General features: G+C 28.5%; 46 protein-coding genes (1 of these 46 running past the window's edge). 42 read left to right on the forward strand and 4 right to left on the reverse strand.

Annotated elements, in window-relative coordinates:
- Window positions 1-821: 821 nt before the first annotated feature.
- Window positions 822-1,163, forward strand: a complete 342-nt coding sequence (locus BR82_RS0103575) for a phenylpyruvate tautomerase MIF-related protein (RefSeq protein WP_027089057.1) — start codon at window positions 822-824, stop codon at window positions 1,161-1,163.
- Between the two features lie 478 nt (window positions 1,164-1,641).
- Window positions 1,642-2,709 (forward strand): WCX domain-containing protein, encoded by a 1,068-nt coding sequence (locus BR82_RS0103580; protein ID WP_027089058.1) that lies wholly within the window; start codon window positions 1,642-1,644, stop codon window positions 2,707-2,709.
- Between the two features lie 1,002 nt (window positions 2,710-3,711).
- Here BR82_RS0103580 and BR82_RS0103595 read toward each other — a convergent pair.
- Window positions 3,712-8,865, reverse strand: coding sequence for a WD40 repeat domain-containing protein (locus tag BR82_RS0103595; RefSeq protein WP_027089059.1), 5,154 nt, complete (start codon window positions 8,863-8,865; stop codon window positions 3,712-3,714).
- A 319-nt stretch (window positions 8,866-9,184) separates the two neighbouring features.
- On the opposite strand from BR82_RS0103595, the gene BR82_RS0103600 reads away from it, so the two are divergent.
- From BR82_RS0103600 to BR82_RS16255, 23 genes are all read left to right on the forward strand, one after another.
- Window positions 9,185-10,039 carry a hypothetical protein gene (locus tag BR82_RS0103600; RefSeq protein ID WP_027089060.1) on the forward strand — a complete coding sequence of 285 codons (855 nt, stop codon included), beginning with the start codon at window positions 9,185-9,187 and terminating at the stop codon, window positions 10,037-10,039.
- A 674-nt stretch (window positions 10,040-10,713) separates the two neighbouring features.
- Window positions 10,714-11,640: a hypothetical protein gene (locus BR82_RS0103610; protein ID WP_027089061.1), complete on the forward strand. Its 927-nt coding sequence runs from the start codon at window positions 10,714-10,716 to the stop codon at window positions 11,638-11,640.
- Window positions 11,641-12,046: 406 nt separating this feature from the next.
- Window positions 12,047-12,919: a ParA family protein gene (locus BR82_RS0103615; protein WP_027089062.1), complete on the forward strand. Its 873-nt coding sequence runs from the start codon at window positions 12,047-12,049 to the stop codon at window positions 12,917-12,919.
- Between the two features lie 12 nt (window positions 12,920-12,931).
- The gene (locus BR82_RS0103620; protein WP_027089063.1) at window positions 12,932-13,177 is read left to right on the forward strand and encodes a hypothetical protein; all 246 of its coding nucleotides are present in this window, start codon (window positions 12,932-12,934) and stop codon (window positions 13,175-13,177) included.
- Between the two features lie 154 nt (window positions 13,178-13,331).
- Window positions 13,332-14,024 (forward strand): ParB/RepB/Spo0J family partition protein, encoded by a 693-nt coding sequence (locus BR82_RS15080; RefSeq protein WP_051592730.1) that lies wholly within the window; start codon window positions 13,332-13,334, stop codon window positions 14,022-14,024.
- Between the two features lie 55 nt (window positions 14,025-14,079).
- Complete coding sequence (locus tag BR82_RS0103630; RefSeq protein WP_027089064.1) at window positions 14,080-14,799, forward strand: hypothetical protein; 720 nt, start codon at window positions 14,080-14,082, stop codon at window positions 14,797-14,799.
- A complete protein-coding gene (locus tag BR82_RS0103635) occupies window positions 14,796-15,743 on the forward strand; it encodes a toprim domain-containing protein (RefSeq protein ID WP_027089065.1) in 948 nt (315 codons plus the stop codon). The genes BR82_RS0103630 and BR82_RS0103635 overlap by 4 nt, the downstream gene beginning before the upstream one ends.
- 12 nt (window positions 15,744-15,755) lie before the next feature.
- Window positions 15,756-16,436, forward strand: coding sequence for a hypothetical protein (locus BR82_RS0103640; RefSeq protein WP_027089066.1), 681 nt, complete (start codon window positions 15,756-15,758; stop codon window positions 16,434-16,436).
- 68 nt (window positions 16,437-16,504) lie between these two features.
- Entirely contained in the window at window positions 16,505-16,837 is a 333-nt protein-coding gene (locus BR82_RS0103645) for a hypothetical protein (protein WP_034864080.1), read from the forward strand.
- 28 nt (window positions 16,838-16,865) lie between these two features.
- Window positions 16,866-17,156 (forward strand): hypothetical protein, encoded by a 291-nt coding sequence (locus BR82_RS0103650; protein ID WP_027089068.1) that lies wholly within the window; start codon window positions 16,866-16,868, stop codon window positions 17,154-17,156.
- Between the two features lie 11 nt (window positions 17,157-17,167).
- On the forward strand, window positions 17,168-17,323 hold the full coding sequence (locus BR82_RS16960) for a hypothetical protein (RefSeq protein WP_154659603.1): 156 nt from the start codon (window positions 17,168-17,170) through the stop codon (window positions 17,321-17,323).
- 15 nt (window positions 17,324-17,338) lie between these two features.
- On the forward strand, window positions 17,339-18,001 hold the full coding sequence (locus tag BR82_RS0103660; protein ID WP_027089069.1) for a sortase family protein: 663 nt from the start codon (window positions 17,339-17,341) through the stop codon (window positions 17,999-18,001).
- A gap of 216 nt (window positions 18,002-18,217) precedes the next feature.
- Window positions 18,218-18,664: a hypothetical protein gene (locus BR82_RS0103670; protein ID WP_027089070.1), complete on the forward strand. Its 447-nt coding sequence runs from the start codon at window positions 18,218-18,220 to the stop codon at window positions 18,662-18,664.
- A 56-nt stretch (window positions 18,665-18,720) separates the two neighbouring features.
- On the forward strand, window positions 18,721-20,172 hold the full coding sequence (locus BR82_RS0103675) for a hypothetical protein (RefSeq protein WP_027089071.1): 1,452 nt from the start codon (window positions 18,721-18,723) through the stop codon (window positions 20,170-20,172).
- 236 nt (window positions 20,173-20,408) lie between these two features.
- Complete coding sequence (locus tag BR82_RS0103680) at window positions 20,409-20,645, forward strand: helix-turn-helix domain-containing protein (protein WP_027089072.1); 237 nt, start codon at window positions 20,409-20,411, stop codon at window positions 20,643-20,645.
- A 76-nt stretch (window positions 20,646-20,721) separates the two neighbouring features.
- Window positions 20,722-22,161, forward strand: a complete 1,440-nt coding sequence (locus BR82_RS0103685) for a L,D-transpeptidase family protein (RefSeq protein ID WP_034864083.1) — start codon at window positions 20,722-20,724, stop codon at window positions 22,159-22,161.
- A gap of 14 nt (window positions 22,162-22,175) precedes the next feature.
- Complete coding sequence (locus BR82_RS0103690) at window positions 22,176-23,204, forward strand: acyltransferase family protein (RefSeq protein WP_027089074.1); 1,029 nt, start codon at window positions 22,176-22,178, stop codon at window positions 23,202-23,204.
- Window positions 23,205-23,484: 280 nt separating this feature from the next.
- A complete protein-coding gene (locus tag BR82_RS0103695; RefSeq protein ID WP_147590203.1) occupies window positions 23,485-24,000 on the forward strand; it encodes a hypothetical protein in 516 nt (171 codons plus the stop codon).
- Window positions 24,001-24,191: 191 nt separating this feature from the next.
- The gene (locus tag BR82_RS0103700) at window positions 24,192-24,443 is read left to right on the forward strand and encodes a type II toxin-antitoxin system Phd/YefM family antitoxin (protein ID WP_027089076.1); all 252 of its coding nucleotides are present in this window, start codon (window positions 24,192-24,194) and stop codon (window positions 24,441-24,443) included.
- The gene (locus BR82_RS0103705; RefSeq protein ID WP_027089077.1) at window positions 24,444-24,737 is read left to right on the forward strand and encodes a Txe/YoeB family addiction module toxin; all 294 of its coding nucleotides are present in this window, start codon (window positions 24,444-24,446) and stop codon (window positions 24,735-24,737) included.
- 329 nt (window positions 24,738-25,066) lie between these two features.
- A complete protein-coding gene (locus BR82_RS0103710; RefSeq protein WP_027089078.1) occupies window positions 25,067-26,131 on the forward strand; it encodes a hypothetical protein in 1,065 nt (354 codons plus the stop codon).
- An 86-nt stretch (window positions 26,132-26,217) separates the two neighbouring features.
- Window positions 26,218-27,327 carry a hypothetical protein gene (locus BR82_RS15085; RefSeq protein WP_051592732.1) on the forward strand — a complete coding sequence of 370 codons (1,110 nt, stop codon included), beginning with the start codon at window positions 26,218-26,220 and terminating at the stop codon, window positions 27,325-27,327.
- A 171-nt stretch (window positions 27,328-27,498) separates the two neighbouring features.
- A complete protein-coding gene (locus tag BR82_RS16255) occupies window positions 27,499-31,488 on the forward strand; it encodes a SpaA isopeptide-forming pilin-related protein (protein ID WP_051592733.1) in 3,990 nt (1,329 codons plus the stop codon).
- 44 nt (window positions 31,489-31,532) lie between these two features.
- Here BR82_RS16255 and BR82_RS0103725 read toward each other — a convergent pair whose 3' ends face one another.
- A complete protein-coding gene (locus tag BR82_RS0103725) occupies window positions 31,533-31,769 on the reverse strand; it encodes an RDAC family protein (RefSeq protein ID WP_027089079.1) in 237 nt (78 codons plus the stop codon).
- Between the two features lie 65 nt (window positions 31,770-31,834).
- Between BR82_RS0103725 and BR82_RS0103730 the strand changes: the two genes are divergently transcribed.
- Both BR82_RS0103730 and BR82_RS0103735 read left to right on the forward strand, forming a co-directional pair.
- Entirely contained in the window at window positions 31,835-32,095 is a 261-nt protein-coding gene (locus tag BR82_RS0103730) for a hypothetical protein (RefSeq protein ID WP_027089080.1), read from the forward strand.
- A gap of 74 nt (window positions 32,096-32,169) precedes the next feature.
- Entirely contained in the window at window positions 32,170-33,144 is a 975-nt protein-coding gene (locus BR82_RS0103735) for a dipeptidase (protein ID WP_024721040.1), read from the forward strand.
- Window positions 33,145-33,190: 46 nt separating this feature from the next.
- Here the strand turns inward: BR82_RS0103735 and BR82_RS0103740 are convergent, their stop codons facing one another.
- Window positions 33,191-33,730: a DUF1697 domain-containing protein gene (locus BR82_RS0103740; protein WP_027089081.1), complete on the reverse strand. Its 540-nt coding sequence runs from the start codon at window positions 33,728-33,730 to the stop codon at window positions 33,191-33,193.
- A gap of 541 nt (window positions 33,731-34,271) precedes the next feature.
- Here BR82_RS0103740 and BR82_RS15095 point away from each other — a divergent pair.
- The 7 genes from BR82_RS15095 to nrdG all read left to right on the forward strand — a co-directional run bounded on the left by BR82_RS15095 (window position 34,272) and on the right by nrdG (window position 48,162).
- The gene (locus tag BR82_RS15095; RefSeq protein WP_051592734.1) at window positions 34,272-40,076 is read left to right on the forward strand and encodes a GH92 family glycosyl hydrolase; all 5,805 of its coding nucleotides are present in this window, start codon (window positions 34,272-34,274) and stop codon (window positions 40,074-40,076) included.
- A gap of 843 nt (window positions 40,077-40,919) precedes the next feature.
- A complete protein-coding gene (locus BR82_RS0103750) occupies window positions 40,920-41,762 on the forward strand; it encodes a fumarate hydratase (protein ID WP_027089082.1) in 843 nt (280 codons plus the stop codon).
- Window positions 41,759-42,313: a Fe-S-containing hydro-lyase gene (locus BR82_RS0103755; protein ID WP_027089083.1), complete on the forward strand. Its 555-nt coding sequence runs from the start codon at window positions 41,759-41,761 to the stop codon at window positions 42,311-42,313. Before BR82_RS0103750 ends, BR82_RS0103755 begins: the two co-directional genes overlap by 4 nt.
- Window positions 42,314-42,331: 18 nt before the next feature.
- Window positions 42,332-43,579: a M15 family metallopeptidase gene (locus tag BR82_RS0103760; protein ID WP_027089084.1), complete on the forward strand. Its 1,248-nt coding sequence runs from the start codon at window positions 42,332-42,334 to the stop codon at window positions 43,577-43,579.
- Window positions 43,580-43,619: 40 nt separating this feature from the next.
- A complete protein-coding gene (locus BR82_RS0103765) occupies window positions 43,620-45,251 on the forward strand; it encodes a B12-binding domain-containing radical SAM protein (RefSeq protein ID WP_027089085.1) in 1,632 nt (543 codons plus the stop codon).
- Between the two features lie 95 nt (window positions 45,252-45,346).
- Window positions 45,347-47,650, forward strand: coding sequence for an anaerobic ribonucleoside triphosphate reductase (locus tag BR82_RS0103770; RefSeq protein WP_027089086.1), 2,304 nt, complete (start codon window positions 45,347-45,349; stop codon window positions 47,648-47,650).
- Window positions 47,650-48,162 (forward strand): anaerobic ribonucleoside-triphosphate reductase activating protein, encoded by a 513-nt coding sequence (gene nrdG, locus BR82_RS0103775; protein WP_027089087.1) that lies wholly within the window; start codon window positions 47,650-47,652, stop codon window positions 48,160-48,162. Before BR82_RS0103770 ends, nrdG begins: the two co-directional genes overlap by 1 nt.
- Before the next feature lie 72 nt (window positions 48,163-48,234).
- Here nrdG and BR82_RS0103780 read toward each other — a convergent pair whose 3' ends face one another.
- Window positions 48,235-49,983 carry a M24B family metallopeptidase gene (locus tag BR82_RS0103780; RefSeq protein WP_024721047.1) on the reverse strand — a complete coding sequence of 583 codons (1,749 nt, stop codon included), beginning with the start codon at window positions 49,981-49,983 and terminating at the stop codon, window positions 48,235-48,237.
- 387 nt (window positions 49,984-50,370) lie between these two features.
- Between BR82_RS0103780 and BR82_RS0103785 the strand changes: the two genes are divergently transcribed.
- The 8 genes in view from BR82_RS0103785 to BR82_RS0103820 are tightly spaced (at most 20 nt apart) and all read left to right on the forward strand, a layout consistent with a single transcriptional unit that may run on beyond the window.
- Complete coding sequence (locus BR82_RS0103785; RefSeq protein WP_024721048.1) at window positions 50,371-50,679, forward strand: hypothetical protein; 309 nt, start codon at window positions 50,371-50,373, stop codon at window positions 50,677-50,679.
- A gap of 12 nt (window positions 50,680-50,691) precedes the next feature.
- Window positions 50,692-51,723, forward strand: a complete 1,032-nt coding sequence (locus BR82_RS0103790) for a V0D/AC39 family V-type ATPase subunit (RefSeq protein WP_024721049.1) — start codon at window positions 50,692-50,694, stop codon at window positions 51,721-51,723.
- A gap of 12 nt (window positions 51,724-51,735) precedes the next feature.
- Entirely contained in the window at window positions 51,736-53,097 is a 1,362-nt protein-coding gene (locus BR82_RS0103795) for a V-type ATP synthase subunit I (RefSeq protein ID WP_027089088.1), read from the forward strand.
- Window positions 53,098-53,107: 10 nt separating this feature from the next.
- Window positions 53,108-55,000, forward strand: a complete 1,893-nt coding sequence (locus BR82_RS0103800) for a V-type ATP synthase subunit I (RefSeq protein ID WP_027089089.1) — start codon at window positions 53,108-53,110, stop codon at window positions 54,998-55,000.
- Window positions 55,001-55,020: 20 nt separating this feature from the next.
- Window positions 55,021-55,452, forward strand: coding sequence for an ATP synthase subunit C (locus tag BR82_RS0103805; protein ID WP_034595311.1), 432 nt, complete (start codon window positions 55,021-55,023; stop codon window positions 55,450-55,452).
- Between the two features lie 19 nt (window positions 55,453-55,471).
- Window positions 55,472-55,780 carry a V-type ATP synthase subunit F gene (locus BR82_RS0103810; protein WP_024721052.1) on the forward strand — a complete coding sequence of 103 codons (309 nt, stop codon included), beginning with the start codon at window positions 55,472-55,474 and terminating at the stop codon, window positions 55,778-55,780.
- Between the two features lie 12 nt (window positions 55,781-55,792).
- Window positions 55,793-56,389, forward strand: a complete 597-nt coding sequence (locus BR82_RS0103815) for a V-type ATP synthase subunit E family protein (RefSeq protein WP_027089090.1) — start codon at window positions 55,793-55,795, stop codon at window positions 56,387-56,389.
- A gap of 15 nt (window positions 56,390-56,404) precedes the next feature.
- Window positions 56,405-57,671, forward strand: partial view of a V-type ATP synthase subunit A gene (locus tag BR82_RS0103820; protein ID WP_024721054.1) — the 5' portion only. It continues 485 nt past the right edge of the window; 1,267 of the gene's 1,752 nt are visible here — the first part of the coding sequence; the start codon lies at window positions 56,405-56,407; the stop codon falls past the right edge of the window.

Raw genomic sequence — 57,671 nt, forward strand, 5'->3', positions numbered from 1 at the left:
GATGACACATATGATCATGCAGTTAATGGAGCAGCATGAAAGGAACAAGGGGATATTTGAAACGATACATAAAATGGCGCTAAGAATAAAAGAAGCACTTAGGACACAAGCCCTAAGTGCAAGTGATGTAAGGGAAATAGCGCAACCTTTACATCTAAGTAGAATATCTCTATAGATATTGTACCATGAGGACCTTGAAAAGTAAAAAAAAACAGTAAAAAATTCACAGGGTCTTTTTGCCCAAAAAAACAGAAAAAAATATAGCAGTCATAAACACTTAAGATATTTATCATTAAAACTGCTTAAATTAAAAAATTTACTCGTCGTTGCTGTTCAAAGCTGAATGCTTATTAACAATAGATTAAAAACATGTTAAAATAATTGTATAGCAAAATTATATAAAGAGCTAATAATTAAAATTTAAATGATTTTTATGAAAGATTTAAAAAATTAAATTAGCTGGAAGTATGTGAAAACTTTGAAAATTTAGGTAGTTATCTTTTTTGATTTTAAGATGTTTGTCTAGTATTAGAAATTAGTATAAGCAGTATTTTAATAGGATACATAATGATTTTAATAATAAAGATGAGTGTTCTAATATACTTATTTAAATAAGTATATTATTTTAGAGGCATTAGCTTTTATTTAAGTTACTGGTTAAAGTAAAATAATTAAAATCATAAATATGGGTTTATTTCATATACTTCAATTCTTTATATCTTTTACCGTAATCAGCCACGGTTTAAACGGTTGATAGAAAGGAGAGGTATATTTATAGATAATTAATACAGAGATTATTTATAATATACTAGAAAATAAATATGCCATTTATTTCATTTACAACAAATCATAAACTAACTCTTAGACAAGAAAATGATATTGCTAAAAAGACAGGTGAATTAATTACGATTTTACCTGGAAAAAAAGAGGAAAATTTAATGCTTCATTTAGAAGATAACCAAATTATGTATTTTAGAGGTGAAGATATTCCATGTATGATGATAGCTATAAAATTATATAGATCAATTGATTTTGAAGCTAAAAAGAAGTTTACTGAAGAACTAATAAAAATGATCAAAGATACAACTAATATTGATCCTAAAGATATATATGTTTCATTTGATGAATATCAAAATTGGGGAAAGCAGGGAACACTTTTTTGATTAATACTGCTGGATTTTAATGGTAAATTAAGTTTTGAAAAGATAGTAGCTAGTTGTAAATCTTGTTTAATAATCAATAACTAAAAAAGAGATTAAAGACTGTGTATTTATTAGCGGATAGAAAATCTCTTTTTTATTCTAAATAAGAGAAACTGATTTTATTTTTAATAATGTAACTTAATGTACAGTAATTGTAAAATATTAGTTAGATGTATAAAAAAATAGTTGGTCAAAAAAGGGGAAAAGAACTATTTGTAATGAAAAAAGACTGATGAATATTTGATCTGCATCATTTTATATATAAGATTGAAAAGTAATAAATTAATTAGAAAAATAATTATTTTCAATAAGAAAGTCTAAAATTTTGAATTTTTATTTATTATTTTTTTAAATGTACCAAAAAATTAATGTATATAACCGGTTGATATTTTACATATTTGAAGAGATAAAGTAGAATTAAAGTACTGGAGGAAAATGTATGGGAGATATTAGCAATGGTACAAGAATTTTGTTAACAGAGTATCTTTTAAAAAGATTAACAGATGAAAATCATGCTCTTTCTAGAGATGAGCTGATTTTAAGAATAGGTGAATTAGGAACTAGCATATCAAGTAATACTATTAAGGCTGATATTGAATCGATAAAATCATTTAACGATATCATTAATAATCATCAAGATAAATTATTGGCACCTTTTAATGCTGCTAAAAGTGGTAAAATTGAGTATACCACAAAGCAAAAAAGAGGAGCGTTTGTTGAAAAGACATTTTATAATGATATTGAATTAATCGTATTAACAAGGTTATTACGGAAGTGTTTATGTTTAGATAAAAAAAATAATTCTAAATTAATTGAGAAGGTATTGTCGGATACATCATTACATAAGATCAATCAATATCGTTTATTAGATAATTTAAATGAAGAGGATTTTCAAAATAATACTCTTACATATTTGGAGAAAATAATTAGTGCTATAAATAATTTTAATTGCGTATTATTTAAACGACTAGATTATGTTGTAAATGAAAATGAGTTAAAAGAAGTAATGGCTAATAAAGCTGTTTTGATGTTTCCAACTAATATTGATATTATTGATAATCAACTTTATCTAGTGGGGTATCATATTAATAGTGGTGAGAATTTAGAATTAGAATATTATCGTATTGATCGTTTGGCTGAATTGAGGGTGGTAAGAACGCCTAAATATGTCCAAAATAAAGTTGCGTCATTTAAGGATAAAATTTGGCAGTTTAATGATCCTCTACATATTGCAAATGATGTTTTAATAAATTTACAAATTAGAGTGTACGCAGTTAATAGTAATAAAGTTTTTGAAATGTTGCACGATCGTTTTAAAGATAGTGCTTTTATAGTTAATCAATTTCATCAATTTGTAGATATTTCGATTGAAAATGCTATTTATGATGAAAGTCTTGTAGGCTGGTTTTTACAATTAGCTAACTATATTGAAGTTTTTAAACCGTTAGAATTAAGGGATAAGATTAAAGAAGAGATTCGTAAAATGAATATGATGTATCGTAGTTAAAGCAGTTCTCTTTATGGGAACTGTTTATTTTTTGTTTGTATAACTTATTAATAAGAAGGGGAGAGTATAATGAATTTGAATGAATTGTTTGGAAAACATTTGGAAGATGTAGTAATATATCAGACTATACCAATAGATATTATTAAATATAAGTATAACCCACATATTAAATCTATTTTTTGGTAGTTGGTAGAAAGGAAATAGAAAAAATAATTTTTTAAAAGTAGAAAATATCAGAAAGAGCTGGTAAATAGACTGTATAGATCAAGAAGGAATCATGTATTTACACCTACTTATATAAATATTATCTTTGGACTTTTAAAAGGATTATTAGAATATGCTAATTGAGAGAAATATATTTAGTTGTGATTTCATAATAAAATAGTCTATGTATGAATAAAGAAAGGAAGATATACATTTTTTGGTTTTTTTCTTACTTTAGGGTAAATGTAAAAAAAGGGATTTTTTATGCTACTGATAAAATATAGTGGTTTTTGAAATCTCTTATTTTTAATTACCCATTATTGAGTAAGAACCTTGCATACGGCAATTGTTCTCTTTTTTATGAAATTTCTTGAAATATTTAGTTTGTCTCCTAAAGTGGCCCCTAACTTTTAACAGAGTTTTCTCAAAACCCCTAAAGTTGTCCCCTAAATTATTTGGTTACCCTTTTTTTATTCTTTATTCATCTTTGATTCAACTTCTTGTATGTTAATATCACCTGCATTTATAGTTATAGAATTATGAATAATTCTATCCATTATTGCATCTGCATGTACCCTGCCACCAAGTCTGGCATGCTACCATGATTCTATCTTAAATTGAGTAGAGTCAAACTAATACATCTTTTGTATAGCATGAGCGAATATATGATATTCACCATGCAAAGCACATCTTAGTTTCACACTCATTATATCAAAATTTAAAGAAAACTTTTATTAATGCGAAATTTTGATATAATTTGTTAACAATCGAAGTACAATAATAAATTTGTATTTCTTTTTAATATTTGCGTTTTAATAATGCACCATAATAACTTAGCATGTATTCTAATCTTTTTGTTTCAAGATTGCAATTTATGAATTGACAATTTTTTACATTTAACGAATACTCAATATTTTCAAATATATTAAATTTCATCTGATCTATGCTATATTCTATAATTTGATTATCGCTTGAATTACTCAGAACGTTTTTTTCATTTTTATTAAAAATTATTGAATGAATATTAATTTGCATATTCTTATTTAATACGCATTTTTGTAAATTTAAATCATGTTTGTTTTCAATGCTAGCTATATTGATGCTGTTATCATCACACAAGTAGATAAGTTCATTTAATATTTTTCTATAAAGAACACATTTTAAATTGAGATTAGATTTAATAAATTGTTCGTCATAAAATTCTTTTATAATAACTATATTTCCACTGACTGTCCATAAAATAATACTGTCATTTTGAAAATTAATTCCCTTTAAACAATCATTTTCAAATTGTTTTTTATATTTTAAAATAAGCATATCATTTTCAAATTGGTGTATTTCTATACTATGTTCATCTCTATAAACGATATATTTTTTATCCCTATATTCATAAAATGATATTTTTTTTGTTTTATTTATGGAAAAACTATTTAATAAATAAGATTCATTTTTTTTCTCTAAAAATATATTGCCTTCTCTATCAATAATTATAAATTGATTATCAATGGTCATAAAATCAATTATTGAATAATTGATTTTATGTGAATTTATATTATATAATTCATTATTTTTACAATAATAATTGTAAATGTAATTATTACTTAATATATTTAGAATGCCATTATCTGGGTTATATTTGAATTGTTCAACAAAATCAAATATCTTATTTTTTAAAGATAATTCATTAACCAAATCAAAATTATACTTGAACAATAGATTATCTAATGTTAATACAATAAAACAATATTCATTTTTTATTGAAACAACTTTTTTAATACCAAAGTTGGAAAAATGATTACTAAATTCTTTTATTTCTTTTCCATTATTTATATTGAACACTTTTATTTTTGGTGATGATAGTGAATATATTAATACATATTTACCATCATAACTGTAAAGAGAATGGTATAATTCATCAATTACTTTTATTTCATGAAAGTTATCTTTGTTATCTATAGTATATTCTTTGACAGTTCTATCCCACGAACTAGAAATAACAGTATTTTTTGTAATATCTATATCTATGTCTTCAATTGCTTTAGTATGATGATCATAGATTATTGCATCTTTAACAATAATTTTTTTTTGATTAAAGTCTGTTAATTTCCACCCTCTTATTGTACCATCTGCACTACATGAAAATAACTGTTGTGATTTTTTATGATAGCATAGTCCAGTAATTACATCTTTATGTCCTACATATTCTATAATATTCATATTATCATTTTCCATTCGATGAACAGTATATTCTTTAACAAGATAATCTGTTCCACCAGAAGCAATTCGTGATTCATCTGGACTATAAGTACAATATGCAACACCATTATTTTTATGATACTTATAAATATAATATGGTTCATCTACAATGTGTATTTCTGGATTATTATTTTTTAAAAATTCTACAACATCACCATTGCCATATGAAGCAAGAATGTACTCTTCAGTTTTGTTATAAATTGCATTATTTGCAATTTCTACATCATTATTATGATATTCACATAATAGTGATCCTGTATTATAATCGTATTCTCGTATTATTCCATCCAAAGATGAAGTTAAAATAACAGTATTATTGTAGTTATATATTGCTCGTGTAATAATTCCATTATTACCACCAAATTTTCGATAACCATTTTTTGGGAGTCCTACATCAAATTCAAGAACATCACGCCCAAAACATGCTAGTATTTTTTTTCCATCATTTCTGTAAAGTGCATTTTCAACTTCATTATCTGTACCAAAATAAATATACTCTATTTTTTCTGTTTTAATATTCCATTCTTGTACTGTTCCATTGCATGATGCGATAACGATTCGATCATTTATTTTGGGATGATAAACTGCACCATTTAAAACAGTTCCATCAAAATCTGACAAAAAGGAATCTTCTTTAAAAGTACAACTATAAAAATCAGAATTATCATTATCTGTATGAAAATTTATACCTGATAGTTGACAATTTGAGAAATCAAGGTCATAAAATTGCCCAATAATATTATTATTTTTAGCATTTTTCCATATTTCTAATAAATTTGAAAGTATATAATCATTTTCTTTAGTGTAAAAAGTGCATTTATCCAAAACTTTATGTTTTAAGAATGTACCAATAGTATAAGAATTAGTATTGTATTCGTGAAGTATTTCTCCAATATAAGTTAAAATTATAGAATTAAGTTGATTGTTAATTAATAAATTTTTACCATTATTATTATATTTTAAATCATTAATAATATATTGTGAGGCAAAAAAATCTCTTATATGTTGATGAAAAAATTTATATACCATAATATTTTCTTGATCTTTTCTACCAATTAAAATCCTGAGATTATTTCTTAACGTATAGATTAATTGTGCTTCTTTATTGAAATAAGAATTATAAAACTCATCCATTAAATGCACATCATCAATATCGTTAATGTATATTTCTTGCTTATTATATAATTCAAAATAGTTGTTAATAATAGATTTAAGTTGTAGATGACTAATCTCGATTTTATCTAAAATAAATACCATTTGATAAGCAATATAGGGTACGACATATTTGAACAATAGGGAAATGTCTTCATAAAATTTAATAGATTTATACCGTTTATATTGATTGTAAAACTCATTTTTTTTGGAGTATTTGGGGTAAAAGAATATATCTAATAATTCTCCTTTAGTTGATATTTGAGATAAATTCTCTTTTTTATTTTTTGTTTTTAGTTCAATGTAAATAGTTAGAAATAGAGGAATTGTTAGAATTTTAAACAATTCAATTCTTTCATTTGATACATTAATTTTTTTTGTTTTTAAATATTGATAAACCTGTGGAATGGTTAAAGCTTTTAGCTCAATATGGCTTAACTCATCAATATGAATGCCATCATAATAGCGATCACTTATGATAATTTGTACATTCTCGAAACGTTTTACATAAGAAATACATTTTTCAGCTATATTTCTTTTAGATTCTGCAATCTCATTAAATCCATCTAATAAAAGTGTAAAATGCATAGAAAATTCATCTTTCCATAATTTTTCAAATAAATCATATGTAATATCTTCATTTTTTAAATAATAGTCAAAAATATAAACCATTAAACCATTATCATTAACATCTTTTTCTTTTAGGTAATTTGAAAAATTGGCTAATTCAATAAAAAAGAAAGTCTCAAAATCATTGTTTTGATTAATATAATTTTCCATAATATATCTTAATGTTACTTTTTTTCCTATTCCACCTTCTCCAAATACAAGGCAAGAGCGCCCATTTAAAGTATCCATTAATTTATCTGATGAAATAGTTTTATTTCTATAATAAAATAATGTGTCAAAATGATCTAACGACAGATATGGCATAATGTTTGTATCTATTTCAAAATTTTTTTTATAATTTACTTTTGTTAAATTATTTAGTGTATGTGCAATACCAAATATTTGAGGATTATCAAAATAACTTTTCAATATATTATTAATTGAGTTGTAGCTGTTTATATTTTGCTTGATTTTACTAATTAAGCAAAATAAATCATTGCTTTGATAATTAATTGTTAACTTTTCTGGGTTAATTTTATTCAAAATGTTAAGTATTAATTTTGTTTTAGTATGCAATATATTTGTATTTTCATTTATTTGAATTATTTCTTTCATTTTATTAAATATTTCAATTAAATAGATTGTATATTTTTCATCATCAGAAAAATTCAAATAATCTTTATTATATACTTTATATAATCCACCACAAAACTCATCTGCTTGTTCTGTAGATAAATTCAATTTTTTAATTGCCTTTTTATCAATATCATATGTAAATACTTCTTTTAATATTAGCATTATTACAGATATTTTATGATTATTTGAAAAAAAATTATTAAAATTATTTTTTAAATAATCTGAAAACTGTTGATTATCATTTTCATCTTCAATATATGTTTTAGCAATATCAATAAATTGATATATCTTTATATATTCAATTTTAAAAGGTTTCCAATTTTGATGCTCATTTAATATTTTATTATCTAAACAATACATTATATTTACAGCTTTTTTTATTGCATCAAAATATTTTTCTTCTTGTGGATGAAATTTATAAAATTTAAAAGAATAAATTTCTAAATTATTATTTTTTCGATTATATAATTCTACTAAATCTCTTGCATATTTTATTAAATCATATAAAAATTTATCAAAATTATTTTCATTGAGCAATTCTGTAATAATATTTAAATTATTAGTTTTATAAAATGGATAACTATCTAAGCTATTCAGTAAATAGTCCTTGACTTTTTCCATAAATCTATTTTGTATATATTCAAAAATTTTTTTATATTCGTCTAATTGTTGACGTATTGAAGTATATCTAGCATCATCAATCATTTTATCTTCGATAATATTAAATAGGTTATTATTACCTAGAGAAACATTAAGATTAAATAGAAGTTTCCATCTTTTCGTTATATCTGAATAATATGAAGTATAATTATACGTACTTAAATATTTTCTATCTTGACTTGATGTAAATCCTTTATTATAAAATTCATTACGATCACTAAAATTTTGGGAATCTAAACACAATTCATAAAATAATAATTTTCCGTATTCAGATGCACCAATACTTATCCAATTTGGATTTGGATTTTTTAACTTATACGTTCTGTAAATTTCAAAACAGTTACCTTTATTGGTAAATAATGTAATAGACCCAATTTTGTAATTAATATCAATCGATTTATCAAAATAGATGTAGGCCTTCTCATAATTGTTTTTAATCTTTTTAAAACTATTATCATCTTTAATATTCAAATCACAAAATAATTTAGTTAGTTCTTTTCTTATAATAAGCATAATTTTTTTTATATTAGTTTCATAATCAAAAATTTTTATATTAAAAGATGTATTGATATTTTCCTGCATAATTGAATTTATTATCGTACGTAAATCATTTATTGTAATATAATCATTTCTATCCATTTTAAATATCTCCTCTTTTAATTTTAATCTAATTTTACTATATCAGAAAAAATAACAATAAGATAATATTGTAAAGAAAAAGTTTTTGTTATTGGAAAAAAAATGTAATTGATTTGAAAAAAACTTATATGAATAAATCGAATTTTTTCATATATGGTAATTATATTTTTATTCATGAGTTTTTTTAGATTGTACTTTTAATATTTGATAACACAATAATGGTATAATGGTAATGTAAAAGGGAGGGATCGTATCATGTTAAATTAATAGCAAATATTGGAGTTGCATAATAATAATGTGAAAAAAGGAGGATAATCATATGATTGATTTACAAAAAATGTTTTATGAAAATCAGTTTGCAATTAATGGTATACTTAGTCTTATAAATATATGTTCTGTCATTATAAATGTCTATATTGGATATAAAAATTACAAAATTACAGAGAAAAAAGAAATGCCTTGCTTAATGATAGAACGTGTTCAGTCTACACCTTGTCAAAACAAAAGAAAAAATGGCGTAACGTTAATCAATGGCTATTATCATAGGCGATTTTATCATGATATTCCTTATTTGGATGACTTAACAATTAATGGCAATGTACCAATAAATGAATTAGATAGGAATAAACTATCTGAATCTTTGAATAGGGTTTCTAATGTATATTTTCATAATTTTAATAACCATTTAGGAATAGTATTTAATCTCTTAAATCCAAGTGGGAGCCAAAATGATCGAGAAAAACATATAGTTTTGGATCAATCGATGGTTATTGTGAAAGTAAAAAATATCGGTAACACCATTACCTCGCTATTAGTTAGAGGAGCCGATATCACATATGTTAATGGGAATCATCGTCATTTAAGTGGATTATCAAAAAGTCTTAATAAAATTTTGAGAACGAATGATAGTTTATATTTAGGATTTGATGAAATTACAAATAATTTTATTGATTCCATTTGTAAAATTTCAAGAGAGTTATATGAAACATTGGTATATGGCACAGATCTTGATAGCATACCCGTTAATCCATATATTTTAAATTATATAGAAATTGGTATAGAATTGGAGATTTGTACACAAGATGGAAGATATCTACAAACTTTATACATCAAAAAAAATGAGGATTTACAAGAAATGGAGTATGGTTATACAAAACCTGTAGTAATTAAATAATAACTTTATAATTAAAATATAAAATTTTATTAAAACTATTGATATATTGTAAGCGGTAAATACACTATATTATTTACCGCTTAAAGAAGAAATTTTAGAAATGTATTACAGTAAATCTGAAAAAACAACTAATTTTAAAATTAAGAGTCTTAGTAATGATAGTATTCAAACTAGGTGGTTAAAAACTACAATATTAGTAATAATATCACAATAAATTAATACAAAAAGAGTTGAATTATGGAAGAAATATTACTTTATTTTTTATTGAAATACAACAGTGATTTTGATGGAATATATAATGCTGTAAAAAATAAAGAACAAGTTAATGATGAATAAAAAAAAGATTTATTTAAAAAATTAAAAAGTAATTACACAATTATCATATCTAAAGATTATCCACAAGCATTAAAAAATTATGTGTCCTCCATAAGCACAAAAAGAACTAGCAGTTCAGTTAGAAAATGCAGTAGAAAATAAAAAAGTTTCTATAGATTGAAGAAACTTTGTTATGTATGTCAGTTAACAAAAAATGACTATGAAATTTGTTAAAAAATGGGGCGGACGATGGGGATCGAACCAAAAAATTAATTTCATAAGTAAAAAAGTAAAGGGTGTCAGTAAGATGACACCTTTTACTTTTTTTAATTAATTAATTCTTGGAGGGTTTATTAATCATGATTACAAACGGGGATTATGTTAAATATGATATTTTTCCTACTGCTGAGTCAGTATGGGAGTTTCTTAATAAAGGAATTATTTATTCAAAGATTGAAAATTTTCGTGATGAAATCACGAAACTAGTTGAGTATAAAAAAGCCAATTTGTATGGCTATAAGCAAAAAGAAGGTAAACGTAAGTATGAAAATATTTTCGCGCATTCCTTAGAAATATTAATACCTAAATGTATTTCAGATGATCAATATGATCAGTTTATTCATAAGTACATTGTTAATCTAGATAAACGCTTTAAAAACTTACTTTATGTATATAAAAAGGCAACAAGACATGATGCGCGATATTGTATGGTGATGCTTTTTCCTAGGTATGTATATAAGAAAAAGCATTATCGGACGCAAAAATGGACTTTTGATTATTGGTGGAATCCAAAAACGAAAAAAAGATCTAAGCCTAATGATCCGCAATCTATCTTACTGCACAAAAAAGGTGATGTAAAGCTAGATAAAGATGGGAAACCGATAAGAAAACTTTTAGATGTAAAAGCAAAGGCCGAACGCGTATTTACATATAGTAGTTTTAGAAAATTCAGTAATAGGCTGAAAGAAAAATTACTTTTAACAACTACTGAATTTGAAGGAGGGAAAGACAGCTATAAAAGAATTTCAAAGATAACAGTAAATTCTGATGATAGCAAATTAGTAAAAAAACTTAAGATAAAGCGCAATAGCTTTATTGAAGGAATAAATCGCTATTTATTTAACTACCAAGAGTCAGCAGTAATGATGAGGGCAGAAGACTGGTTAGATGAGAAATTAGAAGACTTTTATATAGCAGTGAATCGCATGATTCATGTTGATAAGATTGAAGGTCATAAAGTTCTATCTTTTGTTAAAGAATGGTGGATAAATGAAGTTTTAGATTAATAAATTTGCAAATAATGCATGTTTATATATTCGAGATCTTTAACAATTTAATAGGATTGATTAATACTTTTACTGCAAAAATGAGCTGTGACAAAATAGCGCCACGACCTTGTTTCGCAAGCGAGCGATTATATTATTTATGTCAATTATTCTTAGCAAGAATAAGCCATGATCTTTTGTAGGATAATGATACTCTCGCTTTGCTATTTGCAAAAATAGGAGTGAATAGACCATAAGAATGGATATCTGATCTTTACCCGCTCTTTAAATAGATGGTAAATCAGGTGAGATGTAGCTACACATCGTTAATCAATTCAGCCCTCGGTGGGCAATTAATGCGTTTTTATACAATTCGCATTAATTATCTACTGAAAAGTATTTTAAGTTATGAGAGGAGGATTTTATTATGAGAATTATTTCAGTTATTAACGAAAAGGGAGGTGTTGGTAAAACAACTGCAGCAGTCAATATTGCATGTGGATTTGCAAAATCTTTAGCTGCTAAAGGAGAAAAAGTACTTTTAATAGATATGGACGCACAAGGAAACGCAACTAAATATTTTATGCCAGAGTATAAATCTATATCTTTAAAAGAATTTAATAGTTTGCAAGTTTCTAAAAATACAGATATTAGAGAATCGGTTTCAGTTATAAAAAAGACATTGCGTAAAAATCTTGGAGAGAGGGCGGACATAAATACTCTTCTTTTAAATGGTAAAGAAGTTATAAGAAAATGTATCTTTAAAACTGACTATGATGGGCTTTCAATTATCCCCTCTTTAGAAACCCAACTGATTAAAACAGATAAATTACTTGCTGCAAGCACGGGGCAAAGACATGCTATTTTAAAGCGTGCTTTAAGAGAAGTAAGAAATGAGTATAATTATGTAATTATTGATCATGCTCCTACTTTTAATAATATTACTGTTAATGGTCTTTTCTGTTCAAATGAGGTCATTATACCGATCAAACCAGGAGGATTTGAATTGGGCGGATTTATTGATACTATGGAGGAATTGTTCAATATTGAAGATGATTATGAATGTGAGTTTAAAATCAAGATTTTGATGAACATGATTCCAAGAGGAAATCGTCCAGATTATTTAAATTATATTAAAAAGATGAGGGAGTTTTTTAAAGAAAATGTGATAGATACTACTATTGGATTTCAAGATGCAGTTGCATCTCGTTCTACAATGACATCTAAAGTATTAATTTACGATTCTTCAAAAATAGGTAACGATTATCGAAATCTTATAAGTGAACTTATAAATAACTAAGGAGTTATATAGATGAAGGCTTTTATTTATATCGCTGGTAAAAAAGATATTGAAACGATTAAAAGTATCAATAGAGCAATGGATAATGGAATTAAAAATACTTATACAATCAATAACATTAAGTATAGCTGTTATATAGCATTTCAGAACGGTAACATATGTATTATGTTTAGCGACCATGGTCTTATTGCTGAAAAATACAATTTAGTCTGTATTAAACATATACAAATAGATAGTAAAAAATGTCATTATTTATGACATTTTTATTATTAGATAATAAAAAAAACATTAAAGAAGCTTTAATGTCTATTCAATTAACGAATAGATATTAACCTTATAAAAAACATTATAGTACCTATAATGTCTATTCAATTATAACTATAGCTACTTTATTCAAAGGAGGTAACATAACATGGCACTAGTTGACTTGATGGGGGATAATCCTAATGAAAACAGAATTTACAAACGTCCAAAGTTTGTCTTGATTGATATTGATGATATTATCCCAAACGAACTCAATGATGCACCAATTAATAACATTGAAGAATTAATGAAGTCATTAAAAGACGATGGCTTAATGAAACCACTTGAGGTATATAACTATTATGGAAAATATAAACTTATTGGTGGAGAGCGACGCTATATTGCTTTAAAAAAACTTATTGCTAATAATGAATTTGAGCCTGAAGTAATGTGCCTTTTATATAATTTTCCAGAAAATATAGATTCTGATACTATAAAAATGGCAATTATTCAAAGTAACGCTCAACGTCCAAGTAAAGAACACATCCTTCAAGACACAAAAAGTTTACTGGTTATTTATGATAACTTAGAGATTAAGCCAAAAGGTCTTAAAAGACAGTGGATAGCTAATAAATTAGGAATAAGCGAAAGAACAGTTCAGAACTATATTGCACAGCTTGAAGGAAAAACTGGGAAAAGCAATAAGAAGGAATTACCATTACAGTATCAAGCAATTAGAAAAAAATTAGAAGATTATTTTGATACTAAATGTACAATTACAGAAAATAATAAGATAACTATTAATTGTGTTGATATAGATCATCTAAATACAATTCTCGAAAAATTAGGATTAATAGATTAATTTATCCGTAAATTAAATAATTAAATGAAAGGGGAAGTAGCATGGTAAACTTGCCATGTTTTTATACATAAAAATGTATGAGTACAGTATAAACAATAAAAGATTTAAAAGCTTGTATGGTGTACAAAAGTATTATTTAAATAATTATAAAGGAATACTAAAAGATGGTTTTACTTTTCATTATAAAAATGATAATGAGGTATATCTCGTATTAAATATTAATAAAGTACACATCAGAACGTCAATCTTATTTGAAACATTATATTATCAAGGATATGATCTCGTGTTATTTGGTAAGTCTAATAATGATATTATGCAAACTATAATAGAATTATATAGTGAGTATTTAAGTTATGAAAGCTATTTATTATATGGGATAACTGATGACATTAATTTTTTCATGGAAAGTTCATATAAAAATTTTTCTAATCCAAAAGATTATATTACATCAGAAGAGATAAACATAATGGCTTATAAATGTGCAGAGTATGATTTGGAAAATGATAAAACAAAAAAATTTGATATGGTTTTTGCAGAGTATTTAAATATTTCTAAAAATGATTTAATAGAAGAATTTTATAATAAATATAATTATGATTATCATGAAAAGGTTCTAAAGGATCTAATTGTTATAATTTCTTTACCAATAGCATCTTCAATACTAAATGATTCTATTAGTAATTATCAAATTGCAAAAAAAGAATATTTGTACAATAAAAAAAATTCACAAAAATTGGCTCTATCAAAAATAAATAAGTATGGAGGAAAATTATGAATGGAAAAGATACACGAAGAAAAAACACGCGTAATTATCCACTGCTACAGTTAGCTGAACAGTGTGGTTATACAGTATTGCCTGTTGGAGGTAGTGGTAAATACTATAACTTAAAAGAACATGATAGTCTAATGATAAATACTAGGAAGAATACATTTTATCAGTACAGTTGTTCCTATGGTGGCGATTGTGTAGCATTCTTAATGAAATTTGGTAGAGATCCACGATTTAAAAGCTTAGATTTTTGTATAAGGTGGTTAGAGAAGGAATTAAAAATAGCACCTGCAAAAAAAATTGAAATACCTGTTACTAAATCAAAAATAGAATTAATAATTCCTGATCAAGATACTAATAATGATAAGGTTATTAAATATTTAACCGAAAAACGTTGTATCAGATTAGAAGTTGTTGAAAAAATGATTAAGAACAAATATATATATCAGGAGAAAAGTAAATTTCATAATTGTGTATTTGTCTCTTATAGTGATGATGGAAAACCTGTTTTTGCAAGTAAAAGATCATCTCAAGATCATTACAGATTTGTAGGTGATATTCCAGGCAGTGATTATAATCACTGCCTATTTATCAAAGGAAGCACTGATAATCTAGTAGTAACAGAGAGTATGATAGATGCAATGTCACTTATGACATTGCATTACGATGGCTTTATTGGGAATTTTAGTGAAAATTCTTTTTTAGCATTAAATAGTGTAAGTAAGTATAAAGCTATAATTCATCACTTATCAAAAAATAAAAATATTGATACTGTAATTTTAGCTTTAGATAATGATCAGGCAGGAATAAAAGCTTGTGAAATAATTAAAAAAGAAATAAAAGAATATAATAAATCTATTTGGGTATGCAATCATTTACCTGAAAATTGTAAAGACTGGAACGAAGAGTTAAAAAATTCTTTTTTAAAAAAGAACACATTAAAAAAATAAAAGGAGGTAAAAATGAATAAGAAAAAAATGTTTCTTTTAGCATTGCTTTTAATAATAAGTACAGCTTGTACAACAAAAAATGCTGAAATAAAAACAAATCATAAAGATGTATCAATAGAAAATAAATCGGATGCAGTATTTATATTTACAAATGAATTTCAAACGTCATTGACTGGATTTGATTTTTATTGGCCAATACCAAATAAATCGTGGAATAAAATCGTCTCAAATAAAGAAGATGATTGCATAATTTATGAAAATAAATCAAATAAAATCTATCTTTTAAAGAATATAGATTTGAAAGATTGTGCAGGAGCAAATATATATGATGAAAATTATTATGATTATCTTAAAGAATTAAATGGAAATGAAATACCGTATTATCTTTCAAATATTTTTAAAAAGTATTTGAAAGTAGATTATGAGGAAGGTTTTAATGAAAACTCTAATAAAATTGTTTATTCATCAAATAAGAAAAAATTTTATCATACTTCTGGAAAAGCAAAAATTAATAAACAAAATGTTTATTATGAGGCTGTTTTTTTTCAAGGTAATTATAATGTACCATCAATATGTTCCTTATATTCACCAACCGTTTTTATGATAACATATAATGACATAAATGATAAAAACGCAGTAGTAAATATGGTAGAAGAATTTCAGGAAAAATTATTTTTTAATGCTGACGAATAGACATGGCAAATTTGCCATGTCTTTATTATACACGCAAATTATAAATATTATATCTGAGGAGAATAATGATGAGATCAAAAATAAATGTAGAATTAGTAAAAGATAGACATGAATTCAAAAAAGTAGAACTACATGGTCATATTTTTAACGGAAAAATTCGTAATGTAACAAATGTTTATTATATGCAGATGGCTGTAAAACAGTCCGTCGATAAAATGATGAAAAAATACAGGATATATGATTATACAGAACTTGAATTAAATTTATATGTAACAGGTTTAACTGTCGCTTTAATTGAAGTAATAAATTTTTGCAGCTTGTATGGGATAAAATTAATATTACATCATTATTGTAAAGAAAAGGATGATTATTATAAACAAGATGTTTATTTGAAATATTAAAGAAGATTATTTTAGAAAGGAGAAACATATGTTAGGCATTAATTACAATAGGAAAGAAGACTTAATAAAAGATATTAATAGTGGTCGAATTCAGACAAAAATTTATAATTATTTCGCTGAGTTGCAAGAATTTAACGGAGATATTAATGAAAATGAAATATATGAATATTTTGAAGCTGAATTTAATGATATGGGTTTCATTGACTGGAAAATGATAAGCAATCCACAAAGTGAACTTGAATTAATATTACATAATTTGATTACCAATGTTTATACAAGATTTAATGAAGATAAAGTTTGTAAATTAGTGATCAAGTAGGAGGAATTAGGATGAGTTTATTTAAAAAAGGTAAAAATATTATTCTAGAAAAAAAGGATAATTATCTGATAAATACTGTAACAAATGAGAAGGTTGGAAAGGTAGAAGGTAATAAAATTGTATTTATAAAAAATCTTCCGGAAGGAAATTACATGATGAAAAAATAAATAGAGGAGAATTATATGAAGAAATTAAAATCAGTTATACTATTGATAACTCTAATTCTTGTATTTAATATAAATATTTCTTATGGAAGAGAAAATAAAATTAGTAATCATACAACACATATTGTTACTGTAGAGAAAAATAATTTATTAGCATTTATTCAAGATAGTAGATTACAACAAAATCATTCTATTGATGAAAATGATAATAGTACAGATAATGACAGTAAATCCACGAAAGTATGTGATTTTAATCCACAAAAGGTTGAAGTAACAAAAGATAACACTATAACTATTCCTGATGTATGCACTAATGCTTGCCTAAGCATTGGTTCTACGCAGGAAGCAGTAAATCAGTATGATATCTGTATTATGACTGAAGCAAATAATAGTAATTTTGGAGATGATAAACTTAGACCTGTTTTGCTTGGTGGACATAACACAAAATCACTAAAATATTTATATAGTGCACATCTAAACGATGTTATTACTGTTTATTATAACAATAATCAATATGAATATAAAATTATATACAGTAATGAATGTATCAATGACGGATATAAATTATATGATATTGATACAGGTATAAATATGCTTGATTATTATGTGAATCAGGAGATTTTATATATATATACATGTTATGGAAAAAATAACTGGTTAGTAAAAGCTGTCAGAATTTAATTAAAGGAGTAAAAATAATGATAATAAATTTAATACTGTTGGTTGTAGCGGATTTGTTTTTAGTCGCAGGTTATTATCTTCTTGAACTATTTGAACAGAAAATGCATTAAAATAATTGTGCTGGTAAAAAATAGCAATACTGTTCTAACAGTTTTGATCATATGCCAAAATATAGTATAATACAATAAATTTTAGATAATAAATTGGAGGAATTATATGATTCAAATTATAATCTCTGACACATGGGCAGAAAGAGAAAAATTGATTGGATATTCTAAAGAAAAAGGATTTTCTGAAACAATAAGTAGATTAAAGGAAATTAAATCAGATACGGATCTTGCAGGTATAGTTACATCTTCGTTTGAAAAATTAATACGGTTATTTACCCAATTTACCATAGTTGATGGTAGAAGCTGTGGTAGTTCTATCTTGATAAATAGCAAGAAAGAATTATATCAAGTTGTTGAAAGAAATATTATATCATTCCACGAAGGTTGGTTATTAATTCTTCACGATTTGAGCGAAGATATTGATGAATTATTTCGATATGGTGCAACTGATAATGCTGAAGATGTTATTTTTTTAAAAAATTTACTTTTGTTTTTGACATTTGTTGATATATATGATGATAGAGAAAAATTTTTAAATAGTAGAGATATTTGATATCTTTGCTATTTTTTATTGGTAACAAATTAATTATGTTTGGAGGTTGAATTGAAATGGAGCAAGAAAAAATTAGACAAAATTTAGAAAAATATATCGAAATTATAAAAAATAAAAATTTATCAGATCGAGAAGTAATTAATTATTTTGGAAAAATATTTAGTGATGAACTAATATATGTTGAAACAGCATTCCGTAATGATTATCGATTGTATATTAAGGGTTCTTGTGGAATAAGTTTAATAACTGTTATTAATTCTCCTGAAGATAGAATTGTTAGTTTATCATCACATTTTGCAAAAGATGAATATATAAGAAATGGTGTTACAATATTTGATGGAAGAGTAGTTGTTGAAAATATAAAAAACTTTAATCTTAATAAATTTTTTGATATAGATTTCAGTTTAGAAAACATTGAGCAAAATTTTAGTAGTGATGTACTTAAAACTTTTCCAAAGGAAATATTACAAGATGAGAAATATATATTTGATTTAATGATCAATGAAGCAATACAAGAACATAGAAAATTAAAAGAATATGGAAATGATGAATTAAAATCAGTTGAACATATTCTTTTTAATAATATAAATAAATTAAAAGATGATAAGCCTTTTTTCGATAAAGAGATGTATTTTTTCAATAACACATATCCTGAATTTTTAGATAAACAAATAGAAGATTACAAACGAGCCTTATATATTATTGAAAATAAAAATGCTTATAGAGATATGTTAATTAATGAAACTAATATTATGGATTATGAGTCAAATATATATAATTGCATAAGTGATATAACTAATTTATTTAATAAACGTGGAATTATATATCAAAAAAATGATTATGAGATAAAAGATGAAATATTTGCTAATGGAAAGAGTCAAATCATTGAAAATATACTTAAAGATATAAAACAAAAAATAGATAATTTGCAAAATGATTTAAAGGAGTTAAATGATGAGGTAAAACAATTGTTAGAAAAAAAATATAGTTTTACTGATATTGCAAGTGGTCAAAAAAGAAAGGATATGCTGTATTTAGAACAGCTTGGATGGATAGAAAATAATACATTAGAGGGAGAAGGGAAAATAGCTAAAGTAAGTTTAAAAATCATGGATTACAAAGATGCTTATGAAGAAATTTCTGAAAAATATGATTTACTAAAAAGTGATTTTCAAATAATGTTAAAAATGAAAAATAAAGAATTTAATTTAAAATATCCATTTAAAAATTATACAGTATTGCCTAAATTATATAAAGGGAATACCGACTATATCAATGATGAATTTACTGCTTTAACCAGTCTTGATAAATTGGTTAATAGAAAAGATGAATATATTGTTAAATTTAATGAATTAAAGGAAATCAAAGTAGATATCGATAAATTGAATAAAAAAAATAATAACTTAAAAACATCTGATTTAGAAAAGAAAAAGGACGTATATTCTAAGGGGTCAAACCATGGAAATGAGATAGAATATAAAAATAATTCACATATTATTAAAATGTAATGTATTCAAACTTAATCGATAAACTGTATTCCGCCTATAATCAACAGCAGTAGAAAATTTTTAATTTTCGGCGGATGTTGGGTGATACATGTTCCTCTCCTATTGTATCGCCCTTAATTTTTAGAGTTATATGACTGGTTAATAATTATTTTACCAATATTCAAAAGTTTCAATTTGTAGCAATGTTACCTAAAGTAACATTGCTTTTTATATGCTATCTTCGTGAGGAGGGTTGTATGGATATTGGTGAACGATTAAAAAAACTTCGTATTGAAAGAAATTTAACACAATATGAAATAGAAGAATTAACTGGAATAAAAAGATCAACAATTGCGTTGTATGAGTCTGGTATAAGAAAACCACCTATTGATAAATTAATACAATTGGCTTTCCTATATAATGTGACTTTAGACTATATTTGTGGTATTGATAATCGCACTATAAAAACTAAATCAAATGAAAGTAAAGTATAGATATTATTTATCTAAAAAATAATAGAAAATGTTAGTTCAAACAGTGAATGAGATTTTTTATTTGAAGGGAGAAAAAATGAGAATAAAAAAAGTATTTAATACAAAGAAAAAGATTATTGCAGGCAGTATTATATTAGGAGTAGTTATAATTGCAACTGGTGCAATTTATGCTTTAACAAGATCACAAGAAGTATTGAAATTAAAGAAAGAGGAAATGATTATTGAATATGGTCAAGCGATTTCAACTGATCCTAAAGATTATTTGAATTTTGATGAGGTAGACAGTAAGAAAAAAATAGAAATTTTAAAAAATGCAAAACTTAAATCCAATATTAGTAATGAAGTTGAAATCATTACTAACGAAGACGGTTCGACAAGTGAAAAAGATAAAGGATATGCTAAAGCTGGTAACTATGAAATAACTTTAACTTATAAAAAAGAAAGTAAAACGGTAAAGATTAAAGTAAAAGATACAGTTGCTCCAGAACTAACAGTTCCTGAAAGGGTGGAAATAGTTCAGGGTACTGATCTATCAACTTATGATTTTAAATCATTAATGATGGCAACTGATTTAGCACAGTTATCTGATTATACGATCGATACTGCTATGATCGATGTAAACGTACCTGGTGAGTATAGTGCAAAAGTTAGTATTGAAGATACCAGTAAAAACAAAACAGAAAAAGAATTTAAGGTCATTGTTGTTGCACCTGCAGCTGATCCAAATGTAGAGATAACTAGTGAAGTTCAAACAGATCCAGTTACAGGGCAGAAAAAAACAGTTGTAACAACAAAACCAAAACAAAATACAACTACTAATAGTTCATCAAATTCTGGTAGTTCAAGTAGCAGTAATCATGGTTCTAATAAACCTTCTAGTGGAAATACAAATAATTCATCAAGTGGGAGTAGCAGTGGAGTAAAACAAAGTTTTGTTGCTAATATGAGTATATCGAATCAAACTACGCAGGCAATAACAGTTATTGGCAACGGTGGAAGCTATGCAACTTTAACGTTGCATACAAAACAGAATGGCATCTGGACAGAAACATTAAGTTGCTCTGCGCGAGTTGGAAAAAATGGTATTTCTTCTAATAAAAAAGAAGGGGATGGAAAAACCCCAACAGGAATTTATAGTTTTGGTCAAGCGTTTGGAGTAGCAGGAAATCCAGGTACTTCTAGAGGATGGCTACAAGTCAACAACAGCCATTATTGGGTTGATGATTCAAACAGCCTATATTACAACAAATTAGTTGATGCGAGTCAAACTGGTATCCAGTGGAGCAGTGCAGAGCATTTGGTTGCTTATCCAACAGCGTATAAATATGCTATTGCTGTTAATTATAATACCGCATGTACACCAGGTGCGGGTAGTGCTATTTTCCTGCACTGCTCAACAGGTGGATCAACAGCAGGATGTATAAGTGTGAGTCAGTCAAATATGATTCAAATTCTACGGAATTTACAAAATGATGCACTTATTGGAATTTATCTAAATTCAAATAATTTGTATTAAGAAGGATTAAAGAAATGAATTATAAAATTTCAAAAGAATATTCCGAAGCTATAGATACATTAAAAATTATAGCAATAGTTATGGTGGTGTACATTCATTCTGCAGGAGTAGTAATACATGAAAATATTGTAGAAGCAGGATGGTTAATAAATTTTAAGTATTTTATATCTAGCATAGTTTCTAGTTGTGCTGTACCTATTTTCTTTATGTTAACTGGTATTTTACTATATAAAAGAGATTTTACTTGGAAATATAATATAAAGAAAAAAGCAAAAACATTATTAATACCGTATTTGTTAGTGAATTTAATATGGATAATAATATTTTTAGTAGCCTATCAATTTGATTTTGCTAAATCTTTCTTTGTTAATAAAGATTGGATAATACAGGAGTGGAATATAAAAGATTGGATAGATGCATTTATAGGCAATCCGATGTATTCAATGGTTTTTCCGTTATGGTTTATAAGAGATTTGCTTGTTTTGAATATCTTATCAAAAATGATAAAAATATTGATTGACTATTATCCTAAGATATTATTTATTATTATGTTTTGTTTATGGATAGTTAATTTTAATCTTCATGTATTTTTCTTACAGTATCAGTCTTTATTTTTCTTTAGTATGGGCTATTACATAGTAAAATTTAAAATTAATTTAAACACAGCAAAGAAAGTTAATTTAACATGGTTAAGTATAATGTATATTCTAGTAATTATTTTAGAATTAATTACTAGAAATATATATATACATCAATTGCAGATTTTAATAAGTATTGTATTTTGGTTTAAAATAGTGATTAAAATTAAAAATAAAATTTTTATGAAGTATTCAAAATATGTTTTTGGAATATTTTTATTTCATGAATGGTCATTGACAATTCTAAAAAAAATATTAATTAAAGTAATTTCAATAAATAGTGTTAGTAATATATTTATATATGTGTTTGCACCAGTAATAATTATATTTTTACTTATATTCTTTTTAAAATTATTTGAAAGGTATGCAAACAGATTATATAAGATTGTAATGGGTTATAGATAAGCATAATTATTAAGGAAATGTAATAAATGATAAAATAACTAATAAGATGGAAATAATCTCCATCTTTTTCTTTTAGGATAGAAAAATATAGAGGTTCAAACCATAGACAATCTTTGAATTTTCTTTTTTGTTAAGGGGGATAGTGTATATGTTATATAAAAATATTAAATGTTCATTTTCAATATCGGATGATTTAATAACATATTTTTATATTTTTTATCCACTTATATTTTTTATGATATACTTTTCATATATAATAATTTGTGGAGGTAAATATTTAATGGATGGAGTTGTTATTGCAGCGTTAATTACTGGTACTGTATCGTTAATAGGAATTGTTGTTCAAATGCACCGCTCTCGAAGAACTGATGATAAAAGATTTGATGATTTAGAAAATGAATTACATAAAAAACATACTTTGGAAAAAGCAACAACATTTCACAACGAAACACAAAAAGAAATATTAGAAACGAGAAGGGATATAAAAAATAGAACTGATAACACAAAAGAAATTATTGTTACAAGTTTAAATCACATTTCTAATCATCTAAATTCATATCAGCAAAACATCTTATTGGCAAGCGGTCAAAATATTGATATTAAACATGCATTGGAAACAATAGAAGGAGTCATTCAAGAAAACGGAATTTTAAAAAGGGAAAAAAATGATTTGATTAAAAAAAATATTATTTTACAAAATCAAATAGAAATCTTAAAAAAAGAAAATAAAGAACTTCAGCAAAATATAAATCATATTAAAGAACGTGATATGGATGATTTTTCTTTATCGAGATAAATAGACAATAAAAAGATGGAAATAATATCCATTTTTTATCTTAGGAAGGTATAAAAAATTAAAATTATGATCAAAAAAATATTATATATTTTAGTATCTCGTATAATAAAAGGGCATATTTTATATAAGAAGTATATTTTTGTTGACGTACGCTATAACGTACGTTATAATAATGTAAAGGAGATGATATTATGAGTCAAATTTCAGTTACTAAGGCAAGAGAAAATATTTATCAATTATTATCAGATGTTAATGATAACTGTCAACCGATAATTATTACTAATAAAAATGGCAAAAATGGTGTTTTAATTAGTGAAGATGATTGGAATGCAATACAAGAGACGCTGTATTTAAATTCAGTTAGTGATTTAGCTAACACTATTATTGATGGAATGAATACAAGTATAGATGATTGTATTGATGAAAATGAGGTAGAATGGTAAATGTATCGAATTGTATATACAAAAAGGGCAGTTAAAGATATAAAGTATTTAAAAAGTGCTAAATTAGATGAAAAGGCAAAAAAACTTATAGAAATTGTAAGAAATAATCCATTTCAAAATCCACCTGCTTATGAAAAACTGGTTGGAAATTTGTCAGGTGCTTATTCAAGAAGAATTAATATACAGCATAGATTTGTTTATCAGGTCATTGAAGAAACATGTACTCACGAAAATATCTGTTACAATGGAACTGTTAAAATATTATCTATGTGGTCACATTATGAAAAGATATAAATTAATTATTCAAGACAAATATTCACTTTAAAAAAAGGAAGTATATTAAAATTACACAAAGAGGCAATTTGCCTCTTTTTTGTATCAAAAAAGGTATGAGAAGATTTATTAAAAATAAGAAAACGAAGAGGTAAAGAAATATAACATGAAAATTAGAACAAGAATAATGCTTGCTACACTTAAAAAAAATATATAAAAGATGAATAACATTCATCAATGATTGATTTCCAGTATTGCTTCCATTGTTCTTTTGTCATATTAACACCTCCACTTATTGATGACTCTATTATTATATATTGAGATGTTTTTTACTGTTAGGTGTATGCTATTTGACGCTTACGATTGATGAAAACCAATTGAATGATGAACAGGTTCAATATGTTATCAAAAATACAAATATAAATGAATATATTTCATATAATACACTTATTATTGCTAAAGCGTTAAAAGATGAGGTGTCCATAGAAGCTATAGAATATACTGCTGGTTTGCTTAACGATATGTGTGGAGTTAGTGAATTTGCTTTAGAAAATGGTAGAGGATTCTTATTTAACAAAGATGGTTCGATACTGAAATATTTATTAAATACTACAAATGTTAAATCTTTTATGGAATTAGATAAAATTAAATTAAAAAAAGCCGTAGAAATTTACAATGTATCACGAAACATGTGTACTATAAAGTTATATCGTATGGAAAAACTTTGGGAATTAATAATTGAAAATAACAGCATAAATGAAATAAATTGTTCTTTGATTGAAAAATATAATAATTCTGTTGTTGACTTTTTTACTAATGGACATGATATTAGTGAAAAAATTGTATCAAGGCCACCCTATATAAATGATCTGCTGGAAATAGGTTTGACGTTAGATGAAATAGCAAATATAGATTTTAAAAAGGTTGAATTATTTAATAATTTAATTCTAAAAAATTCTAATTATCTTATGAAGAACGATAAGTTTAAGGAGATAATATACGAAACTGATAACAGTGATTTTTATTTAAAACTGGAGAAAGTTGATTGTGTTAGACTAGTAAGTGATTTGAGTGAAGATACGGGTGTTAAAGAGGAATATTATAAAGATGTAGTAAAAGCATTAATGCTCAAAGAAGATGAAGATAAATACTTTATCCTAAAAGAAAATGTAGAATCTAATATAAGTGCACATTTTATTCAGTTCGTCCTTTCAAACCCTAATATTGAATTTATTTATGATGATAAATATACTCAGAAAAAAGAAGATGTGCTTGATCATATTAAAGAAAATGATGATTTAAAAAAATTGAGTATTTATGAGATGGATGATTCGAATAAGTTGGAATATGAAAATAAGTTGATAGAAGATGATGTACTTGAACAAGAAGGTGATTGTCTGAAATTTCATTTTTAATTGTTATATTTTTAAATGTTAAGAACATAGTTTATATTATTTTTAATTGTAGTATGTTATTATTAAAATGAAGGGGATGAGAAAAAATGAGGATAAAGAAAATATTTAATACAAAGAAAAAGATTATTGCAAGTATTATATTAGTAGTAGTTATAATTGCAACTGGTGCAATTTATGCCTTAACGAAATCACAAGAAACATTGAAATTAAAGAAAGAGGAAATGATTATTGAATATGGTCAAGCGATTTCAATTGATCCTAAAGATTATTTGAATTTTGATGAAATAGACAGTAAGAAAAAAACAGAAATTTTAAAAAATACAAAACTTAAATCCAATATTAGTAATGAAGTTGAAATCATTACTAATGAAGACGGTTCGACAAGTGAAAAAGATAAAGGATATGCTAAAGCTGGTAACTATGAAATAACTTTAACTTATAAAAAAGAAAGTAAAACGGTAAAGATTAAAGTAAAAGATACAGTTGCTCCAGAACTAACAGTTCCTGAAAGGGTGGAAATAATCCAGGGTACTGATCTATCAACTTATGATTTTAAATCATTAATGATGGCAACTGATCTAGCACAGTTATCTGATTATACGATCGATACTGCTATGATCGATGTAAATGTACCTGGAGAATACAGTGCAAAAGTTAGTATTGAAGATGCCAGTAAAAACAAAACAGAAAAAGAATTTAAGGTCATTGTTGTTGCACCTGCAGCTGATCCAAATGTAGAGATAACTAGTGAAGTTCAAACAGATCCAGTTACAGGGCAGAAAAAAACAGTTGTAACAACAAAACCAAAACAAAATACAACTACTAATGGTTCATCAAGTTCTAGCAGTTCAAATAGTAGTAATAGTTCTAATAAACCATCTAGTGGAAATACAAATAATTCATCAAGTGGAAATTCAGGTAGCATAAATCAACCACCAAGTGGAGGTAATTCAAGTTCTGGAGGAAGCGGTAGTTCGGGTAATTCTTCGGGTGGAAACAGTAATTCAGGAAGTTCTTCTAGCGGTAGTACGAATAATAATGGATCTTCAGGAGGAAGTATACAGATTATTTCTAAATATAAATGCAATTTGCATGGTGGAGAATATAATTCACTTGAAGAACTTATAGCTGCAGGGCATTTTACAGGAGGATGTGGTAGCAGTTATTCACAATATGGTAGTACAATAATTAAGTAGGCAATTCATTTAAATGGATTGCTTTTATTTTGAAAACAATAGGAAGGGAAAAATTATGAGCATATACAATTGTAGAGATCCATGTTTTAAGCAACTATATAAGTTGCTTTTTTATTATAAAAATAAAAAGAAAGGAATTTAATGAAAAAAATTAAATGAAAGGTTAGACAAATGAAAAAAATAATACGAAATTGGAAACAGCTGATCATTGTTATGGCAATGATTTTTAGTGTTATATCTACAAATTTAAGTACAGTTAGTGCTGATGGAGGTACAGTTAGTTTCACATGGGGTGAAGAGATCATGTATCCCAGCTGGCTTGGGAACTGGAGTACGAAAATGTGCTATATTGATGGAAAGCTAGCGTACTGTTTAGAAGCCAGTAAGGATACGCCTCCAGAAAATCTCAATGCATCTTATGTGATTGTAAATAACGAAGCACTGCTTAAAGTTTTATATTACGGTTATGGTGGACCTGCTGATGTATTTAAGGATGATACAGTGTCGACAGATAGGGAAAAATATTTATTTACACATATCATGGCCAGTTATGCCTACAGTGGTGATCTATATGGGGGCAATACCTGGGATTATTTGACCAGTATTGGTGTTGGCTTGAAAACAAGATATGATCAGATTCAATCGCTGCCTCTTCCAACTAATACATTGACTTTTAATGGTTCAAATGATTTTACAACTAGTGCATATTTTGATGAGTCAGGTAAAAAACAAAGAACAGAGGATATCACATTAAATACTAGTGAATCTGCCACTATCAATATTCCATTACAGGATGAAGTTGAACTGCATAATGTAACAAAAGGAACTGTTAGTACTGGAACTGTCGCTGTAAATGGTGGTGATACTTTTTATTTGAGTGCGCCAATGAAAGTTTTAGATGATTATTCTAGTAATTGGCTAACTGCTGATGGTTTGTTGAAATATGCTCCTTTAGTTATTCAGGGAACGGGGAATTATCAAAGTGAAGGAACACTAACTTATTATCAAGATCCAGAAACTTTGCGACTAAATGTCAATTGGTTAAAAGTCGGTTCTTTAGAACTTACTAAAACTAATACTAATAAAGACTTGATCGATGGGGCTGTTTTTAATTTAAAATCAGTATCTTTTGATGGTTATGATGAAAATATTACAGTCACTGATGGTAAGATCAAAGTTGATAATCTGCTTGCCGGTACTTATAAATTGAAGGAAGTTTTGGCTCCTGATGGTTATCTCCTTGATGAAACAGAATATGAAGTTACTATCAATGTCGGTGAAACTACTTCTAAAGTAGTGGAAAATAATGAACCTACTGGTTCTGTTTCACTGACAAAAGAGATCAATACCGCTCTAACTGACGGCAAGTCCGGTGATGCTTATTTACAGGGCAATGAGTATAAACTTATCGCAAGAGAAAATATTACCAATAAGGCTGATACAGTTACTTATTTTAATAAAGGTGATGTCGTCGATACTCAGACAACTGATAATGCCGGTAAATTAGTATTTGATGATCTGCATATCGGTAAATATTATATCGAAGAAAGCAGGAGCAATGAATCATTAGTGTTGAATTCTAAAGATATCAATGTCGATATTGAATATGAAGGACAGACTGTTTCTAAAGTTCTACGCTCTACCAATACTGATAATCGTGTCAATATGCAAAAGATTCAGATCCATAAATCAGGTGAAAAAGACGGTATAAGCGGTCTTGTTAAAGGACTGCAGGGGGCTGAATTTACTTTCAAATTAAAAAGTGAAGTAGACCATGTAGGCTGGGATAACGCTGAAGTATACGATGTCATTACTACTGATGAAAATGGTCAAGCTAATACTAAGTATCTGCCTTATGGTGAATATTTAGTTCGTGAAACAAAAACACCTAAGGATTATATCACGGCACCTGATTTTACAGTATCAGTGACTAAAGATTACAGTGAATATCCTGATATCGCGCAAATCAAGATCATTGATATCAATAATCGCCCTTATACAACCCAGTTAAAACTTGTTAAAAAGGACCTCGACAGCAATAAGACTGTTACTTTGAATAGTGCAACGTTTAAAGTAAAAGCCAGAGAAGATATTGTTTCTAATGGTAAGATCATTTATAAAGCCGGAGAGACGATCAAACAAAAAGTTGGCGGTAAGACTTATGACAGTTTTACGACATCTGCAGATAATGTAGTGATCCCATCAGGGTCTTACAATGTTAATGACAGTGATAAAGGTACAATAGTTTTACCATTACAGTTAGATGCCGGTAAATACTATATCGATGAAATAAAGACACCGACTGGTTATTTATCATTAGAAGATAGAGTTGAATTTGATGTCGAAAACATCAGAGACTATGATAAAGATCCTGATGGTGATCCAATTCTTGAAATAGTCATTAAAAATGATAAGCCGGTAGGAGAATTGGAAGTATATAAAGATGTATCATATGGAATATTGGCAGTACCTAATTCTTTAGAAAGAGCGCATTTAGGTGATGGATATGATTTTGTTGACAGATCTGATCTAAGTAAGATCAAGTTTAGACTGACAGCTAAAGAAGATATCTTAGATATGGCTGATGGCAGTATCATTTATGCCAAAGGAGCTCTTGTAGGAGAATATAATTTAGATCGCAGTGGATACTTGAAGGTATCTGATCTGCCGATGGGAATATATGAACTGCAGGAGATCGAAACATTAGATGGTGTAGTATTAGATGAAACTAAATATGAAGTCAAATTTGAACAGACAGATCTAACTACTAAAGTTTATAATGTTACTAAAGAACTTGTAAATGAACCAACGATCGTTGAAATAAGTAAAACTGATGTTACTGGTGAAGCTGAATTACCAGGAGCCAAGATGAGTGTTAGTGACGATGAAGGAAATATCATTGCAGAGTGGATTTCAGGTGAAAATGCGATGGTCATTCAGGGACTTAGTGTAGGGAAAACTTATACATTGAAAGAAGATCTTGCACCACTGGGATATGTTCAGGCTAAAGAAATTAAATTTACTGTAGCCAGTACTACAGATATTCAAAAAGTCCAGATGATCGATAAAGTTGTAACAGTAAGAAAAGCTGAAACAAATGGAAAAGCAGTAGAAGGAGCCGTGTTACAGGTCGTATCGAATAAAACGAAAAATGTTGTCGATCAGTGGACAGTTGATGCAGGTGGAAATCATAATGTAAGAGGACTGCTTGCAGGTGAAATATATATTTTAAAAGAAATCAATGTACCAAAAGGATATGTAAAAGCAGATGATATGATGTTTACAGTTGTAGATGATAATAAAGATCAAATGATTGAAATGACAGATAATCAAGTTCAGGTCATTAAAGAAGATGAGGAAGGCAGTTTATTAAAAGGGGCCAGACTTCAAGTCATCAATAATAAGACGAATGAAATTGTTGATGAATGGATCAGCGGCAGACATATTATTGATATAAGTAAAGAAATGAAGTCACTTTTACAAAAGGGAGAGACCATAAATGATATGTATATTGATGAAGAAGATTCATCAGTATTATACAGAATCACACCAAATAAAGATGCCAAAGATTATACATTGATGCTGCAGTCTAATGGTGAAACAGAATATTATCGTATCGATATTGAAGGGAATGAAACCAGTCATTTAGTAAGAGGATTAAATCAAAATGATGAGTACTTACTTAAAGAAGTGGAAGCACCAAAAGGCTATGCAACTGCAGATACTCAGGAGCTAAAAGTTGATAATAAAGATATTGTATTGAAGATGGTAGATGAAATAACGAAAATCGAGATTTCTAAATTAGATATCACAACATCAAAAGAATTACCGGGAGCGCATTTACAGGTGAGTGATGAAGAAGGGAATATCGTAGACAGCTGGATTTCTGGTGAAGAGGCACATATGATCAAAGGGTTATATGTAGGAAAGACTTATACTTTGACAGAAACGATTGCGCCTGATGGTTATCAAGTAGCTCAAAGTATTGAATTTACTGTTGATGATACAGGAGATATTCAAAGAGTTGAAATGTATGATGATTTACTAATACTACCTGAAACGGGAGATAATATGAGTATTGATTCAATTATTCAAATGTGTTTATTATCAGGAATAGTATTTTTAGGTATTTATATCTATTTGAAAAGAGAAAGTGTTTAAAAAAATGGAGCTTTTTGGGCTCCATTTTTTTGATTAGAATAATGTTATTTAAGAATAAGATTATAAGGATTGATAATACCAGGTGCTACTTCTAAATATTCATTTTTTAAAAATTCATTGATGATACTACATAGTTCATTGATATCAGCATCGTTGCCTATACATTGTAAGAAAAGACTTTGACTGCCGCAAGTATCTTTAAGTTTTAAAATATAATCATAATTTTTTTGTTTTAATAAGTTATTAATATCTTGTACTTGAAAAATAGAAATAGTTTTCATGTTTTTGACTCCTTTTATTAAAATAATGATATAATTTCGATATAGAAATGTCAAGGAGGATGAATATGACAAATTCAGAAATAGAGAAGGCAACTAAATTAGCTCATAAATTAGTTGCTTATGAAGAAAGTGAACAAAGTGATATTAAGGCTAGTGATAATAAATTTGATGCTTTATGGCAAAGTATTTATGATGTTTGCTCACTAGTACATTTTGGAATTTTAGATGAAGTTTTAAGTGAAGAAGAATATTTAGAAGGAGTAAATTGGTTAAAAAAGTATCAATCTTTAACAAAAGATTATCAAGAAAAAAAATTAGAATTATAAGATGGGTTAAAAATATAAAATTAATGATGATGAATAGCATGATATTATGCGCATAAGATGAAGTAGGTGAGAAAATGAAAATAGTTGATATGCATTGTGATACCATTTTAAAAATATATGATGATGGTGGTAGTTTATTAGAAAATGATTTTAACATTGATTTAAAAAAAATGTTGGCGGGAGATTATTTGTTGCAGAATTTTGCGATGTTTGTAGATCTTAAAGATTCGCTGGATCCTTTAACAAAAGCTCAAAGATTGATAGATTTATATTATCGTGAAATTGATAAGTATAAAGATTTAATTAGACCCGTATTTAGTTATGATGATATTATTAGTAATTATGATAAAGGAATAATGTCAGCGATGTTAACCCTTGAAGAAGGTGCAGTAGTAAATAATGATTTAGCGATACTTCGAAACTATTATCGTTTAGGAGTTAGGATGATTACTTTAACTTGGAATTATCCTAATGGGATAGGATATCCTAATTTGGCAGGTACAAAAGAATATCAAGATTTGTATCGTATCAATGACCATGATGGGTTAACTGATTTTGGAATTGAATATATTAAAGAAATGGAACGTCTAGGGATAATTATTGATGTTTCTCATTTAGGTGATGCTGGTTTTTATGATGTTCTAAAATATACAACTAAACCATTTGTAGCATCACATAGTAATGCTCGTAGTGTTTGTGGTGTTGCTCGAAATATGTCGGATGACATGATTAGACAGTTAGCTAAACGTAATGGGGTTATGGGAATAAATTTTTGTGGCGATTTTTTAAGACCTTCATCTAGTGGTGGAGCACGTTCGTGTATAGAAGATATGGTAAAACATATTTTGTATATTAAAGATCTAGTAGGGATCGATTATATTGGTTTAGGAAGTGATTTTGATGGAATTAGTCAAAATCTTGAGATAAAGGATGCTTCAATGATGCCGTTGTTAGAAAAAGCATTATTAGAAGCAGGCTTGACGGTTGAAGAAGTTGAAAAAGTATTTTATAAAAATGTATTACGATTATATAAAGAGGTTTTACGTTAACATGACGATTCGTCATGTTTTTTCTATTGAGTTAATGTGTAATTTATTACATATTAACTAATTTTTTTACTGTATTTGCTGTGCGAATCGTAATTTTATCACTTATATTTGAAGTGGCGGTTTTTGACCACCAATTTGTTTTTTGATAATTTTTACGACTAAAAGACCAAAAAATAGAATTTTTATAATTATATACTCTTTCATATTCTTCTTTAGGATTTCCGATTTCATTTAAAAGTTCATTATAAGATAAAGAAGGAAACATAAAAATAAGATTATCATATATCTCTTTATTCTTATTTCCCCACCAGTCGGGAGCATTATCTAAGATATTTTTTATTTCTTTTTGTAAAAAAATAAGAACAGGTATATCCAATTTGAATTTATTTTTTATCATTGATTCTATTGTATTTGTAAGAACATTTAGATCATCTATATCACTTAAAAAGATAACATTACCACTATTAAGATATGTTGATACTTCTATAAATCCTAGTTCTATAAAATTTGCTTTTAATTCAGACATAGATATCTTATTTTTCCCGCTTACGTTTATTCCCCTTAATAATGCAATATATTTTTTCATATAACAATTTCACCTCTAATAATTTTTATTTATATTTTCTGTTTTTACATTAGTTATGATAAAGATCTTTTTACTTTTCAGAATTTTATTGCTATCATCATATTTTCTTATTTGATTTTCAAATCTTGTTTGTAAAAAACATAATAAAGAATATTAATATGATAACATATTTATTTTATCGATACATAAATATATTGATAACAATTTAAATACTGGTTACTTGTTATTAGTATATTTTATTGCATTAGGATCTAATTGTTAGATAATATTTTAAAATATACGACCAAACTATTTTAATTAGATATTCAAAAGTTGTTTGTTTAATAAAAAATATTTTTTATTGAATATGTAAACATGCTTACATATTTTGATTTTATATATAGCTTTTAATCGATATAAATTCAATATTTTTTTAATTCGTCTTTTTTATATAAAAATAGTAGGTTATAAAATTTGGAAAAAATAATTACGAAAGCTACAAATTGTAAGAAATTATGAATGATATTATACTAAAATTAGATAATAATTAAGGAGAGAGAATATGGAAAGAATGGAAAGGAGATTATTTAAGATTTTTATTAGTGCTGTATTGGGATATTCAACAATTATTACTAGTTTTCCAGGATTATATGCTCAGAGTCAAACTACTAATAGTGATGAAGAAATTACTTTATGGCAGGAAAGTTTTGAAGGTTCACAGGATGAGTTTATAAATTCATTAGTGGATGAAGACAAGGGAAGTAAAAATGTAAATCGAATTCAAGATGAAACAACACTTGAAGGTGATATTATGAGGTTTTTGGATTTGGGATCAATAGAAGCTTCAAAGCCACATAATTCAACCGAAATTGTTGATAATCTATTTGATGGAACGACGGTGTCAAAGTTTTTAACAAATGCAAATGTGCCTAGCTTAGATAATCCGATTTGGGTAAAATTTGCTTTAAGTCAGGGAATATCTATTAGTCGTTATCAGATAGCTAGTGCAAATGATTTTGAAAGTAGAGATCCAGCGTCATGGAAATTATATGGTTCAATAGATGGGATAACATATGATCTTATTGACGAGCAAAATGACATTATTTTTAATGATAGATATGAAAGAAAGACTTTCGATTTAGCTGGGGTTACAAATAAATATCAATATTATCGACTTGATATTACAAAAAATCGTGGAAATGGGGAAATGACCCAGTTTTCAGAAATTGTTTTAGGTAGTGATGAAGAATTTTTGGAAGAAAATGAACAAGAAGGTATGACGACAAAGATCGTTGGAGGTCCAATTTCAGCCTGGGTCGGAGCCCAGGGTGTAGGCTGGAGTGGTGATAAATCATTAGAAGTTAGTGGAATTCATTATGGAAAAGAACGTGGATATTCATATAATAAACTTTATGATTTAAGTAATCAAAATATTGTTGTCACAAAAGATACAAAGCTGGAATATATGATTTTTCCAGATTTGATTGATGAAGCTGATTATGATTATAACTATACTCAGATGCATATGGCAGTAGATATAAAATTCACAGATGGTACATATTTGAGTGATTTAAAGGCTTTAGATGATCACGAAAATGTACTTGCTCCAATGGAACAAGGTGATAGTCGAACTTTGGTAACTAGACAATGGAACCATGTAAGTGGAAATATTGGCAGTGTTGCTTTAGGTAAGAAAGTTGATAGTGTTTTAATTGGTTATGATAATGATAAAAATGATCAGTTCCCAGAAGATCGTGATTATCGAGCATTTCGTAGTTATTTAGATGATATACGTATTTATCAAGCAAGTGATCCTGTGTATGAGCATTTAGCTGATTATGTAAATATATTACGAGGAACTAATGATTCACCTGATTTCTCTCGGGGATTAAATGTTCCAGCTGTTACTTTACCACATAGCTTTAATTTTTGGGTACCGGCAAATACTCAGGTGAATGGTCGCGGATATGCAGAACAAAGAAAGATATATACTTATCAAGAAAATGATAATTATTTTAAACATATGACCGTTAGTCATGAAGCGAGCTATTGGGTTGGTGATCGTGGTACATGGCAATTTATGGTCAATACTTCGATTGATCCAAAAACGGGGACATTTGGAGTAGATGAAAGAAAAGTTCCTTTTTCACATGATAATGAAATTGCAAGAGCATATTATTATGGAATTACATTTGATGAAGGTTCTAATGCATCTAACACTAAGATGGAGCTTTCACCAACTGATCATGGGGCAGTAGTTAGATTTACGTTTCCGCAGGATGCTAAATATAAAAATGTAATTTTTGATTCTTTATATGGAAATAGTAACGAACCAAATACAGAAATTTTAGAATATGATGAAGAAACAAACAGTTTTAAAGCATTTACTAATGATACAAGTAATGGCATTGGAATGAAAGGAATGTATATTTATGGTACTTTTGATAAACCAATGACTTATTCTAGAGCTGTAGATGGAAAGCAGGGCGTGGCTTCTTTTGAAGATGATGTAGTAGAAATGAAAGTAGCAACATCTTTTATAAGTTTTGATCAAGCTAAACATAATTTAGAATTAGAAATAGCAAGTGATGATACATTTGATACGATTTATGATCGAGCATTAAAAACTTGGGATGATAAATTAGATGTTATTGAAGTTGAGGGTGGAACATTTGATCAAAAAGTATCATTATATTCTAATATGTATAGAATGTTTATGTATCCAAATTTATTAAGTGAAAATGTTGGAACGAACGAAGATCCAGAATGGCAATATTCAAGTCCATATGGTGGAAGTAATACTGAACCAGAAATCAAAGATGGTAAAATGTATTACAATAATGGATTTTGGGATACTTTTAGAGCAGCATGGCCAGCATATAATATTTTTTCAACAGATATGAGCAGTGAGCTAGTAAATGGTTTAGTACAACATTATAAAGATGTTGAATGGGTACCTAGATGGTCAGCACCTGGAGGTACATACTTTATGTCAGGTACTAGTAGTGATATTGTCTTTGCTGATGCAATGGAAAAAGGAATTGAATTTGACAAAGAAGATGCATTTAAATCAATGATTAAAAATGGTGCAGTTGTATCAAAAGATGATAATTATGGAAGAAAACAACTAACAACATCAATATTTAGAGGTTATACTTCAAAAGAACAAGATTGTGGTTTTTCATGGTCGATGGAAGGTTATATCAATGATTTTGGAATTGCTAAAATGGCAGAAGATCTAGGTTATGAAGATGAAGCGGCATATTATGCTAATCGTTCTTTAAATTACGTTAATTTATTTGATAAACAAGGTGATGATGTTGATGAAATGTGGTTTAAAGGTAAAGATGCTTCAGGTAACTGGTATGGACCAAGTCTTTATGGAAGCGATATTTTTGATCCGTTATATTGGGGTGAAAATTATGATGAGACAAATGCCTATAACATGGCGGTTACAGTTCAACATGATGGTCAGGGATTAGCTAATCTTTATGGAGGTCGTGATAAACTTGCTGAAAAATTAGATTCTATTTTTGAAACAAAAGGTGAAATAAACGGATGGGGCAGTGATATTAATGGTGTTGGTTATGGACATAAAGAGTTAAAAGAAGCTCGAGAAGTGAAAATGGGTCAATATCATCAATCAAATCAACCAGCAAATCATATTATTTATATGTATAACTATGCTGGACAACCTTGGAAAACTCAAAAATATATTCGTGATTCATTACAACGTTGTTTTATTGGAAGTGAAGTAGGTCAAGGAATGATTGGCGATGAAGATAATGGTGGAATGGGAGCATGGTATGTATTTAGTGCTCTAGGTTTCTATCCAGTAACTGTAGGTAGTGATGAATATGCGATTGGTTCGCCACTGTTTGATAAAACAACGATTCATTTAGATAATGGTAATGATATTACAATTCGCGCTAATGGTAATAGTAAAGAAAATGTTTATATTCAATCTATGACTTTAAATGGTGAAACTTATAATAAAAACTATTTACGTCACGAAGATTTGATGAATGGTGCGGATATTGTAATGGAAATGTCTAATACACCTTCTAAATGGGGAAGCGCTGAAGATAGTGTTCCAACATCAATTACTAAAGGAAATGAGGTAGCTGATCCTGAAGAAGATGTGACCTCAAAAGATGTGCATGTGACAGATAGAATTACTGGTGATGTATATTTAAATAGTGCAAGTGCTCAAAATATCGAAGATGTTAAAAATTTATTTGATAACACATCTGATACTAGTGCAAAATTAACAAAAGATGGTTCTGAACTGATTTACAGTTTTACTAAACCACAATACGTTGATATGATTACGCTTACTTCTGCAAAAGAAGGTAAAGCTCCTGATAGTTTTAAAGTATATGGTTCTAATGATGCAAATGAGTGGCAATTGATAGAAACGAGAAGTGATTTAGAATTTACCTGGTCACAATATACAAGACCATTCATCATTCATCAGGCTGATAAATATAAGCATTATAAAATAGAATTAACTGGTGGTGAAAATTTAGCTGAAATTGAGTTATTTTCACAATTAGAAGATTTAAATGAAGTAACTTTGGATGATTTAAAAGGACTAGTAGCACACAGTGAAAACGTTGATTTATCAAATAGTCATGAAGAAGTAGTCAAATTAATTCATCAAAGAATTGATGAAGCTAAGGAAGTAATAAATCAAGAAGGGGTTGAAGCAGAAAAAATGAGACAAGTTTATCAAGCTTTACAAAAAGCATTGCAAGCTATATCTTCAACTAGTTTAGCTTATGAAAAACAAGAAGCTGAAAATTATAATAGTCATTCTGGAATAGTTAATGATGGACCAAATATTGGAAGTTTAAATCCTGGTGATTGGGTTTGTTATTACGATATGATTTTTGAATCAAACGCTAACTTTTTTGAATTATATTATTCTGTTGAAGACTTCACTCAATGTGATAATCCTTTGATTGAGGTTCGTTTAGATAGTCGAGATAATGATCCAATCGTAACATTTGTACCACAAAAAACAGGAACTTGGAAAGATTATATATATGGTAGTACAATGTTTGATTCATCACAGAATATTCAAGGTGTTCATGATGTTTATTTAACATTTAGCGGTGATGTAAAAGCTGGTGAAAATGGTGGACTAGCAAGACAAAATGTAGCTAATATCGATTGGTTTAGCTTTAAAGAATTAATATCACTTGATGTAAAAGAAATGGAACACGGAAAAGTTTTAAATGAGGATCTGACAGTTGAATATGGAAAAGATTATACAATTAACTTTGTTCCTGATGAAGGTTATGTTTACGATCAGATCTTAATTGATGGTAAATCATTTGAAGGTAAAGTAGAAAATAATAGTTTTACTTTAGAAAATATTAAAAAGGCTCATGAAATCGTTATTACATTTAAATTAAAAGATGAACAACCAGTTAATAAAAGTGACTTGAAGATTGCTGTAGAATTAGCCAATAATATAACCGAAGAAGATTTAGAAAAAGTTGTTCCAGTAGTGGTAGCTGAATTTAAGATTGCTTTACAAGAAGCAAATAACGTTTTAGCAGATGAAGCAGCTAGTCAAGAAACAGTCGATTTAGCGTTTAGTCGTTTAGCCAATGCAATGCATATGCTGGAATTCTATAAAGGTGATAAAACAGAATTACAAAATTTGATCAATCAAATAGAAAAATTAGATGTAAATAATTATACAGTGGATTCTTGGATGGCATTAACAGAAGCATTACAAGAAGCTAAAGATGTAATTGATAATGAAAATGCTTTAGAAAGTGATGTTGAAGAGGCTTATAAAAATTTAAGCAATGCATTTACAAGTTTGCAATTACGAGTAGATAAAACAAGATTACAAAATTTTGTTGATAGTGTAGAAGATTTGGATAAAAACAAATATACAGATACATCATGGGCTCGATATGAATTAGTATTACAAAAAGCAAAAGATGTTTTAACAAAAGAAGATGCAACACAGTCAGAAGTAGACAGTGTATATAATGAAATCATTAAAGCATACTTGGATTTAAGACTAAAACCAAATAAAGATGCTTTAAATGAATTAATTAATAAAGCTAGTTTATTGAATAAAGCAAATTATAGTGAAGCATCATGGAAAGTAATGCAATCAGCATTAGAAGAAGCTAAAAATGTTTTAGTTGATCCAGAAGCAAATGAACAAGAAGTAAAAGCAGCTGTAGAAATATTAGAAGCAAGTATCGAAAAATTAGAAATGAAAACAAGTATAAAAAAAGAAGCTGTGAAAACTGGTGATACAACAAGCATGTTTAGTGCATTAGGATTGATGGCATCATTGAGTGCGGTTGCATATCTTTCAAAAAAAAGAAGAAAATAGTTTTTAAATTATTGGAGGGGTAGGTCTAAAATTTATAAATAAATTAGACCAAACAAAAAGTACCATTTGATATCAAATGGTACTTTTTTGTCTTATAGAAAATAAGATTCTTTTTGAAAGAAAAATTTAATTATATGGATGTAGATACAGGTTAGATTTTTGGGGTTATAAAATACATCTTAATTTTTAAATAAAGAAATATGTAAAATTTTAATTTAAGAAATCATATTAGTAGAATATTACGATATGATGTTTCAATTAACTTAGGAAGGGGTTATCCTATATGTTGTTTTATTTAGATTAAGTTATTGTATTAGATAATAATTTGCTTTAAATATTTTTATTTTATAAATGAAAAATGACAAGCCGGGAAATTACTTGCCATTTTTCTTTATTAGTTATCAGGGAAAGGATACTAATAATTACATGATATCAAAGAAGGATATCTTTATGATTTTGTAGTCAATATTATATTGAAGGGAAAATCGAATATTTCTTTTGACTACATTGTTAGTATAGAATTAAAGAATGGTAATAATATATCAAAAATATCTTAAAATATGTGATAATAATTTTTAGTGATAGTAATGGTACTATTTTAAATTGTCGAAATTTAGTGTATAATACAGCTGATGGAGAGTAGCATCAGTTCGCTTGATATTAAAGAACGACTATTTTTTAAGAATTGTTTGGTATTCCCTCAGGTTATATTATAAGAAAACAATTCTGTAGTACTCGGGGTTGTTTTGATTAAGAAATTGTAATATTTAAAGAATGCAAAATGTAGAATTGATAATGAAATATGTTATTAAAAATTTTACTTTTTTTGTGAAAGGAAAAATTATGCGAGAAATAAAATGTATAGATATTATTGAAAAGGTTAAGCAGTTGTGTATTGAAGCAGCGTGTGATTTACCTGACGATGTTTTAAATGCACTTATTAATAAAAAAAATGAAGAAGATTATTCTTTGGCTAAAAAAACACTCGATGTTTTGATAGATAATGCTGATCTAGCCCGTGAAAATATGATGCCGATTTGTCAAGATACAGGGATGGCATTTGTTTATGTGACGATGGGCCAAGAGGTACATATTGATGGTGATTTAAAAGAAGCTATTAATGAAGGGATTCGCCAAGGATATCAAGAAGGATATTTACGGAAATCGGTTGTTGACGATCCGCTATTTGATCGTATCAATACTAAGGATAATACACCAGCGATTATTTATTTTGATATCGTAACAGGTGATGAATTTAAAATCGTTGTTGCTCCAAAAGGTTTTGGTTCAGAAAATATGTCACAGATAAAGATGTTAAAACCAAGTGATGGAGTACAAGGGGTTAAAGATTTTGTTTTAAAAGTCGTTAATGATGCGGGACCAAATGCTTGTCCGCCAATGGTAATTGGTGTTGGAATAGGAGGATCATTTGATAAAGTAACGTTGCTTTCAAAGCAGGCGATGATGCGTGAAATAGGGAGTCATCATCCCGATTCACGTTATGCTGATTTAGAAACAGAACTTTTAGAAATGATAAATGCGACAGGAATTGGACCAGCTGGATATGGTGGTAAAACAACAGCTTTATCACTGAATATTGAAACTCATCCAACACATATTGCAGGGATGCCGGTTGCTGTTAGTATTTGTTGCCATGTGGCACGTCATAAGGAGGCTAGTTTATGATAAAGTTAACAACACCACTTACAGTTGAAAAAATAAAACAATTGCATGCTGGTGATGAGGTGATGCTTAGTGGTATTGTTTATACTGGTCGCGATGCGGCTCACAAGAGATTGATGAGTCTGATTGAAGAAGGAAAAGAATTGCCATTTCCACTTATGGATCAAGTCATTTTTTATGTTGGACCTACTCCGAGTAAACCAGGAAAAGTCTTTGGTAGTGGAGGACCTACAACATCAGGAAGAATGGATGCTTATGCGCCAACATTGATCAAACTTGGTTTACGTTCGATGATTGGAAAGGGTTATCGTCTTCAAAGTGTTAAAGATGCAATTGTTGAAAATAATGGTATTTATTTTGGAGCAATTGGTGGTGCTGGAGCACTAATGTCAAATTGTATCAAGAAATGTGAAATAATTGCATTTGATGATTTAGGTCCTGAAGCAATTCGGAGATTAGAAGTAAAAGATATGCCATTAGTAGTTATTATTGATAGTTATGGTAATGATCAATATATTTTAGGTAGAAATGATTATTTAAATATGAGTAAATAAGTTAGGAGTAATGTTATAATGTTTAAAAAAAGAAGAGATTATTCATATTATAGTTCATATAACAGCGGTCATAGAAGTCGTTTAAAAGTAGGACGAGTTGTAATCGTTGCAGTGATTGCTGTAGTTTTGATTGTAGGGGTAACAACTTTTTTAAATCTAAATCGAATTAAATTGTTGGTGAAAGGATATTCTTTTTCTCAAACAAGTGAAATTTTATCTTTACCAAAAGAAGATGAAGAAGAAATCATATCTCATGATAAGATGGATCATATCACTAATTGGATCAACGAGTCATCTAAAGTTACATTATATGATGAATACGAAAAGTATTTAGGAATGAATAAGAAGATGGAATATGCTGATGTAGTAGCATATGTTGATAACTTATTTGAAAGTCAGGTACCAAAGTTAAAAAGTATGGACTATACTGAAAAATTGATTTGGAATTTAATCGATGAAGGAGCTCTACAAGACGATTTTCAATATTTGATCGATCATAAATACACAGCTAGTGATCTAGCACCATATCGTAAGGTAAAGGGTTATAAACTTCAAAATTTAGAAGCTTATATGAATGCATATAGTATCTATAATAATTATAATTATGCAGTTTGTATTACTAATTATCCATTTATTATTTCAAGCAACGGGGAACCAGCAGATAAATATACAATTACTAATCCAGATAATTTATTAACATTAGTAAAGAAAGGATTTTATTTACCAGAAGATTATGAACCTGAATTAGTTGATCCAGAAATTCCAGTTGCGCCTGATTGTCAAAATTCAAAAATGACCAAAGAAACATCTGCAGCTTTAACGAAGATGTATGAGGCAGCTAAAAAAGAAGGACTCGAATTAGTCTTAAATAGTGCTTATCGTTCATATCAAACTCAAGTTGAGACAATGGCTGATTTTGTAAAACGCTACAATACCCAATATGCCAATGAATATGTTGCTCAGCCTGGAGCAAGTGAGCATCAAACAGGATTAGGAATTGATTTAACAGCCCAAAGTGTTGTTGAAGGTAAACGAATTACTTTTGGTGATACTGATGAATATAAATGGGTGATCAAAAACTGTTCTAAGTATGGATTTATCATTCGTTTTGAAGATGGAACTGATGGGATTACGGGAATTGCTCATGAACCTTGGCATTTACGATATGTTGGTGAAGATGTAGCAAAAGAAATCGTAGAAAAAGGCTGGACTTTTGAAGAATATTGTTTGTATAATAATGTTATGCCAGAAGTGAAGAAACAATAATCTAGAGAATTTCTCTAGATTATTTTAATGAGGTAAATAAATGAAAATATTGATTACAACTTTAAACTCAAAATATATTCATAAGTCGCTGGCATTACGGCTTTTATATGTAGCCACTAAAGATTATCATGATGTGGACTTTAAAGAATATACGATCAAAGAGGATCTTGAAAAAATCGTAGATGATATTATTTCTATGGAGATCCAGGTATTAGCTATCAGTGTCTATATTTGGAATGTTGATTTAATTAAAGAATTATGTGTTAAGTTGAAAAAAAGAAATAAACATTTAATTATTGTTTTAGGTGGACCTGAAGTTAGTTATGAAATAGATTATTTTTTAGATAATTTTGAAATAGATTATGTTATTAGTGGTGAAGGTGAAGTTGCTTTTAAACAATTATTAGATTGTTTAAAGAACCAGCAGGAAATTGTGATTCAAGGTGTTAGTAAAAAAGATAAACGTGATTATCGACAAACGCACCCTGTTGATCTGCAATATTTACAGACACTTGATTCCCCCTATTTATTAACACGGGATTTGGCTGATATGTCAAAAAGAGTTTTATATTTTGAAACTAGTCGTGGCTGTCCGTATCAGTGTCAGTACTGTTTATCATCATTAGAAAAAGGATTACGCTTTTTTAGTCTCGATTATTTAAAAGAGCAGTTAGATTTATTGATGGCAACTGATGTAAAAATAATTAAGCTGTTAGACCGAAGTTTCAATGCTAAAACTGAGCACGCTCTTGCGATATTGGAACATATATTTAAACATTATCGTCCAGGAATACAATTCCAGTTTGAAATCAATGGTGATGTCTTGGATCAAAGAATTATTGATTATATTAATGAGTATGCTCCAGATGGTCTACTTAGGTTTGAAATAGGGATTCAGTCAACTTATGAACCTACTAATGAAATAGTTAAAAGATATCAGAATTTTGAGCGCTTGAGTGAAGTTATCAAACAGTTGCAAACGAATGATAAAATAGATTTTCATCTAGATTTAATTGCCGGTTTACCATTAGAAAATTTAGAAAGATTTGCTAAATCATTTGATGATGTATTTAGCTTTTATCCTAAAGAATTACAGCTTGGTTTTTTGAAACTTCTTCGTGGTACTAGTTTACGAAAAGAAGCCAAAAAATATGGTTATGTATATGATGAAAATCCCCCTTATGAATTGCTTTACAGTAACGATCTATCAAAAGAGGATATTGTTAAAATCCATTTAGCAGAAGATATGTTAGAAAAATATTGGAATAGCGGTAAGATGAAGATCACAATGAATAAAGTGATGAGAAAAGCAGCTTCACCGTTTTATTTCTTTTTAGATCTGGGAAATTATTATCAGCTTCATCATTTTAAAAGAATCGGTTATCAAAATGATGAATTATTTAAATACTTAAATGAGTATTTAAAGGGAGAGTATTTAGATGAATTAATTGAAGATTATTTGCTTTTAACAAAAATCAAACCTAAAAGATGGTGGAAAACAACTCTTAATAAAGAAAAAAGTCGGATAATAATGCATAAATTAATTGAAAAATATAATTTAAATCAAGAAGATTTATTTAGATATAGTATTATTGAGGAACTTAGAGATTGTTATATAGTAGCAACATATAAAAACTATCAGCCAGTAATCAAAAAATACCCTAAGATATAATTTTTATCTTAGGGTTAAATATTGCTAGTAATAGTGTATTTTAAATGATTTTTTGTTTTGGGTAAGTTATACTGAATATGCGTGGAGGAAAAAATATGATAGAAAATATAAGAAAAAGAGACGGCCGTTTAGTACCTTTTGAAACAGATAAAATAGCCGGAGCTATTTATAAGGCTTTTGAGGCTTGTGGTGGTAAATATGAATTAAAAACTGCAATTGATATTGCAAAAATGGTGGAAAATAAGTTAGAGAAAAAGAAAAGTGCGCTGCCAACTGTTGAACTTGTTCAAGATACGGTTGAAGAAGTGCTGATTGAACAAGGATATGTTCGTGTAGCTAAGGCGTATATTTTATATCGAGCTAATCGTACGCGAGAAAGAGATATGCGATCACGATTAATGAAAACGTTTGAGGAAATAACATTTGCCGATAGTAAAGATAGCGATTTAAAAAGAGAAAATGCTAATGTAAATGCTGATGCACCAATGGGAACAATGTTAAAATATGGTACTGAGGCAGCAAAACAGTTTAATGAAATGTTTGTGTTAAATCCTAAACATGCACGAGCTCATATTAATGGTGACATTCATATTCATGATATGGATTTTTTGACTTTGACAACGACATGTTGTCAAATTGATATCGTTAAATTATTTGAAAAAGGATTTTCTACAGGACATGGAGTTTTAAGGGAACCTAATAGCATTAGTGTTTATGCAGCTCTTGCATGTATTGCAATCCAGTCAAATCAAAATGATCAACATGGCGGACAAGCTATTCCTAATTTTGATTATGGGATGGCACCAGGAGTTAAAAAGTCTTATATAAAACATTTTTATGATAATCTTGCTAAAGCCATAACTTTGCTTGCAAAATTGGATGGTGATAAAATTGTTGCTTCTGTTAAAGAACAAATACAGTTACAGCCGACTTTAGATGTTGATTTAAAATTTAAGCAAATGCTAAAAGAAATTTTAATTACAAATAATATTGATGAATCAATACTTGATGAAATCATTGATTTTACAATTTCAAGTGCTTATAAAGAAACGGATAAAGAAACCTATCAGGCAATGGAAGCGTTTATTCATAATTTGAATACGATGCACTCAAGGGCTGGAGCTCAAGTACCATTTAGTTCCATAAATTATGGTATGGATACATCAAGTGAAGGTAGAATGGTAATGCGTAATATTTTATTGGCTACAGAAGCGGGATTAGGGCATGGTGAAACACCAATCTTCCCAATTCAAATTTTTAGAGTTAAAGAAGGTATTAATTATAATGAAGGAGAGCCAAACTATGATTTGTTTAAATTAGCGTGTAAAACTTCTGCAAAACGGCTATTTCCTAATTTTTCATTTGTTGATGCTCCTTTTAATTTACAATATTATAAAGGTACGCCAGAAACAGAAATCGCTTATATGGGATGTCGAACAAGGGTTATGGGAAATGTTCATGATAAAGAGAAAGAAATTAGTTTTGGACGTGGTAATTTAAGCTTTACATCAATTAATTTGCCAAGACTGGCAATTTATTCTAATGGTGATGTTAATAAATTTTTTGATAAATTAGATGAGATGTTAGAGTTGTGTATTCAACAGCTTCTAGAACGTTTTGAAATTCAATGCCGTCGTAAAGTTAGAAACTATCCTTTTTTAATGGGGCAAGGTGTTTGGCTAGATAGTGATAAATTGAAAGCGGATGATGAAGTTCGTGAAGTTTTAAAGCATGGGACATTGACGGTAGGTTTTATCGGGCTTGCTGAAACTTTAAAATCTTTAATTGGTGTTCACCATGGTGAAAGTGAGCAAGCTCAAGTTTTAGGACTGCAGATAGTTGGACATATGTCTAAAGCAATGGAAGCGGCGACAAAGAAATATAATTTGAACTTTAGTTTGATTGCAACACCAGCCGAAGGATTGTCAGGTCGTTTTGTGAGAATGGATAGAAAACTGTTTGGAAAATTAGAAGGAATTACAGATCGAGATTACTATACTAATAGTTTTCATATTCCGGTGTATTATCCTATTAGTGCTTTTAAGAAAATAAAATTAGAAGGACCATATCATGCTTTAACTAATGGTGGACATATAAGTTATGTAGAAATGGATGGTGATCCAACTAAAAATTTAGCGGCGTTTGAAAAAATAGTTCGGGCAATGCATGATAATGGAATTGGATATGGAGCAATAAACCATCCTGTAGATCGTGATCCTGTTTGTGGCTATAATGGAATTATTGATGATATTTGTCCGTTATGTGGAAGAAGTGAAGAAGAACATCATGGTTTTGAAAGAATTCGTCGTATTACCGGTTATTTAGTTGGAACTTTGGAACGATTTAATGATGGAAAAAAAGCTGAAGAACAAGAGCGCGTTAAACACGGTATTGAATAATGAAGATTCGTTTATTTGGAACTGTTGATGATTCAATCGTTGATGGGCCAGGACTTAGATATACAATTTTTACTCAGCGTTGTTTTCATAATTGCAGCGGTTGTCATAATCCTAAAAGTCATGATATAAATGGTGGCTATTTAAAAGATATTCAAGATATTTTATCAGAAATAACTGCTAATCCACTATTGGACGGAATAACTTTATCTGGTGGAGAACCGATGTTGCAGGTAAAGCCATTAATTGAGATATGTAAAGAGGTTAAAGCAATGGGATTAAATATCGTTGTTTATAGTGGTTTTACTTATGAAGAAATACTTAAAGATGCTAAAAAGAAAGAGCTATTACAGTTATGTGATATGTTGATCGATGGTAAATTTGAACAGGATAAAAAAAGTTTAGCTTTATTGTATAGAGGTTCAGCTAATCAGCGTTTGATCAATGTACAGGAGTCATTAAAACAAGGAAAAGTGATTGAATATCAAATCATTGATAATGAAGTTAAAATATAGGGGCAATATTATTACTTTTAATAATATTGCTTTTTTATAATAAAAGAAGCCAGTTATTTGGCTTCAAAATAATTAGTTTTTAATTAATAAGTTTGCTTGTAACCAGGTTCTTTCTTCATTAGATAGATATGGTGCAACATGATCAAAAACTAGCTGTTGATAGTCGTTGATTTGTTTAATTTCATGATCTGATAATAATTTAAGATCCAAACCATCTAAATCAAAAGGAACCATCGTAATTGGCTCAAATTTTAAAAATTGTCCATATTCATTGTTAGTGACTTCAACACATAATAATTCATTTTCGTGGCGAACGCCATGACTTCCTTCAATATAAATACCTGGTTCATCAGTAGTGATCATCCCTGGTTCAAAAGCACACATTGGTGCCCAGCCAGGACGATCATGCGGTCTAAATCCGTTTGGTCCTTCATGAACGTTTAGGTAATGACCAACGCCATGACCAGTTCCACAGCGATAATCTAAATTATATTCGTAAACAATTCCTCTAGCTAAAATATCTAAATTTGGGCCTGTTGTACCAGCTACAAAATGAGCAGCTTGTAAGCGCATCATAGCTTTTAAAGCAATCGTAAAATCACGTCTTTCCTGGTCACTGATAGGTCCTAAAACAAAAGTTCTTGTCGTATCGATCGTACCGTCTAAATATTGACCACCAGAGTCAATCAATAACATTCCTTCATTTGTTACTTTTGCACATTTACCAGGCTGAGCTTTATAATGCATTAAAGCAGCATTAGCTTTATAACCACAAATAGTATCAAAGCTTAAATCACGAAAATCATTTTGAACTTTTCTAAAAGCAGTTAATTTATCACTAATTGAAATTTCATCTAATTCGATTTTTCCAACATTTGTTTTTAGCCAGTACATAAATTTTGTCATGGCAACACCATCTTTAATATGCGCATTTTTAGTAGCTTTGATCTCGGTCTCGTTTTTTATAGCTTTAAAGCGCTGGGTTGGATTAATCATATTTTTAATTTCACAATTTAAATTACTGCAGATTTGATAATTAACGATTTGCTTATCTAATAATACTTTACCAGTTAATTTTTTAACATCTTCATAAATGTCATTATATGCTTTGATATTAATGCCATCTCTTTTTAAAATAGCTGCCATTTTAATATCAACAACATTGTTTTGAACATATAATATAGCATCATCTTTATTGATAAGGGCATAAGCTAAGACAACAGGATTACATTCAACATCATTACCGCGGATATTAAATAACCAGACGATATCATCGAGGCTCGTGATAATATGATGTTGGCAATCACCCATTGCTTCACGTAGACGCTGTAGTTTTGAAGCTCTTGATTCGCCGCAATATTTTTCATCATATAAGTAAGCTGGTTCTTGTGAAATATTAGGACGATCATGCCAAACTTCATCAACTAAATCGATATCAGTAATCAATTTGTTATTTAGGTGTTCAGCTTCTTGAGCAGACATCACGCGACCATCAAATCCTACCGTTTTATCGATGTTTTGATCAAGATATTCTTTAATGGTAGGGACACCTGGCATTGCCATTTTCATTAAAATGATACCACTGCCTTCTAATTGCTGTTTAGCTTGGATAAAATAACGACCATCAGTCCATAGACGAGCTTCGTTTGAGCTGATGACTAAAGTACCTGCAGAACCAGTAAATCCTGATAAGAATTTACGGCCATTAAAGTATTCACCGACATATTCGCTTTGGTGAAAATCACTAGTGGGAACGATATAAATATCAATTCCTTTTTCTTTCATTAAATTTTGTAATTTTTTTATATTTTCTTTTATCATCTTTACAACCTCACTAGTTATACTTTATCACAAGTAGTTGGGGCTCTCAATGGATATGAAGACTTTTATTTAAATTTATTTACAAAAGTAATGATGGTAAAAGCAGGGACAAAATTATAAATCTCTTGATAAAAGAGCTAGGTATTTTTGATTAGACAAAACTAAAGAATTGTCTAATGAATTTTTTTAGTTAAAAGTTATAATAAAACATGTTAAAAATGTATATTTGCTTATTTAAAATGTAAAGATAATATTAAGAAATCTCTTGTAACCCCTGATATGACTAGGGTTACAGCAGAAATGATAAAATTTTTAAAATGATAGATTATTATCATTGCATTTTTTTTAGATAGGAGTATACTTATCTCAAGCAAAGGGGGTTGTACTGTGGATGATGTAATTCAAAGATTAGTAGAAATAGACCGTAAGTGTGTTGAGCGCGTTGAACTTGCAAAAGCAAAGAAATTAGATGCGCAAACAAACATGAATGAAAAAAGAAAAGAGATATATGAAGGTTTTGTTGCAGAGCAAAACAAAAAGATTGAGGAACATAAGACAGAATTAATGAATAAGAATCAAGAAGATGCTAAACAGCTTGATCAAGATTATAAAGATACGTTAGCAAATTTAGAGAATCTTTATAATCAAAACAAAGACAAATGGATAGATGAAATTGTTAAAAGATGTTTAAAGTAAGAAGGTGAAGGAATGGCTTTATCGTCAAATGCACTATGTGCTAAGGCAAAAGCGATGTATGGTTATCGAATCGGTGAAGAAGGTTATAGTGATTTATGCCGGAAACAAACACTTGGTGAAATGGTAACGTATTTAAAATCGCAAACAAAGTATAATGGTGTTTTACAAGATATTAATGTTAGAAATGTTCATCGCCGTCAATTAGAAGCTTCTTTAAATAAAGAGTATTTTGAACGGTGTGCTAGATTAATGAAGTATGCACCAAAAAAGAATCAAGATTTTTATAATCAGGAAGTTGTAGGAATTGAGGTTCAATTAATTGTTGATAAGGTTGTCAGTATTAAGGAAAAGGATCAGGCGAGTTTTTCCTTAGAGATACCGGATTATTTAGCGGGTAAAATGAGTTTTAATATTTATGGTTTGATCAATGTTGATAATTATAAGGATTTAGTAGTTTATTTAAGAGGTACCAGGTATTATAAAATTTTAGCTAATTTTGATTTTACTGCTCCGATTGATATCAATGCATTAGAAAGACAGTTAAAATCTTTGTATTATAATACTTATGTAGATGCTATTAAAAGTAATTTTAAGGGTAAGGAGCAAAAAGAACTATTAGATGTTTTATCAACATCGATTGAGTTAGCTAACATTACTAAAATTTATCGATTTAAAAAATATTTTAAAGAATCGAATGAAACAATCAGAAATTCATTATGTTTAGAACATTGTAGAATGTCTAAAACAATGTTAGATTCATTGATTGAAGCACGGAGTGCTAAAGAATTGTTGGAACTGCTGGCTAATTCAAAATATAAGTTATATCTTGGAGATAAGGAGTATGCTTATATTGAATACTATGTAGAGGAGATTAAGTATAATATTGCAAAACGATATATGCGCTTTTCTGGTGATGCACCACTAGTTTATTTAACTTATTCAATCTTACAAAAGGTTGAAATCGATAATTTGAAACATATTATTGAAGGGATTAGATATAAAAGAGATGCATCAAGTATTGAAGAGATGCTGATCTTTGCATAGGAGGGATTATTAATGGCTATTATAAAAACACATTTCTTTAATATTTCTTTTGAACATAAAGATTTAATGAAAGTGTTGATCAAAATGAGTGAGCATCAAGATGAAATGTTTCCACAAGATTCTAAAAAGATAGCGAATAATGTTAAAGGGGTGTCAATTATGGATGAAGTCAATCCTTATAATGAACCACTTGATAACATTTATCATATATTAAGTCGTTTAAATCTTAATAGTGATATTCAAGATAAAGAATTTAAGGAAATTAATTTGTATAATGTAAATAAATTAATTGATGATATTAATAGTCAAATTGATAATATTGTTAATATCAAAGAAGGAATCATTAAAGAAAAAGATGAAAATGATGAGGCTGTTATATTATTAAGAAATCTTGAAGAATCGAAAATAAGTGTAGATGATGTTCAAAATACAAAATATATTACTTGCCGCTTTGGGAAAATTCCTGTAGGTGAGTTTACTAAGATTCAATATTATCGAGATTATGAATTTGTTTTTAAAGAATTAAATCGCTCAAAACAATATGTATGGATCGTTTATGCGGGACTTACTAATAACATTTCAGAAATTGATAATGCATTTTCTTCAATGTCATTTGAACTTATTAATTTACCTGATTTTGCACATGGTAAAATTCATGATGCAATCAATGAATTAGTTGAAGAAGCAGCAGCAATGGAAGAATATATAAAAAGAATGGATACAAAATTAGAAGAAGTAAAAAATAAGTATCAAAAAGAATTATTAGAAGTATTTACTAGATTATATAATTTGAAACGATTATATGATAAATGTCGTTATGTTGTTGATTTTTCACAAAAAGCATCAGTTTATACTTTCAGCAGTCTTGATTTAAAAGAAGTTGAAACTAAATTTAATGATATCGACAGCATTAAAATAATTGAATTACCAGTTGATATTTATGAAAAAAGAAATATTATTGCTCCAGTTATTGTAAAGAATAATACGTTGTTTCAACCATTTGAAAATGTTTTAAGTGTTACCCTTGGAGATGTTTTCGATCCAACAGCGTTAGTTGCGATACTTACAATGATAATTAGTGCTGTATGTGTTGGAGATATTGGTGTTGGTATTTTATTGTTAGTATTAGGATTATTAGTAAATATTAAGAAAACTAATAATTTTGGTGGCATGTTAAAGCGAATCGGAGCTGCAATTTTAGTTGGCGGATTATTTTATGGAACATTGTTTTATCAAATTGAGTTATATAAACCGCTTTTCAATTTACCAATGCATATAATTCATACATTTTTATTTGGATTTGGTATTTGGATCATTACAATGATTATTTTGATAATTGCAAAAAAAGTTACACGGAAGTCAATAAGGATATAGGAGGGATATAATGGCAATTTCAAGATTAAACTTAGTCAGTATTAATTTTGATAAGTATTGTTACAATGAAGTTTTATTAAAACTTTTTAACCATGATGATTTTCATCCTGAGTTAGCCTCTAAGTTTATTGATAGTGTAACAGGGCTTAGTGTTTATAATCAAGATAATCTTTATGAAGAAATCTTGGTACGTTTAAATGATGCCTCTAACAAATATCATTTTAAACTTGAAGAAATACCAGTTGAAAGTAATCAAATAAATGTATTAGGGGTTAAAGAATATTTAGATGATTTGTTACTTGATGTTGAACGTATTGATGCGGTAAAAGTCCAACTTGATCAAATGGTGAACGAGAATCAAGAAGCAATCATTCAGTTACAGCATGTTGCGGATATTGATGTTGATTTTGATGATTTGTTTAGCTGCAAATATCTTCAAGTAAGGTTTGGTAAAATTCCAGCAAACAATGTTGCAAAATTAGATTATTATGAATCATTACCGTTTGTATTTAAACCGTTTCATAATGATAGTAAATATATTTGGTGCATGTATATTACAACACCTGGTGATGCACCAGAAGTCGATAATATCTTTTCATCACTGTATTTTGAAAGAATTCATATTCCTGCGTTTGTTCATGGTTCGCCAGAACTAGCAATCAGTGAAATTCAAGAAGAAGCAAATGTAGCTATTGAACATAGTAAGAAGCTGGAAACGCGGATTAATAAGATATTTGCAAATAATCAGGATAAATTAAATGAAATTTATACGATTGCTAAACACTTAAATGACGTATATATCATGCAAAAATACGTAGTTGTTATTGGTGATAAACTTACTGTAAATGGTTTTGTTCCAACTAAAAATACAAAGAAATTTAAAGAAGATTTTGAAAGTATTGAAGCAGTAACTGTTGATGTAAAACCAGCTAATAGCGATGTTAGGTTGTCACCGCCAACATTACTTAAAAGTAATTGGTTTTCTCGACCATTTCGAATGTTTGTCGAAATGTATGGTGTACCGAAGTATAGCGATGCGGACCCAACGTTACTAGTTTCGTTGTCGTATACTTTATTATTTGGAATCATGTTTGGTGATGTCGGGCAGGGAATCATTCTTTCCCTAGTTGGATTAATTGCTTATAAAAAGTTTGGTTTGCAATTAGGTGCAGTAGGAATTCGTTTAGGAATTTCGAGTACTTTATTCGGGATTGTTTTTGGATCGGTTTTTGGAAATGAAGAAATTTTAATTCCGATGTTTAATGCTATGTCACCAGATAACACAATGACATTATTGATAGCAGCAATCTGCTTAGGAATTATTTTAATTATTATTTCAATGTCATTTAATGTTGTTTTGAATTTGAAAAAGAAGAATATTGGTGAAGCTGTTTTAAGCCAAAATGGAGTGTGTGGATTAGTATTCTATGTTTCTATTTTAGGTTTAGTGTTGAATATATTTTTAGGATTAGGTTTTGTTAATATGATTTATGTAATTATATTAATTATTATTCCGTTATTATTTATATTCCTAAAAGAACCGCTAATTAGAAAATTTGAAGAACATGAAGCAATGTTTCCAAATGGATTTGGGGCTTTCTTTGTAGAAGGGTTCTTTGAATTGTTTGAAGTAGTTTTATCTTTTATCACTAACACAATGTCATTTTTAAGGGTTGGTGGATTTGTTTTGTCACATGCCGGGATGATGTTGGTTGTATATACTCTAGCCGAAATGGTTGGAGGCGTTGGTGAATTAGCCGTTATTATATTTGGTAACGTTTTTGTAATGTGCTTGGAAGGATTGATTGTAGGAATTCAAGTTTTACGTTTAGAGTTTTACGAAATGTTTAGCCGATATTATGAAGGAAACGGTATCCCATTTAAAACTATTAAAGAGGATTAAAAATCGAGGAGGAAATTATTATGACAGTTTTAGAATTTATTTTACCAGCATTAGTAGTTATTTTATTATCATTACCTTTAATTAAAGTATTTACAGGAAAAGTAAGTGTAAAAAGTGCAAAAATTAGATTAGCATCACATGTTGCTGGTTTTGCTGGCGCTGTATGTTTAGCTTTATATTTAGCAGCAATTACTAACGGGGTATATGCAGAAGAAGCAGCAGTTATTACAGGAACGATTGCTCAAGGTTTAGGATTTGTTGCCGCTGCTTTAGCTACAGGTTTATCTGCATTAGGAGCTGGGATTGCGGTAGCTGCTGCAGCACCTGCAGCAATTGGAGCATTCTCTGAAAATGAAAAGAACTTTGGTAAGTCATTGATTTTTGTAGCCTTAGGTGAAGGGGTTGCAATCTACGGGTTATTGATCTCAATTTTGATTATCAACAAAATCTAATCGAAAGAATGTGATTATTGTGCGATTTTATTGTATAAGTGATAATGTCGATACTCAGATTGGACTTAGGCTAGTAGGAATCGAAGGACAGGTAGTTCATAAAAGAAGAGAGTTTCTAGAACTATTGGAAACAAAATTAAAAGATGATTCAATTGGAATCATCTTGATTACTACTAATCTGATTGAACTTGCTCCTGATATTATTTCAGAAATTAAATTAAAACAACAAAAACCGTTGCTTGTAGAAATTCCTGATCGTCATGGTGAATCAAAGATTGGTGAGACTATTGATAAATATGTTTCTGAAGCAATTGGTGTGAAGTTATAGAGAGGGAATGCTATGGAAAAGAAAGAACAAGTATTTCTTTATATGAAAGAAGAGATTGAAAGGCTAGCTAATCTAGAAGAAGAAAAGATTTTGGCTGAAGCTAAAGAACTTGAAGAAGAGGCTTATAATCAAATTAAAGCTGAAGCTAAAAAAGATGCTGAGGCATTATTAGCTAAAGAACTAGTAGAGATTTCTTCTAGTGCTAGTGTCGAGGCTTCTTTATCTCAAGAGGAAAAAACTAAAAAATTAGTTGTTAAAAGAGATGAGTATGTAGCAAATATTTTTAAAGAAGCTAAAGAAAAATTAGTTGCATTTGTAGCTAGTAAGGATTATCAAAAGTATCTTATTGAGCATATCGAAAAGATTGGTAAATTATATCAAATGGAAGATTCAACTCTTGAACTTAGAGAAGAAGATATGAGATATAAAGATGAATTAGTAAAAGCTTATGGTGTGGATTTGGAAGTTGAAGTAAGCGATAAAATTAAGATAGGTGGTTTTATTATTGAAAATAAAGCTACTAATGTCGTTGTTGACGAATCATTAGACTCTGCTTTAGAAAACCAAAAAGACTGGTTTTATAAAACATCAGGATTAATGATTAAATAGACAGGGGGTTAACATATGAAAAATGATGTAATTTATTCAATTAATGGGCCCGTTGTAAAAGTAAAAGATACAGTTTCTTTTTCAATGTTAGAAATGGTATATGTAGGTAATGATTCATTAATGGGGGAAGTAATTTCTGTTTCTAAAGAATTTACTACTATTCAGGTATATGAAACTACTACTGGTCTTAAACCTGGTGAACCAGTTGTTTCAACCGGATCACCAATTTGCGCAACGTTAGGTCCTGGGATCTTAAGAAATATTTTCGATGGAATCGAACGTCCTTTAAAAGCTCTTGAAAAAGAATCTGGAGCATTTATTAGAGCAGGAAGTAATGTTGATTCTTTGGATGTAAATAAAAAATGGGATGTAACAATGACAGTTAAAGCTGGTGACCAAGTTAAAGGTGGCGATATCTACGCAACAACTCCAGAAACTGATTTAATTGTTCATAAATGTATGGTTAGCCCGTTGATTAGTGGTAAAGTTATTGAAGTGGCTAAAGATGGTCAATATACGATCAATGATGTAATTATGAAAATTGAAGATGAAAATGGAAAAATCATTGAATGTACATTATGTCAAAAATGGCCAATCAAACAAGCTCGCCCAGTAACAAAAAGATTACCGATAGGAATTCCTTTAGTAACAGGACAACGAGTTATTGATACGTTATTCCCAATTGCTAAAGGGGGTACCGCAGCTATCCCAGGTGGTTTTGGAACTGGTAAAACAATGACGCAGCATCAAATTGCAAAATGGTGTGATGCCGATATTATTGTTTATGTAGGATGTGGAGAACGTGGTAACGAGATGACACAAGTTCTTGAAGAATTTAGTGAATTGATCGACCCTAAAAGCGGTAAACCACTTACTGATAGAACAGTGCTGATTGCTAATACTTCAAACATGCCGGTAGCAGCTCGTGAAGCCAGTATTTATACAGGAATCACTTTAGCTGAGTATTATCGTGATATGGGATATCATGTTGCTATCATGGCGGATTCAACTTCACGTTGGGCTGAAGCACTTCGTGAAATTTCGGGACGTCTTGAAGAAATGCCAGCTGAAGAAGGTTTTCCAGCATATCTGCCATCACGTTTATCACAATTCTATGAACGCGCTGGTTACATGGAAACATTGAATGGAAAAGAAGGATCAGTATCGATCATTGGTGCAGTTTCACCTCAAGGGGCCGATTTTTCAGAACCAGTTACTCAAAATACTAAACGATTCGTTCGTTGTTTCTGGGCTCTTGATAAAGCATTAGCTTATGCTCGTC

The organism is Thomasclavelia saccharogumia DSM 17460, from assembly GCF_000686665.1.
Classification (GTDB): domain Bacteria; phylum Bacillota_I; class Bacilli_A; order Erysipelotrichales; family Coprobacillaceae; genus Thomasclavelia; species Thomasclavelia saccharogumia.

Coding starts and splice junctions, on each gene's coding strand:
- BR82_RS0103600 (WP_027089060.1), top strand. CDS start 9,185: ATGATTGATTTACAAAAAATGTTTTATGAAAATCAGTTTGCAATTAAT.
- BR82_RS0103695 (WP_147590203.1), top strand. CDS start 23,485: ATGGATGGAGTTGTTATTGCAGCGTTAATTACTGGTACTGTATCGTTA.
- nrdG (WP_027089087.1), top strand. CDS start 47,650: ATGAAGATTCGTTTATTTGGAACTGTTGATGATTCAATCGTTGATGGG.
- BR82_RS0103645 (WP_034864080.1), top strand. CDS start 16,505: ATGAGATCAAAAATAAATGTAGAATTAGTAAAAGATAGACATGAATTC.
- BR82_RS0103800 (WP_027089089.1), top strand. CDS start 53,108: ATGGCAATTTCAAGATTAAACTTAGTCAGTATTAATTTTGATAAGTAT.
- BR82_RS0103640 (WP_027089066.1), top strand. CDS start 15,756: ATGAATAAGAAAAAAATGTTTCTTTTAGCATTGCTTTTAATAATAAGT.
- BR82_RS0103675 (WP_027089071.1), top strand. CDS start 18,721: ATGGAGCAAGAAAAAATTAGACAAAATTTAGAAAAATATATCGAAATT.
- BR82_RS15085 (WP_051592732.1), top strand. CDS start 26,218: ATGAGGATAAAGAAAATATTTAATACAAAGAAAAAGATTATTGCAAGT.
- BR82_RS0103690 (WP_027089074.1), top strand. CDS start 22,176: ATGAATTATAAAATTTCAAAAGAATATTCCGAAGCTATAGATACATTA.
- BR82_RS0103670 (WP_027089070.1), top strand. CDS start 18,218: ATGATTCAAATTATAATCTCTGACACATGGGCAGAAAGAGAAAAATTG.
- BR82_RS0103795 (WP_027089088.1), top strand. CDS start 51,736: ATGGCTATTATAAAAACACATTTCTTTAATATTTCTTTTGAACATAAA.
- BR82_RS0103615 (WP_027089062.1), top strand. CDS start 12,047: ATGAGAATTATTTCAGTTATTAACGAAAAGGGAGGTGTTGGTAAAACA.
- BR82_RS16255 (WP_051592733.1), top strand. CDS start 27,499: ATGAAAAAAATAATACGAAATTGGAAACAGCTGATCATTGTTATGGCA.
- BR82_RS0103580 (WP_027089058.1), top strand. CDS start 1,642: ATGGGAGATATTAGCAATGGTACAAGAATTTTGTTAACAGAGTATCTT.
- BR82_RS0103730 (WP_027089080.1), top strand. CDS start 31,835: ATGACAAATTCAGAAATAGAGAAGGCAACTAAATTAGCTCATAAATTA.
- BR82_RS0103805 (WP_034595311.1), top strand. CDS start 55,021: ATGACAGTTTTAGAATTTATTTTACCAGCATTAGTAGTTATTTTATTA.
- BR82_RS0103705 (WP_027089077.1), top strand. CDS start 24,444: ATGTATCGAATTGTATATACAAAAAGGGCAGTTAAAGATATAAAGTAT.
- BR82_RS0103595 (WP_027089059.1), bottom strand. CDS start 8,865: ATGGATAGAAATGATTATATTACAATAAATGATTTACGTACGATAATA.
- BR82_RS0103630 (WP_027089064.1), top strand. CDS start 14,080: ATGTTTTTATACATAAAAATGTATGAGTACAGTATAAACAATAAAAGA.
- BR82_RS16960 (WP_154659603.1), top strand. CDS start 17,168: ATGAGTTTATTTAAAAAAGGTAAAAATATTATTCTAGAAAAAAAGGAT.
- BR82_RS0103635 (WP_027089065.1), top strand. CDS start 14,796: ATGAATGGAAAAGATACACGAAGAAAAAACACGCGTAATTATCCACTG.
- BR82_RS0103760 (WP_027089084.1), top strand. CDS start 42,332: ATGTTTAAAAAAAGAAGAGATTATTCATATTATAGTTCATATAACAGC.
- BR82_RS0103575 (WP_027089057.1), top strand. CDS start 822: ATGCCATTTATTTCATTTACAACAAATCATAAACTAACTCTTAGACAA.
- BR82_RS0103780 (WP_024721047.1), bottom strand. CDS start 49,983: ATGATAAAAGAAAATATAAAAAAATTACAAAATTTAATGAAAGAAAAA.
- BR82_RS0103815 (WP_027089090.1), top strand. CDS start 55,793: ATGGAAAAGAAAGAACAAGTATTTCTTTATATGAAAGAAGAGATTGAA.
- BR82_RS0103770 (WP_027089086.1), top strand. CDS start 45,347: ATGATAGAAAATATAAGAAAAAGAGACGGCCGTTTAGTACCTTTTGAA.
- BR82_RS0103725 (WP_027089079.1), bottom strand. CDS start 31,769: ATGAAAACTATTTCTATTTTTCAAGTACAAGATATTAATAACTTATTA.
- BR82_RS0103765 (WP_027089085.1), top strand. CDS start 43,620: ATGAAAATATTGATTACAACTTTAAACTCAAAATATATTCATAAGTCG.
- BR82_RS0103755 (WP_027089083.1), top strand. CDS start 41,759: ATGATAAAGTTAACAACACCACTTACAGTTGAAAAAATAAAACAATTG.
- BR82_RS0103660 (WP_027089069.1), top strand. CDS start 17,339: ATGAAGAAATTAAAATCAGTTATACTATTGATAACTCTAATTCTTGTA.
- BR82_RS0103620 (WP_027089063.1), top strand. CDS start 12,932: ATGAAGGCTTTTATTTATATCGCTGGTAAAAAAGATATTGAAACGATT.
- BR82_RS15095 (WP_051592734.1), top strand. CDS start 34,272: ATGGAAAGAATGGAAAGGAGATTATTTAAGATTTTTATTAGTGCTGTA.
- BR82_RS0103680 (WP_027089072.1), top strand. CDS start 20,409: ATGGATATTGGTGAACGATTAAAAAAACTTCGTATTGAAAGAAATTTA.
- BR82_RS0103700 (WP_027089076.1), top strand. CDS start 24,192: ATGAGTCAAATTTCAGTTACTAAGGCAAGAGAAAATATTTATCAATTA.
- BR82_RS15080 (WP_051592730.1), top strand. CDS start 13,332: ATGGCACTAGTTGACTTGATGGGGGATAATCCTAATGAAAACAGAATT.
- BR82_RS0103750 (WP_027089082.1), top strand. CDS start 40,920: ATGCGAGAAATAAAATGTATAGATATTATTGAAAAGGTTAAGCAGTTG.
- BR82_RS0103650 (WP_027089068.1), top strand. CDS start 16,866: ATGTTAGGCATTAATTACAATAGGAAAGAAGACTTAATAAAAGATATT.
- BR82_RS0103735 (WP_024721040.1), top strand. CDS start 32,170: ATGAAAATAGTTGATATGCATTGTGATACCATTTTAAAAATATATGAT.
- BR82_RS0103610 (WP_027089061.1), top strand. CDS start 10,714: ATGATTACAAACGGGGATTATGTTAAATATGATATTTTTCCTACTGCT.
- BR82_RS0103685 (WP_034864083.1), top strand. CDS start 20,722: ATGAGAATAAAAAAAGTATTTAATACAAAGAAAAAGATTATTGCAGGC.
- BR82_RS0103740 (WP_027089081.1), bottom strand. CDS start 33,730: ATGAAAAAATATATTGCATTATTAAGGGGAATAAACGTAAGCGGGAAA.
- BR82_RS0103790 (WP_024721049.1), top strand. CDS start 50,692: ATGGCTTTATCGTCAAATGCACTATGTGCTAAGGCAAAAGCGATGTAT.